Source organism: Brevibacillus sp. AF8 (assembly GCF_021270385.1).
Taxonomy (GTDB): domain Bacteria; phylum Bacillota; class Bacilli; order Brevibacillales; family Brevibacillaceae; genus Brevibacillus.
Genome location: NZ_JAGQDN010000002.1, coordinates 172,360 through 230,030 on the forward strand (window position 1 = coordinate 172,360; position 57,671 = coordinate 230,030).

The 57,671-nt window shown below is 46.4% G+C and carries 58 protein-coding genes and 2 riboswitches (1 of these 60 running past the window's edge); of the genes, 40 read left to right on the forward strand and 18 right to left on the reverse strand.

The features are described from left to right. Positions 1-1,007: the 3' portion of a sodium-dependent transporter gene (locus KB186_RS03900; protein WP_173609668.1), read on the forward strand. Its footprint begins 328 nt before the window's first position; 1,007 of the gene's 1,335 nt are visible here — the last part of the coding sequence; its start codon lies beyond the left edge, outside the window; its stop codon occupies positions 1,005-1,007. 55 nt (positions 1,008-1,062) lie between these two features. Here KB186_RS03900 and cax read toward each other — a convergent pair whose 3' ends face one another. Further along, a complete protein-coding gene (cax, locus tag KB186_RS03905; RefSeq protein WP_173609667.1) occupies positions 1,063-2,106 on the reverse strand; it encodes a calcium/proton exchanger in 1,044 nt (347 codons plus the stop codon). Positions 2,107-2,207: 101 nt separating this feature from the next. Here cax and KB186_RS03910 point away from each other — a divergent pair, with 101 nt between their 5' ends. After that, positions 2,208-2,468, forward strand: coding sequence for a hypothetical protein (locus tag KB186_RS03910; RefSeq protein WP_173609666.1), 261 nt, complete (start codon positions 2,208-2,210; stop codon positions 2,466-2,468). 59 nt (positions 2,469-2,527) lie between these two features. Here the strand turns inward: KB186_RS03910 and sleB are convergent, their stop codons facing one another. Beyond that, positions 2,528-3,295: a spore cortex-lytic enzyme gene (sleB, locus tag KB186_RS03915; protein WP_173609665.1), complete on the reverse strand. Its 768-nt coding sequence runs from the start codon at positions 3,293-3,295 to the stop codon at positions 2,528-2,530. Between the two features lie 150 nt (positions 3,296-3,445). On the opposite strand from sleB, the gene KB186_RS03920 reads away from it, so the two are divergent. Continuing rightward, positions 3,446-5,074 (forward strand): thiamine pyrophosphate-binding protein, encoded by a 1,629-nt coding sequence (locus KB186_RS03920; RefSeq protein WP_232773139.1) that lies wholly within the window; start codon positions 3,446-3,448, stop codon positions 5,072-5,074. 75 nt (positions 5,075-5,149) lie between these two features. Further along, the gene (locus KB186_RS03925; RefSeq protein WP_232773140.1) at positions 5,150-5,491 is read left to right on the forward strand and encodes an Asp23/Gls24 family envelope stress response protein; all 342 of its coding nucleotides are present in this window, start codon (positions 5,150-5,152) and stop codon (positions 5,489-5,491) included. A gap of 46 nt (positions 5,492-5,537) precedes the next feature. Here the strand turns inward: KB186_RS03925 and ftsW are convergent, their stop codons facing one another. Both ftsW and KB186_RS03935 read right to left on the reverse strand, forming a co-directional pair. After that, complete coding sequence (gene ftsW / locus KB186_RS03930) at positions 5,538-6,707, reverse strand: putative lipid II flippase FtsW (protein ID WP_232773141.1); 1,170 nt, start codon at positions 6,705-6,707, stop codon at positions 5,538-5,540. 66 nt (positions 6,708-6,773) lie between these two features. Further along, entirely contained in the window at positions 6,774-7,118 is a 345-nt protein-coding gene (locus tag KB186_RS03935) for a YugN family protein (RefSeq protein WP_047068784.1), read from the reverse strand. Positions 7,119-7,269: 151 nt separating this feature from the next. Between KB186_RS03935 and KB186_RS03940 the strand changes: the two genes are divergently transcribed. From KB186_RS03940 to KB186_RS04000, 13 genes are all read left to right on the forward strand, one after another. Continuing rightward, on the forward strand, positions 7,270-7,710 hold the full coding sequence (locus tag KB186_RS03940; RefSeq protein ID WP_173609661.1) for a CBS domain-containing protein: 441 nt from the start codon (positions 7,270-7,272) through the stop codon (positions 7,708-7,710). Between the two features lie 115 nt (positions 7,711-7,825). Next, positions 7,826-8,863, forward strand: coding sequence for a MerR family transcriptional regulator (locus KB186_RS03945; protein ID WP_232773142.1), 1,038 nt, complete (start codon positions 7,826-7,828; stop codon positions 8,861-8,863). 528 nt (positions 8,864-9,391) lie between these two features. Beyond that, positions 9,392-10,102 (forward strand): thermonuclease family protein, encoded by a 711-nt coding sequence (locus KB186_RS03950; protein ID WP_221867171.1) that lies wholly within the window; start codon positions 9,392-9,394, stop codon positions 10,100-10,102. Between the two features lie 210 nt (positions 10,103-10,312). Next, on the forward strand, positions 10,313-10,633 hold the full coding sequence (locus KB186_RS03955) for a hypothetical protein (RefSeq protein ID WP_229088035.1): 321 nt from the start codon (positions 10,313-10,315) through the stop codon (positions 10,631-10,633). Positions 10,634-10,828: 195 nt separating this feature from the next. Beyond that, a complete protein-coding gene (locus KB186_RS03960) occupies positions 10,829-13,279 on the forward strand; it encodes a bifunctional diguanylate cyclase/phosphodiesterase (protein ID WP_173609657.1) in 2,451 nt (816 codons plus the stop codon). Between the two features lie 38 nt (positions 13,280-13,317). After that, on the forward strand, positions 13,318-15,768 hold the full coding sequence (locus KB186_RS03965; RefSeq protein WP_232773143.1) for a bifunctional diguanylate cyclase/phosphodiesterase: 2,451 nt from the start codon (positions 13,318-13,320) through the stop codon (positions 15,766-15,768). A gap of 143 nt (positions 15,769-15,911) precedes the next feature. Beyond that, on the forward strand, positions 15,912-16,115 hold the full coding sequence (gene copZ, locus KB186_RS03970; RefSeq protein WP_173609655.1) for a copper chaperone CopZ: 204 nt from the start codon (positions 15,912-15,914) through the stop codon (positions 16,113-16,115). A 102-nt stretch (positions 16,116-16,217) separates the two neighbouring features. Then, on the forward strand, positions 16,218-16,844 hold the full coding sequence (locus KB186_RS03975) for an NAD(P)/FAD-dependent oxidoreductase (RefSeq protein WP_173609654.1): 627 nt from the start codon (positions 16,218-16,220) through the stop codon (positions 16,842-16,844). Positions 16,845-16,886: 42 nt separating this feature from the next. Beyond that, a complete protein-coding gene (locus tag KB186_RS03980; protein ID WP_173609653.1) occupies positions 16,887-17,210 on the forward strand; it encodes a metal-sensitive transcriptional regulator in 324 nt (107 codons plus the stop codon). A gap of 231 nt (positions 17,211-17,441) precedes the next feature. Continuing rightward, positions 17,442-18,302, forward strand: coding sequence for a cupredoxin domain-containing protein (locus KB186_RS03985; RefSeq protein ID WP_232773253.1), 861 nt, complete (start codon positions 17,442-17,444; stop codon positions 18,300-18,302). Positions 18,303-18,417: 115 nt separating this feature from the next. Next, positions 18,418-18,645 carry a spore coat associated protein CotJA gene (locus KB186_RS03990; protein WP_173609652.1) on the forward strand — a complete coding sequence of 76 codons (228 nt, stop codon included), beginning with the start codon at positions 18,418-18,420 and terminating at the stop codon, positions 18,643-18,645. Further along, positions 18,642-18,914 carry a spore coat protein CotJB gene (locus tag KB186_RS03995; protein WP_173609651.1) on the forward strand — a complete coding sequence of 91 codons (273 nt, stop codon included), beginning with the start codon at positions 18,642-18,644 and terminating at the stop codon, positions 18,912-18,914. The genes KB186_RS03990 and KB186_RS03995 overlap by 4 nt, the downstream gene beginning before the upstream one ends. Before the next feature lie 21 nt (positions 18,915-18,935). Next, entirely contained in the window at positions 18,936-19,505 is a 570-nt protein-coding gene (locus KB186_RS04000; protein WP_007725798.1) for a manganese catalase family protein, read from the forward strand. A 77-nt stretch (positions 19,506-19,582) separates the two neighbouring features. Here KB186_RS04000 and KB186_RS04005 read toward each other — a convergent pair whose 3' ends face one another. From KB186_RS04005 to KB186_RS04020, 4 genes are all read right to left on the reverse strand, one after another. After that, positions 19,583-19,954: a copper amine oxidase N-terminal domain-containing protein gene (locus KB186_RS04005; RefSeq protein WP_232773144.1), complete on the reverse strand. Its 372-nt coding sequence runs from the start codon at positions 19,952-19,954 to the stop codon at positions 19,583-19,585. Between the two features lie 85 nt (positions 19,955-20,039). Then, entirely contained in the window at positions 20,040-20,609 is a 570-nt protein-coding gene (locus tag KB186_RS04010) for a hypothetical protein (protein ID WP_232773145.1), read from the reverse strand. Between the two features lie 70 nt (positions 20,610-20,679). Continuing rightward, positions 20,680-21,495, reverse strand: coding sequence for a copper amine oxidase N-terminal domain-containing protein (locus tag KB186_RS04015; RefSeq protein ID WP_232773146.1), 816 nt, complete (start codon positions 21,493-21,495; stop codon positions 20,680-20,682). A 64-nt stretch (positions 21,496-21,559) separates the two neighbouring features. Then, entirely contained in the window at positions 21,560-23,227 is a 1,668-nt protein-coding gene (locus KB186_RS04020) for a ribonuclease J (protein WP_221867168.1), read from the reverse strand. Between the two features lie 164 nt (positions 23,228-23,391). Between KB186_RS04020 and KB186_RS04025 the strand changes: the two genes are divergently transcribed. After that, a complete protein-coding gene (locus KB186_RS04025) occupies positions 23,392-23,811 on the forward strand; it encodes a thioredoxin domain-containing protein (protein WP_173609647.1) in 420 nt (139 codons plus the stop codon). A gap of 88 nt (positions 23,812-23,899) precedes the next feature. On the opposite strand, the gene KB186_RS04030 is transcribed toward KB186_RS04025, so the two are convergent. Beyond that, on the reverse strand, positions 23,900-24,340 hold the full coding sequence (locus KB186_RS04030; RefSeq protein WP_173609646.1) for a protease complex subunit PrcB family protein: 441 nt from the start codon (positions 24,338-24,340) through the stop codon (positions 23,900-23,902). 61 nt (positions 24,341-24,401) lie between these two features. On the opposite strand from KB186_RS04030, the gene KB186_RS04035 reads away from it, so the two are divergent. Next, complete coding sequence (locus KB186_RS04035; protein WP_232773147.1) at positions 24,402-26,297, forward strand: hypothetical protein; 1,896 nt, start codon at positions 24,402-24,404, stop codon at positions 26,295-26,297. A 73-nt stretch (positions 26,298-26,370) separates the two neighbouring features. Continuing rightward, a complete protein-coding gene (locus tag KB186_RS04040; RefSeq protein ID WP_173609644.1) occupies positions 26,371-26,826 on the forward strand; it encodes a YlbF/YmcA family competence regulator in 456 nt (151 codons plus the stop codon). A gap of 1 nt (position 26,827) precedes the next feature. Here KB186_RS04040 and KB186_RS04045 read toward each other — a convergent pair whose 3' ends face one another. After that, a complete protein-coding gene (locus tag KB186_RS04045) occupies positions 26,828-27,157 on the reverse strand; it encodes a hypothetical protein (RefSeq protein ID WP_173609643.1) in 330 nt (109 codons plus the stop codon). A gap of 75 nt (positions 27,158-27,232) precedes the next feature. On the opposite strand from KB186_RS04045, the gene KB186_RS04050 reads away from it, so the two are divergent. Both KB186_RS04050 and KB186_RS04055 read left to right on the forward strand, forming a co-directional pair. After that, the gene (locus tag KB186_RS04050; RefSeq protein ID WP_007725782.1) at positions 27,233-27,577 is read left to right on the forward strand and encodes a YlbG family protein; all 345 of its coding nucleotides are present in this window, start codon (positions 27,233-27,235) and stop codon (positions 27,575-27,577) included. A gap of 144 nt (positions 27,578-27,721) precedes the next feature. After that, positions 27,722-28,486, forward strand: a complete 765-nt coding sequence (locus tag KB186_RS04055) for a LamB/YcsF family protein (RefSeq protein ID WP_173609642.1) — start codon at positions 27,722-27,724, stop codon at positions 28,484-28,486. 29 nt (positions 28,487-28,515) lie between these two features. Here KB186_RS04055 and KB186_RS04060 read toward each other — a convergent pair whose 3' ends face one another. From KB186_RS04060 to modA, 3 genes are read right to left on the reverse strand one after another with little or no spacing between them, the layout of a single operon-like run. Then, positions 28,516-29,181 carry an ABC transporter ATP-binding protein gene (locus KB186_RS04060; protein ID WP_232773254.1) on the reverse strand — a complete coding sequence of 222 codons (666 nt, stop codon included), beginning with the start codon at positions 29,179-29,181 and terminating at the stop codon, positions 28,516-28,518. Between the two features lie 16 nt (positions 29,182-29,197). Continuing rightward, complete coding sequence (modB, locus tag KB186_RS04065) at positions 29,198-29,884, reverse strand: molybdate ABC transporter permease subunit (protein ID WP_106785708.1); 687 nt, start codon at positions 29,882-29,884, stop codon at positions 29,198-29,200. A gap of 30 nt (positions 29,885-29,914) precedes the next feature. Beyond that, the gene (modA, locus tag KB186_RS04070; protein ID WP_173609641.1) at positions 29,915-30,712 is read right to left on the reverse strand and encodes a molybdate ABC transporter substrate-binding protein; all 798 of its coding nucleotides are present in this window, start codon (positions 30,710-30,712) and stop codon (positions 29,915-29,917) included. 143 nt (positions 30,713-30,855) lie between these two features. On the opposite strand from modA, the gene KB186_RS04075 reads away from it, so the two are divergent. From KB186_RS04075 to KB186_RS04095, 5 genes are all read left to right on the forward strand, one after another. Continuing rightward, entirely contained in the window at positions 30,856-31,815 is a 960-nt protein-coding gene (locus KB186_RS04075) for a helix-turn-helix transcriptional regulator (protein ID WP_173609640.1), read from the forward strand. A gap of 193 nt (positions 31,816-32,008) precedes the next feature. Beyond that, on the forward strand, positions 32,009-33,877 hold the full coding sequence (locus KB186_RS04080) for a stalk domain-containing protein (RefSeq protein ID WP_173609639.1): 1,869 nt from the start codon (positions 32,009-32,011) through the stop codon (positions 33,875-33,877). Further along, positions 33,874-34,395 carry a shikimate kinase gene (locus KB186_RS04085; protein WP_173609638.1) on the forward strand — a complete coding sequence of 174 codons (522 nt, stop codon included), beginning with the start codon at positions 33,874-33,876 and terminating at the stop codon, positions 34,393-34,395. Before KB186_RS04080 ends, KB186_RS04085 begins: the two co-directional genes overlap by 4 nt. 56 nt (positions 34,396-34,451) lie before the next feature. Continuing rightward, on the forward strand, positions 34,452-34,613 hold the full coding sequence (locus tag KB186_RS04090; protein WP_007725773.1) for a YqzE family protein: 162 nt from the start codon (positions 34,452-34,454) through the stop codon (positions 34,611-34,613). A gap of 38 nt (positions 34,614-34,651) precedes the next feature. Then, entirely contained in the window at positions 34,652-34,906 is a 255-nt protein-coding gene (locus KB186_RS04095) for a YkuS family protein (RefSeq protein ID WP_106785704.1), read from the forward strand. 33 nt (positions 34,907-34,939) lie between these two features. Here the strand turns inward: KB186_RS04095 and KB186_RS04100 are convergent, their stop codons facing one another. The 3 genes from KB186_RS04100 to KB186_RS04110 form a co-directional block, all read right to left on the reverse strand. Next, positions 34,940-35,797, reverse strand: coding sequence for a hypothetical protein (locus tag KB186_RS04100; protein ID WP_173609637.1), 858 nt, complete (start codon positions 35,795-35,797; stop codon positions 34,940-34,942). 110 nt (positions 35,798-35,907) lie between these two features. Continuing rightward, complete coding sequence (locus tag KB186_RS04105) at positions 35,908-37,035, reverse strand: YqhG family protein (RefSeq protein WP_173609636.1); 1,128 nt, start codon at positions 37,033-37,035, stop codon at positions 35,908-35,910. 36 nt (positions 37,036-37,071) lie between these two features. Then, complete coding sequence (locus tag KB186_RS04110) at positions 37,072-38,778, reverse strand: DEAD/DEAH box helicase (protein WP_173609635.1); 1,707 nt, start codon at positions 38,776-38,778, stop codon at positions 37,072-37,074. A gap of 220 nt (positions 38,779-38,998) precedes the next feature. After that, positions 38,999-39,097: riboswitch (glycine riboswitch) on the forward strand. Beyond that, positions 39,098-39,214: riboswitch (glycine riboswitch) on the forward strand. 151 nt (positions 39,215-39,365) lie between these two features. On the opposite strand from KB186_RS04110, the gene gcvT reads away from it, so the two are divergent. From gcvT to KB186_RS04155, 9 genes are all read left to right on the forward strand, one after another. Further along, complete coding sequence (gene gcvT / locus KB186_RS04115; RefSeq protein ID WP_173609634.1) at positions 39,366-40,469, forward strand: glycine cleavage system aminomethyltransferase GcvT; 1,104 nt, start codon at positions 39,366-39,368, stop codon at positions 40,467-40,469. Positions 40,470-40,510: 41 nt separating this feature from the next. Further along, positions 40,511-41,863 (forward strand): aminomethyl-transferring glycine dehydrogenase subunit GcvPA, encoded by a 1,353-nt coding sequence (gcvPA, locus tag KB186_RS04120; RefSeq protein ID WP_173609633.1) that lies wholly within the window; start codon positions 40,511-40,513, stop codon positions 41,861-41,863. After that, positions 41,856-43,325, forward strand: a complete 1,470-nt coding sequence (gcvPB, locus tag KB186_RS04125; RefSeq protein ID WP_173609632.1) for an aminomethyl-transferring glycine dehydrogenase subunit GcvPB — start codon at positions 41,856-41,858, stop codon at positions 43,323-43,325. The genes gcvPA and gcvPB overlap by 8 nt, the downstream gene beginning before the upstream one ends. Before the next feature lie 99 nt (positions 43,326-43,424). Continuing rightward, positions 43,425-44,504, forward strand: coding sequence for an undecaprenyldiphospho-muramoylpentapeptide beta-N-acetylglucosaminyltransferase (locus KB186_RS04130; RefSeq protein ID WP_232773148.1), 1,080 nt, complete (start codon positions 43,425-43,427; stop codon positions 44,502-44,504). Between the two features lie 71 nt (positions 44,505-44,575). Then, a complete protein-coding gene (locus tag KB186_RS04135; RefSeq protein ID WP_173609631.1) occupies positions 44,576-45,406 on the forward strand; it encodes a lipoate--protein ligase family protein in 831 nt (276 codons plus the stop codon). A gap of 610 nt (positions 45,407-46,016) precedes the next feature. Continuing rightward, a complete protein-coding gene (locus tag KB186_RS04140; protein WP_232773149.1) occupies positions 46,017-47,714 on the forward strand; it encodes a molecular chaperone HscC in 1,698 nt (565 codons plus the stop codon). After that, complete coding sequence (locus tag KB186_RS04145) at positions 47,714-49,570, forward strand: J domain-containing protein (protein WP_173609629.1); 1,857 nt, start codon at positions 47,714-47,716, stop codon at positions 49,568-49,570. Before KB186_RS04140 ends, KB186_RS04145 begins: the two co-directional genes overlap by 1 nt. Positions 49,571-49,583: 13 nt before the next feature. After that, entirely contained in the window at positions 49,584-50,249 is a 666-nt protein-coding gene (locus tag KB186_RS04150) for a DUF1266 domain-containing protein (protein WP_173609628.1), read from the forward strand. Between the two features lie 557 nt (positions 50,250-50,806). Next, positions 50,807-51,358: a glutathione peroxidase gene (locus tag KB186_RS04155; protein WP_221867161.1), complete on the forward strand. Its 552-nt coding sequence runs from the start codon at positions 50,807-50,809 to the stop codon at positions 51,356-51,358. A gap of 260 nt (positions 51,359-51,618) precedes the next feature. Here KB186_RS04155 and dat read toward each other — a convergent pair whose 3' ends face one another. Beyond that, positions 51,619-52,470 carry a D-amino-acid transaminase gene (gene dat / locus KB186_RS04160; protein ID WP_232773150.1) on the reverse strand — a complete coding sequence of 284 codons (852 nt, stop codon included), beginning with the start codon at positions 52,468-52,470 and terminating at the stop codon, positions 51,619-51,621. Between the two features lie 318 nt (positions 52,471-52,788). Between dat and KB186_RS04165 the strand changes: the two genes are divergently transcribed. Continuing rightward, on the forward strand, positions 52,789-54,126 hold the full coding sequence (locus KB186_RS04165; protein ID WP_173609625.1) for a M28 family peptidase: 1,338 nt from the start codon (positions 52,789-52,791) through the stop codon (positions 54,124-54,126). A gap of 222 nt (positions 54,127-54,348) precedes the next feature. Here KB186_RS04165 and KB186_RS04170 read toward each other — a convergent pair whose 3' ends face one another. Then, entirely contained in the window at positions 54,349-55,356 is a 1,008-nt protein-coding gene (locus KB186_RS04170; protein WP_232773151.1) for a hypothetical protein, read from the reverse strand. A 156-nt stretch (positions 55,357-55,512) separates the two neighbouring features. On the opposite strand from KB186_RS04170, the gene KB186_RS04175 reads away from it, so the two are divergent. The 3 genes from KB186_RS04175 (at position 55,513) to KB186_RS04185 (ending at position 57,655) form a co-directional block, all read left to right on the forward strand. Then, the gene (locus KB186_RS04175; RefSeq protein ID WP_017247978.1) at positions 55,513-56,076 is read left to right on the forward strand and encodes an NADPH-dependent FMN reductase; all 564 of its coding nucleotides are present in this window, start codon (positions 55,513-55,515) and stop codon (positions 56,074-56,076) included. Positions 56,077-56,175: 99 nt separating this feature from the next. Further along, positions 56,176-56,607: a transcriptional regulator MntR gene (mntR, locus tag KB186_RS04180; protein ID WP_173609623.1), complete on the forward strand. Its 432-nt coding sequence runs from the start codon at positions 56,176-56,178 to the stop codon at positions 56,605-56,607. Between the two features lie 118 nt (positions 56,608-56,725). Then, positions 56,726-57,655, forward strand: coding sequence for a patatin-like phospholipase family protein (locus KB186_RS04185; protein WP_232773152.1), 930 nt, complete (start codon positions 56,726-56,728; stop codon positions 57,653-57,655). Positions 57,656-57,671 lie beyond the last annotated feature (16 nt).

Here is a 57,671-nt window from a genome sequence, read left to right on the forward strand (position 1 = left end):
TTCTTAGTTATCTTCTTCGCGGGTTTACTGGTCAATTGCAAGGGCCAGCTTATGACAAAGTGTTTGGTGACGTTATCGGTGATCCTGTTAGTGCAGTCGTTGCGCAGTTGGTTTTCATGCTCATCACTGCATGGGTAGTCGCGAGAGGCGTACAGAGTGGAATTGAGTCCGCTAACAAGTACATGATGCCTGGTTTGTTCCTTTTATTCATGGTATTGATGGTTCGTTCCTTGACGTTGGATGGAGCGATGGAGGGCGTTTCCTTCTTTCTGAGTCCTGATTTTTCCAAGCTGAGTGCACAATCGATCCTGTACGCATTGGGCCAATCCTTTTTCGCGCTGAGCGTCGGGGTGTCTGTCATGGTCACGTACAGCTCGTACCTTGCCAAAAACGAAAGTCTGGTTCGTTCTGCTGGATCGATTGTCAGTTTGAATCTGCTCGTATCGCTGTTTGCCGGTTTGGCGATTTTCCCTGCTGTCTTCTCCCTTGGAGTAGAGCCAACAGCAGGGCCGGGATTACTGTTTATCGTACTGCCTTCTGTGTTTGAACAAATTGCCTTCGGTAGTATTTTTCTGTTAATCTTTTTGGCTCTTTTCCTTTTCGCTACGTTGACTTCGGCTTTTTCGATGTTGGAAATTATCGTCGCATCTCTTGCAAAAGGGGACGAAGCAAAGCGCAAGCGCCTTGCTTGGGTGGTTGGTCTGTTGATCTTTATCGTCGGTGTACCGTCGGCGTTGTCATTCGGCGTATGGAGCGAGGTTACGCTGTTCGGTAAATCTATCTTTGATGCGATGGACTTTTTGGTCAGCAATATCTTGATGCCGCTGGGAGCGCTGCTTATTGCGATCTTCGTTCCTTTGAAAATGAAGCGGGAGACCTTGATCAACGAGCTGGGGGCGCATACTTCTCTGGGCAAACGCCTGTTTATTGTTTGGCTTCTCCTGATTAAATATGTAGCACCTATCGCGATTCTCGCCGTTTTCCTGCAAATGCTGGGAATCTGGTAAAACAACGAAAGGCTTCGCCACTTTAGGATGGCGGAGCCTTTTTTGTTCCTGCGCCCTACGCGAAGAAAAAAACCGTACCCAAAATAATATACACCGTCAAAAGGAGTACGCCTTCAAACCAGTTCGTAGCGCCATCCCGTGTGATGGAAATCGTAATAAAGGTAGCAACTCCGATCGCAGCTAATTCAAAGCTAGTGAACACGATGTCCATCGGATTGCCTAGCAAGAGACTGAGAATGACGAGAGTAGGGGCCACAAACAAGGCAATCTGCAAGCTGGAGCCGATCGCGATTTCGACTGCTGCACCGATGCGTCCTTTTAGTGCCAAAAGCATGGCAGCGCTGTGCTCTGCCGCATTCCCGATGATCGCAATGACAAAAGCACCGACGAATAACTCTGACCACCCTAACGATTCGGAGACATGCTGAACTCCCTCTACCAGCCATTCCGAGACAACGGCCACGAAAAAGGTGGAGACAGCAAGCATCAAGAGAGAGACGCCTTTTGACCATACCGCATCACTTTCTTGCGGCTCGATATCCGATAAAAAATCACTGTGGGTAATCATTGAAAAGATGAGCCATAAAATGTAGGCAATGATGAGCAGGCTGGCGATGACGATGCTGATGATCTCTACCTTGATCATAGGCAGATCAAACATGAAGACTGCCGGTATGAACAAAGCGACGATTGCGAGTGTCATCAGGGAAGCATTGTGACTGGCCAGCCTGCTATTGAAGGTTTGTTCCTTGTACTTAAGACCGCCCAGTAGCGTGCTCAAGCCGAGAACCAACAGCATATTTCCGATGATCGCACCGGTAATAGAGGCTTTGACCATATCGAACAAGCCTTCTTTCACCAGAAAAAAAGCAATAATAAGTTCAGCGGCATTTCCGAAGGTAGCGTTAAGAAAGCCCCCGATTCGGTCCCCAGCATAATGGGCGACGCTCTCTGTCGATTTTCCGAGCCAAGCCGCCAAAAAAATGATGGCAAGGGAAGACGTGGCGAATTGGAGCATTTCATTTCCAGAAAAATAGTGGGCGTAAAGGGCTAATAGCATGCTCCCGCCTACTAATGAGAAAAAGAGTTTCAAGTTCATTTCATCACCTCAGCAGTTTTTACGCATCTCTAAACCTTATAGGTATAGAGTTCCTGTTCTGGACAAAACTAACCATGAACTAGAAAAGGGAGGTGTTTTTTATGACCCAGCCTTTATTGTGCCCGACATGTAAATCGAATCGGATGAGATTCACTGTCATTGAGCAGACCCCTCGCTATATAAGACTGGATCCACAGTCAGGCGAAGTCGTAGCAGAACTCCATCAAGACCAGCTCGATATGTTTCACCAGCCGTACAAAGGTGAGAACTACATGATACAATGTGGTGTTTGCGGGACCACTGAACCGGAAGAACGATTCATCAAAATGGCCCAGCATTTCCAATCACAGCGTTCCAAATGAAACGCGAAAAGGAAAACAGGCACGCAGTTACGACTGTCGTGCCTGTTTTTAATAGAATGCTAACGACAAAAAATGTGTCTGCCGATCTTTTTGATTTGAGGGCGGCTCCAAATCCAACCGGATGTAGCAGTATCCGGGTTGAAATAATAAATGGCCCCATCAGTTGGGTCCCAACCTTTGAGTGCGTCATTCACTGCTTTTTTTGCCTGCTCGTTCGGTGTTAGCCAAATCTGACCATCCGCCACGGCCGTAAAGGCCCGAGGTTCGAAAATAACGCCCGCTGGTGTATTGGGAAAGGACGCGTTTTTCGTCCGGTTTAGAATAACAGCCGCCACTGCCACTTGGCCAATGTAGGGCTCTCCACGCGATTCTCCGTAAACGGCATTCGCCATCAGACGCAGGTCGTTCTCCGATATTCCAGCTGCGTGATACGTAGGTTTAGAAGGCGTAGAAGGCTTCGTTGGTGCAGGGGTTGCGGTTTGTGGCACCCCGAGATCAGAAGCAGTAGGCTTATAATTTTTCGTTGCATTGTACAGCTTTACTTTCGTCTGCGCCCCAAGGACACCGTCTACGGTTAAGCCAAACTCATACTGAAAGTTACGCAGCGCCCAATAAGAACGCCATCCGAATACCCCGTCTACTTTTCCGGTATAGAAGCCAAGGTGCTTCAAGCGATACTGCATTTCGCGCACGTCTGAGCCTTCTGCCCCTACTTTGACGATCTGCTTACTGAATGCATCCGAGCGCAAGGGAGATACCATAACCGCAGACGTAATCAGAAGTGCGAATACTACTACAGCTAGCAGCCATTTGACAGGCTGTTTCATTTCTTACCCTCCTTCGGGTATGGATTTGTATATCAGTTGATTATTGTTAGGTTCTCCAACTTCCGTCATTTTGGTCTTAGTAAAATATTGGAGAATGCGTAGACTACGAGTACATGTATTTGCACTTTGTCCTGAAAGGGGAAGATTTTGATGCAGGTCGCGCAATATTTGACGGAGCAATTGATTAGATGGGGAGTAAAACGAATCTACGGGGTGGCAGGTGACGGAATCTTTGCCTGGCTGGATCAGATCGCGAAGCAATCCGACATTCAATACATTGCTTGCAAGCATGAATCTGCTGCGGCCATGATGGCAAGTGCGGAAGCAAAACTGACGGGGTTTCCGGCTGTTTGTACCGCGACGATGGGGCCGGGTTTCGTCAATCTGCTGAATGGACTTGCAGATGCCCATACGGATCGTGTACCTGTCATTGCAATTACAGGTCAAGTGGAGACATACAAGCTGGGTGGTGCGTACAAGCAGTTTATCTCACAAGAAGATATGATACGCCCCATCAGTTTTTATTCGACAACGATTACGCATCCAGACGCAATCCAAAGTGTTCTGCACAAAGCATTTGTCACGGCTATGCAACAAAAAGGAGTGACACATCTCGCCATTTGCAAGGATGTCTTCACCCAAACGACTTCAGAAGCTGTCCTTGCAGCACTTCCACGTATTCCACATGCCATTTATCCTGATCGGATGGAGATTGAGCTTGCTTCCGAGCAGGTTGCGAAGGCGAAAAAGCCTCTCGTTCTCCTTGGAATCGGTGCCCGCAAGTCGGCCGATTCGTGTGTGAGGCTAGCGGAACAGCTAGGGGCAGGGGTGTTGCTGTCGCTCGGAGCAAAAGGGACGGTTGATGAATCTCATCCACTTGTGATTGGCGGTTGGGGAGAGGGGGGCAGCGAAACCGCTTTACATGCGTTAGCGGAAGCAGATTTGTTGCTGATTCTGGGAGCGAGCTGGTTCCCTCGTACTTTTTTGCCAAAGAAACTGTCCGTCATTCAAGTAGATCATCAGCCTGGATCCATACATGCTCATCCCTACCTCCAGTCTGTCACAGCTGAATTGGATGATGTCCTGCCGATCTGGATGAGGCGTTTGCAATCGCACAGAAAAGACGATGCGTGGCAGGAACAGATCAAGCGTTGGCATGGAGAGTTTGGCGAGGAGACAGAGCAAGCAGTCATTCAACAAGTGAGTGAACGAGTAAAGCCACAAACCTTGATGCATACACTTGGGGGCATGGTCAATGAAGATGCGATTATCGTTCTGGATACGGGGGAGCACACAATCTGGTTTAACCGTGCGTTCCGTGGGAAAAAACAGACCCCACTCTTTTCGGGAAAGTGGCGAACAATGGGATTCGGGTTGCCTGCGGCTGTGGCTGCAAAGCTCACCTATCCTGAGAAGCAGGTCGTCTGCGTCGCTGGGGATGGGGGATTACAAATGAATCTGGCGGAACTTATGACAGCGGCCCAGCTCCAACTTCCGATTGTAATTCTTGTGGTGAACAATGGGACATTAGGATTGGAAGAGGTGAAAATGAGTCAGGCGGGCTTGATCCCTTTTGGAGTGAAATTGCGTAATCCAGATTTTCAGCAATTGGCGAGTGCTTGCGGAATCAGCGGCAAGGTTGTCAAAGAGGTACAAGCTCTGGAGCCAGTATTGCGGGAGGCTTTTGCTACAGATCAGTTGACACTCGTTGACATACATTGCACGTCTCCGACACTAACGGAGAGAAAAAAACAAATTTCCTTCCAAGCCCAAGCATGATTTGTTTATAATGAAAGAAAAGGCAAATGAAACCAGTGGGGGAAGAACGAAACGGGCGAAGAGGAGGGCGTCCTGATGGCTGACAGGCTTGGCGAAATCAGAGTAGCAGATCAGGTGATCGCAATCATTGCTGGCGTTGCTGTAGAAGAAGTGTTGGAAGTCACAGTCCGTTCAGGCGGAATCTATCAAGATTTGGCGAAAAAGCTGAATGGCGGCGCGAAAGGCATTACTGTAGCCGTAATCGACGACAGAGTCACCATTGACATGCGTGTATCCGTCCGTTATGGGGCGCAGATCCATCACGTCTGTCACGTCCTACAGGAAAAAGTAAAAGAAGCGGTGGAAACACTAACAGGTCTTTATGTGGAAGCTGTGAATGTACGGGTGGAAACAATCGAACTTCTTCGAAATGACTAAGAAAAAAGGGATACTGGACGCATCCGGTATCCCTTTTGTTTGTTTTTTACATGGCATATGGCTGTTTTTGTAATTGCTCTTCTACCTTCTGGCGACTGACTTCCCGAGAAATACTGAGTAAAAAGCCAGTGGCGAGCAGACATACGAGTAAGGAGGAACCACCATAACTGATAAACGGCAATGGTACACCTGTCAAAGGAATCAAACCCGTCACTCCGCCGATGTTTAAGATCGCCTGAATGGCAAACATGCTAACAACACCGATACCTGCCAGACTGGCAAAGGTGTCTTTTACGCGCAGACAAATATGGATGCCTCGCAGCAGGAAAAGCAAGAAAATCAAGAGGAACACCGAGGCACCGATAAAACCAAGCTCTTCTGTCATGATCGAGAAAATAAAATCGGTATGTCTCTCGGGCAAATACAAATACTTTTGAATGCTTTTCCCAAAGCCTGTCCCAGTCAGACCGCCATGTGCAATCGCAATCCAGGATTGAATAATGTTGTAGCCGGTTCCATCCATATCACTCCACGGATTGAGGTACGAGTAAATCCGATTCAAAGCATGGGGCTTTGCTGTGATGTATACCAATAGAGCAACAGTCACAGCTGGTGCACCGAGACCAACCAGTTGACGGATTTTGGCGCCACCGCAGATCATGACAATCAAAGCGCACCCGAGCAGGATGGCAGCAGAACCGAGGTCAGGCTGGACGACAATCATCATAAAAAACATCCCCGTTACCATCAGTGGGGGCATCAATCCAGATTTCAGCTTTTGAATCCCGTTCCCTTTTTTGGAGATGATCGCTGCCAAGTACAGAATAAGACCAAGCTTGGCAAACTCCGCAGGCTGAATAGTTGCAGAACCGATTTCAAACCATGATCGAGCTCCGTTCACTTCCTTACCAATACCCGGAACAAGAACCAGGAGCAAAGAAAAGAAACTGACGAGCGCAATCAATAAGAAGTTTCTCTTATAAAAGGAGAAGGGAATGTTCATGGCCACCAGCATCCCAACGACACCGAGCAGCAAGAAAACGGATTGACGCTTCACGAAATAAAGCTCATCTCCGCCACAGTAATCACAGCCGCCGCTTGTAAAGCTCGTCAATGCGAAAATGGAGCTGGAGCTGAGCACCATGGTTATCCCAAACCCAACAAGTAGGGCGGTCAAAAACAGGAGCAAGAAGTCAGGTACGCCCCTCGTCTTCATAAAAATAACCCCCTCTACGTGAAACAGAGAGGGGATTCCTCTCTGTACACCGTGCCATTTCATTTTTTAGTGTGAGGACAGCTTTTCACCCAGCATTTGCAGCTTCAACTTCGCTGTTTTTACAACGGAGTCTGGCATTGGGTAATCGTAATCCAGACCGTGTGGGAAAAGATGTTTGCCCATGTAAGGATCTTCGAGCTTCAGGACTGCGTGCGTATCCTCAAGTTTGCCTTCTGTCACGTTCGCTTCGATGCGCAGGTAGAAGACGTTGCCTTTATCTTGGATTTTATAATCGTATGTAGCATGCTTGTAATCCCAAGCGCCGCGATCAAAGCCGAGTTCGCTCATATAGTGCTCCAGATCGGCGAAAAAGACTTCTTTCGTGCCAATACCCGTGTCCTTAATGACCATTCTTTTTCCTCCTAAAAATGGGTGAGATATTCACTTATTAATCATAGTCTGTTTTTGGAAGAAGCGCAATATATCATACTCTTTCTTGCGAATGAAACGATAGATGAGCGGACAAACTACAATCGTTGATTAGCAAAAGGAGGAGAATGAAATGGCAAAGCTGGAAAATCGCACTCTGCGCGAAATTATGACAAAAGATGTCGCTACTGTGACGCTTAAGGATAATGTGTATGAAGTGGCTTGCAAAATGCGCGATTGGAATGTAGGGGTCATTCCGGTTGTAGATGAAAAAAATGATGTGATCGGCGTGATTACGGATCGTGATATTGTGATTCGCGGTTTGGCTGAAAAGCATGAAGGATCGACTGCAACCGAGGTTGTCATGACCCGAGACATTATTCTCGGTCAGCCAGGAATGACGGTTGATGAAGCGGCAAAGGTGATGGCTCAGCATCAAATTCGTCGCCTGCCCGTTGTCGAGCATGGCAAGCTGGTCGGAATTGTGGCGTTGGCAGATATGGCTGTTCGTCAAGTCCACCACGATGAGGCGAGTGACGCTCTCCAACAAATTTCTGAGCCGGCGCCACATTAATAAGTATAGAAATGAGCTGTCGGGAGGAATCCGGCAGCTTTTTTTCTTTCTATCTGTACATTCACGCTGCGTCAAGGTTTATGATAAGAAAAGAATGATACAGGGAGAGAGTTCCATGCAAATCAAAGACATGGCCCATCGCTTGCAAATAACCCCGCGTGCGATTCGATATTATGAAGAAAAAGGGCTAATCAAGCCATCGAAAGCAGATGCATCCGGTTATCGCCAGTTCACAGAGGAAGATGTCTGGAGACTGCAAACCATCATTACACTGCGCGAGGTCGGGATGGCGGTAGAAGACATTCGGGAGCTTCTGATTCAAATGAAAGATCAGGAAGGCACTCTTCTCCATTATTTAGAGCTGCAGCGTTCGTTTATGTATACAAGATGGGTAGAAATGAGCAAGGTCATCCAAACGACAGAAGCGATGATTGAGCGGATAAAGGGTAGAGAGTCGATTGATCCAGCAGAGCTGTTTACATTGGCAGAGGCGAACAAGCGATTAAAGCAGACTCGGGATAACTGGGTGGATCGATGGAATTTTAATGAATGGGCGGACCGATACGACGAATGGGTACATGGCGGGAATGGTCACGAATCTTACGAAAACGTGCTGGATGAAGTCGTTGCGACAGTTGCAGTCAAACCGGGAGAATGTGGCCTAGATGCCGGAACGGGAACTGGAAACCTCGCAGGGCGTCTTGTGAAAAAAGGAGCCAGGATGAGCGGGTTCGACCAATCACCGCAAATGCTGAAGCAATGCAGAGCGAAACACCCAGAGGTCGAGACGAAGCTGGGAACCTTTTTCGCCTTTCCGTTTTTAGAAAATCGGTTTGACTTTGTGGCTACGAGTTACGCCTTGCACCATTTGACGGATGATCAAAAGCAGCTTGCCTTGGCGGAATGTCGTCGTGTATTAAAACCAGGGGGACGCTTGGTCATTGCCGATTTGATGTTTGTGGATCAGGCACATAGACAAGCGCATCTTGTTGCACTAGAGGAGGCTGGCCATACGAGCGTGATAGCAGATATTCAGGACCGCTGCTATGCTGATCGCTCTCGGTTGCTACAGGAGCTTGTTCATCTTGGTTTTACGAATGAAGTCAGACAGCTAGGTACCTATACGCATTTGATCCTGTCTACTAGTAAGTAGTACATTCTTGTTGAGGTTTTTTAAAAGTCGTCTGTCGAACACGCATTTCACTTTTGGGCTCTTCCACCTACTGGCACGCGTCTAGCCTTTTGCATAGGCTGTAGCGAGAAGGAAAGGAGGACTCCACCATGGGTCTGTTCGACGGTTTTTTTGATCGCGAGAACGAGGAATTTATATGGATTATTATTGTCGTGGTCGTCCTGTTGTTCTTGTTTAGTGCCGATCGTGACTAAAATCTGGACGTATAAACAAAACGACCTTGCGCGAAGGTCGTTTTTTTCGTTACCCAAAATGGACTTCTTTATCCAACACATACTCGAGCGGTGGCAGTTCTCGTGGCGCTGCGTAGGGGGGCAAGGAGAAGCCAACACTATCGAGTTGATCGGGAAGGGGAGAATCGCTCCCTTTTCATTTTCATTATTTTACCAAAAGTCTTGAGTGTTTGTACTTTTTTCTCTCCTATTGACCTGCGCGGGCAAATCCACTACGCTGGAAAACAATGCAACATAGAAGAGGAGAAGGAAGTCTATGAAACGATTTGCAATGTATCTGCTCGCACTGGCTCTTTTGCTATCGGCCTGTGGAGCGTCCGGCAAACCAGAAGCTAACGGAGAGATGGATGCTGTGATCAAACGAGTGGTTGATGGCGATACATTCGAACTGGACAGCGGGGAAAAAGTCCGTATGATTGGCGTAGATACCCCGGAGACAGTGAAACCCAACCATCCAGTCGAACCGTATGGGAAAGAAGCGAGCAATTACTCCAAGGAGCTTCTAACGGGTAAAAAGGTTAAGCTGAAGTTCGATGTCGAGCCCTATGACAAATACAAGCGTTTGCTTGCTTACGTATATTTGGAAGATGGAACCTTTGTCAATGAAAAGCTCGTTCGTGACGGCTACGCCCGGATCATGACGATCCCACCGAATGTAGCCCAAGCAGAGCTGTTCCTGGCAGCCGAGCGTGAGGCGCGGGAGCAGAATCGAGGGCTTTGGGCTTTAGAAGGGCAAAAGGCAGGGGCTTCTAAGGAAAAAGCCAAGCCCCAAAAACAATCCAATAACAATACCGCCGCAGACGCTGCACCACCAGAAGGCAAGACCATCAAGGGCAATGTCAACAGCAAGGGCGAGAAAATCTATCACGTTCCTGGCTCCGCTAGCTATGAGCAAACAAAAGCGGAAATGTGGTTTGCGACGGAGGAAGAAGCCCAGCAAGCAGGTTTTCGGGCGCCAAAACGATAAGACATGCAGGAAACATGAGCCGCATAAATGAAAATGTAAGCCTCGTCTGCCTTGGCAGTCGGGGCTTTTTCCTTGTCGAAAAGAATTTCAGAAATGTTACAGAACGATGTTAATTGATGAAAAAAGGTCAAAAGACCTATGGTAAATGCCGTTACATAAGATAAAGGGATTAGTGAACTTGCCCGCCATTTTTCCCGAATGAAGCACAATTTGCAAGATTTATTAGAACGAGTCTCCTTCCATTCACAACAAGTAGCCGCTTCCTCCGAGGAATTGACAGCAACGAGCATGGAGCATGCGATCAGCTCATCCATTGAAGCGAACAAAACAGCAACAGAAGGGAATGAAGTGGTTGCCAAATCTATCGAGCAAATGAATGAGATGAATCAAAGAGTGAGCTCTTCAACTGAAGTGGTCAATATGCTCGGCGAAAAATCAAAAGAAGTCGGTTCAATCGTTTCGATTATTACGAAAATCGCGAGTCAAACGAATCTCGAAAAGAACACAAGAAATGTCAGGACAAATCAATAAAGCCAATTACGGAACGGTTTCCGTCGTGGAATTTTCAGAGGGAATTGCTCATGTTTCAAGAATGGTGGCGGAGAACAAACAGCTTCTATGGAACAGATTACAACCTCTTCTAGTACACTCGCCGAAATGGCAGAAGAGCTGCAGCATTCCATTCGTAAGTTTCAATTGTAATGCGAGAACAGGCGGGGGTGCCATGTGTTTAATCAAATCAGAGATGTAAAGTATGCATTATCTGCATTGGAAGAGTCATCTGTTATTTCGATAACAGATGAAAAAGGAATCATCACCTACGTCAATCACAACTTCTGTCAAATATCCAAGTTTAGTAGAGAGGAATTAATCGGAAAAAACCATAACATCGTCGATTCCGGTTTCCATCCGAGAAACTATTTTAAATCGCTATGGGATACCATCAGCCTAGGAAAAGTGTGGAAAGGCGAGATGAAAAATCGGGCAAAGGACGGTACGGAATACTGGCTTAGCATGACGTTAGTGCCGTTCATGAACGACAGTGGTTTCCTTTATCAGTACGTGGCAATTGGGACGGACATCACGAAACGAAAGCAGATGGAAGAGTCTCTTTCAAAGACGATGAAGGACTTGCACGATATCAAAAATGCACTTGATGAATCTTCGATTGTAGCGATTACAGACGATAAAGGCGTCATTACTTATGTAAATGACAAGTTTTGTGAAATCTCCAGATACGAAGTGGATGAATTGGTTGGAAATACACATCGGGTCATTAACTCATGCTATCATTCCAAGTCGTTTTTTAAATTGATGTGGGAAACGATCAAGCAAGGACGAGTCTGGAAGGGCGAAGTGAAGAACCGCGCCAAAAACGGCAGTGAATACTGGATGAATACGACCATCGTGCCATTTTTAGACGACCGGGGAGTTCCGTATCAATATGTTTCGATCCGTACGGATATTACCGACCGGATTGAAGCAGAGGCAGCATTGGCAGAAGCATTGCAGAACGATTTTCGCAGGACGGTCCAAAACTTGCAAAACTGCGTGTTCAAGATCGTAACAGATCCAAAAGGAAACATCACCTATACCTTGTGTGAAGGGAAAATTGCCGAAGAGCTCGGGCTAACGTCTGAGAGGATGTTGAGAAAAACATCGTATGAAATCTTTCCATATGAGGTAGCGGAGCAAATGGAAAGCTATTTTCGCAGAGCATTTGCTGGTGAGTCTGTTACCTTCGAACTGAAACTATCCGGAAATGATTATTACATTACATTGTCGCCTATTGAGGAAAACGGAGAGATCGTGGAAATGGTAGGCTCCATGATTGACATCACCGAGAGAAAAAAGGCAGAAGAAACGATCCGCTACATGGCCCATTACGATTCCTTAACCAACCTGCCTAATCGAACGCTTTTTCATGAAAAACTGGCTGAGGCCATGCTCAAGGCAAAACAAAAAAATGAGAAAATCGGCGTCATGTTCATCGATTTGGATCGTTTCAAAAACATCAATGACACGCTTGGCCACTCCATTGGGGATGTCCTTTTACAAGCAGTAGCAAATCGTCTCATCGGTTGTTTGCGAAAAGAAGATTCTGTTTCTCGACTAGGTGGAGATGAGTTCGCCATCTTTCTCACAGGTGTCTCACACAAGGAGGCTGGTGAAATTGCGCAGCGAATCATCACGAGCATGTCAGAATCGATTACGTTAGACCATATCGAAATCTTTATTACACCAAGTATCGGCATCAGCATGTATCCGGATGATGGAGACGATATCGAAGCGCTACTGAAGCATGCAGACGCAGCCATGTATTTGGCAAAAGAGCAAGGAAAAAATAATTATCAATTTTTCTCGGAGGAGCTGCATCAGGTTTTAGCTAAAAAGCTACAGCTTGAAAGAGAATTGCGAAAAGCTCTGGATGAGAAACAATTTACACTGCACTACCAACCGAAGATTCATTTGCACACCGGCAAGATTATCGGCATGGAGGCGCTGATTCGTTGGGAACATCCAGACCTTGGTCTCATCCCACCAATTCAATTTATCCCGATCGCAGAAGAAACAGGCTTAATCGTTCCACTTGGGGAATGGGTAATGCGAACGGCATGCCAGCAAACAAAAGTGTGGCAAGAAGCAGGCTATACAGAACTGGCTGTTGCAGTGAATATATCCTTACGCCAATTTATGCAAAACAACCTCATTGAGATGATTACCTCAATCCTTGAAGAAACAGGCTTATCACCGCAATACTTAGAGCTGGAAATCACGGAAAGCATGGCGCTAAATGTAGACTATACGATACGGATTTTGAATCGGTTGAAAGGTCTTGGGATTAGCATCAGTATCGATGATTTCGGGACGGGCTACAGTTCTTTGAGCTATCTAAGTCAATTTCCGATCGACCGGCTCAAAATCGATCAATCCTTTGTCCGGAATTTGAATCCACGGAATCAAGCGATTATAAAAACGATCATCGACATGGCACACAACATGAAAATTGCCGTTATTGCAGAGGGCGTAGAAACACACGAACATGTTGAATTTCTAAAGGAACAAATGTGTAATGAAGTCCAAGGGTACTTTTACAGTAAGCCGCTGCCCACGAAAGAAATCGATTCCTTTTTGCAGGTAAATCGTTATGGGAAATCAGGCAGCATGGTTAAGTGAGACCATCGAGATTAACAAAAGGAAAGCGGTGAACGAGCTTGGATCACCAGATACATGGAACGTACGACAGTTTCCTTGTGATACTATCTTATTTAATCGCGGTTGCAGCTTCTTTTTCTGCTCTCAACCTGGCAGCCAGAGTGAGTAAAAGTAAGGGGAAGCATCAGCTACTCTGGTTGATTTTTGGTGCCACAACGATGGGGCTTGGAATCTGGTCCATGCATTTTGTCGGAATGCTGGCACTTACCCTCCCCATTAAGGTTTTGTATGACATGGAGTATGTCGTCCTATCCGTCATCCTTGCTATTTTTGTCTCAAGCATAGCCTTGTTTACCGTCACGAAAAGCAACTTACATGCGAGACAGCTAGGTATCGCGGGAATTCTTATGGCTGCTGGAATATCTGGGATGCATTACATTGGAATGGCCGCGATGATTATTGAAATTACATACGATATGTGGATCGTCATTTTATCCATTATCATCGCAGCGACTGCTTCGGCAGCGGCACTTTGGCTCTTGTTTTACTTTCGCCGTGATCAGGCAAAATACGCGTATTTATACAAATTGGGCAGCTCACTCATAATGGGAGCAGCAATCGCGGGCATGCATTACACCGGGATGGTTGCAGCGCATTTCTACGTTACAGAACTGCCGACAACAGAAGTGGAAACGCAGATTGAGCCGGAGACCTTGGCCTATATCATTGTCTTGGCCACCTTTTTACTGATCGGCATTACATTGTTCGGCTTGTTTATTAACAAACGACTCTCGCAAAAAGATACGGTCATTCAGGAAAGTGAAAGCTGGTATCGTTCCCTTTATAAAAATAATGAGTACGGGATTATTTCCTTAGATACAGGCGGATGTATTATCAAAATGAACCCAGCTGTTACGAAGATTGGTGGATTGCGGGAGGAAGAATTCATTAATCAACACGTATCGAAAATTGGCATGCATATTGTAGAGGAGAAAAGGGACATCACCAAAGATTCTTTTGCCCAGTCTTTTCAGCCCAATCGGAATAATTTTGAGACGACCATTTTTCATCCGAACGGAAATCGCGTAGAGTTGAGTGTACTCAATGTCCCGGTTGAGATTGAAGGAGAAGTGGTGGGGAATCACATCATTGTGAAGGATATTACCGAAGAGAATCGCGTGAAAGAAAAAATCAGATATTTAGCTTATCACGATGAGCTGACCGACTTGCCGAACCGAAGAAAGTTTAATCAAGTTCTTCATCAATCCATTGAAAAAAGCAGCCAAGATTTATCGAGCTTTGCCATCATGGTTATCGACATCGATCGTTTCAAAATGATCAATGATTCCTTGGGTCACTCCTACGGCGATATCTTTTTGCAGGGGGTCAGCGACAGAATTGCAAAGAGTGCGGAAGGGTACCACGCCACAATTGCCCGGATGGGTGGAGATGAATTTACCATCCTTTGCGAAACAGGAGCGGACCGCAGGGAAGCGGCGAGTTTAGCGGATAAGATCATTGAAGCGTTGAAACAGCCATTCTCGCTAAAAGACAGTGAGTTTTACATATCAGCGAGTATCGGAACGGCAATCTTCCCAGACCATGGAACGGATGCTGTCGCGCTACTCAAAAAAGCGGATACGGCCATGTACGAGGTGAAAAAACAGGGGAAAAATGGTCATCTGTTCTACACGCCCGAATTTGACGTCCAATTGCTGGAAAATATTGAAATAGAACGTGATCTAAGAAAAGCAATTGAACGAAAAGAGCTGGTGGTGTACTACCAACCTCAATTTCATTCGGAAAGTAATCGCATGATCGGAGTGGAGGCTCTCGTCAGGTGGAATCATCCTACCAAAGGGATGCTTTCACCAGGAGTGTTTATCCCTATTGCTGAAGAGACAGGGTTGATCTATGAGATTGGTACATGGGTGCTTCGCGAAGCGTGCAGGCAAATGAAGCAGTGGCATGATGGAGGGGGACCGTTGATACCCGTTTCCGTCAACTTGTCCTCCCATCAATTTCACCAACGGAACCTCGTCCAGTACATCAAAAATATCCTCGAGGAAACCAAGCTTGCCCCGCACTTTTTGGAGCTGGAAATCACGGAGAGCATGATGATGGATCCGGCAGTATCGATCAGTATCCTGCAAGAGTTAAACAAAATCGGAACGAGAATTAGCTTGGATGATTTTGGAACCGGTTACAGCTCATTGAGCTATTTGAAAAAGTTTCCGATTCACAAGCTAAAGATTGACCGCTCCTTCATAACAGACCTGTCTCGAAATGAAAACGATAAAGCCATTGTGGCCACCATCATTTCGATGGCAAAGCATCTGAAATTGGATGTGATTGCAGAAGGCATTGAAACGAAGGATCAGCTGGATATTTTAACAGAAAATCATTGCAAGGAAATTCAAGGGTACTATTACAGTCGCCCATTATCAGCGAATGAGGTGGAGCAAGTGTTTTTTGTTCCCATAAGAACGCATCTCAGCCAAGAAGCGTAAGCAAATAACTCCCTGTCTTAAATAGATGGGGAGCTCTTTTAAATGTACACAGCAGGAAATGTAAATTTGGGTATTGTATACCCTACAGGGGTATTGTAAAATGTAATCGAGATAAGTTTCCCAAAAACAAAGGAGGATGTAAAATGAATGTCACTTTGAACGTACAAGGAATGTCCTGCAATCACTGCGTTATCTCTATAGAAGGTGCTCTACAAAAACTGGAAGGGGTTAGCAAAGCAACGGTAAGCCTTGCTGACAATCAGGTAAGCGTGACTTTTGATGAATCTGTTGTTTCGCTGGAAAATGTGAAAGAGACGATTGAAGATCAAGGATACGATGTCGTATAAGCAAAAGTTGCGGGAAAGGCTGTGATTGTAGAATTGCAGCCTTTCGTATATCGATCAGTTGACCGAATATTACAAATCCAGATAGTGTAGGAGGAATGCTTTTTGAAGCGTGTACAGTTTGCCGTAAGTCCAGAAATTCGTGTCGGGGGTTCTGTGTTTACTCCTGCAGATATGATGGCAATCGGTCAAATCGTTGGCGAGGATGCCCAACTCGAACTTTCGATCTTTCAGCAGCTTATAGTCGAGATGAATGAAGAGAAGGCGGAGGCTGCCAAAAATGCGCTGCGTGACAAAGGCTTATGCGTGTACGAAACGGGCTCTGTTGTAAAGAATTTGTCAGTCTGTTCTTTTTGCAAAGGAGCGGAGATTGAAGGGCTTATGGCAGCGAGAAATTTAAATGACACGATTGCAGGGATGACCGTTCCTTTTACGATGAGAGTCGGTTATACAGGCTGCCCAAATGCCTGTGGAGAGCCGTTGGTAAAAGATATCGGGATCGTCAAGCGAAAAGAAACCTTTGAAATCTACGTCGGAGGCCAATCGAAAACAATGGAGGCCAGAACAGCCCAGCTCCTGATCGAGCAGGTGAAGGAAGAACAATTATCCACCATCGTCCAAAGCATCATTGCGTTGTATCAGACGCAAGGGAAAAAGAGAGAGAAGTTTTTCAAGTTTGTCGAGCGATTTGGATTGGAGAATGTCCGAAAAGAATTGGGGCTGTCTTCCTGACAGAGATGTGAATATTGTAGGATGATTAGAGGGGGAATCTTATTGTCAAATGCGGAATTGAACATTGTGCAGTCTTGTCATACATCTGATCGAAACAGTCATCATTCAGAAAAAACCAAGCAAAACTTGCAGGCGCGTCTCAATCGGATTGAGGGGCAGATTCGCGGGATTAAGGGCATGGTGGAGAAGGATGCTTATTGTGATGATGTCTTGAATCAAATTGCTGCAGTACAATCTGCCTTAAATTCAGTGGGACGTATCCTTTTGGAAGGACATATGAAATCGTGTGTGATTGAGCGCATCCAAGAAGGGGACAGTGCAGTCATTGACGAGCTGTTAACCACGATGAATAAGCTGATGAAATAAAAAGCTTCAGAAATGAAGCTTTTTATAATGGAGAAAGCGTGTGACGGTGCAAAATCTGGACAAGTTTTGAAATGAAGCAGGGGATGTTTTTCGCAGTAAAAAGACGAAGACGACGGTCTATGCATGAATTCAACGAGGGTGTCCTTTTCTAGTTCGTTTTGTCCTATTTAGTTGGCGTAGGACATACTTTACAATGAGGGGAATATACTCGGGGGTGGTATCTTGAGCGCGGTGTATCAGGTCCTGATCTACGTCAGTCTCGCTTATGCTTGCTTCACATGGTTTATTTGGCGACGAAAGCAAGGGATCGATCATATGCAAGGCATGATGAGCACGATGTCTGTCAGTATGATGATTGGCCTGATCGGAGGGTTGATCTTCGGCGATGTTTACAAGGGAGACCTTTATGTATCCACTATGTGGGGAATGCTGGCAGGTGGATTGTCTGGTTTTTTGCTAGGCGTTCCATTGTCGATCCTGAGTATTGTAGAAGGAATCTTATCTGGCGTCATGGGCGGGATGATGGGCGCGATGCTGGGAGAAATGGTTCCCGGTGAAAAAGTAGAGCCTCTCCTGTTTGTTTTCGTCATGCTCTATACCGTATGTATGCTACTCGTATCCAAGCTGATTGATTTCAATAAAAAAGAAACGAAGTGGTCTTCCTTTTTTCATCATCCAGCTACCCCAGCTGTGTTGCTGCTTGCCGTCTTCTTCTGGTTTCAATCGTTACCGTTTCCATCTCCGGCGCTTTATGCGACAGAAATCACCCTCACAGCCGTCGACTTTTCCTATAAACCGAACCAATTTACTGTTAAAAAAGATACGGAGATCAAAGTCGTCTTTCAAAATGATGGCAATGTAGAGCACGATATTAAGGTTGCCTCTCATGGAAAAATCGTTACGATTTCAGAATCAAGCAGTGAACATCAGCATGGAGGAATGGCTGAGGGTGTGGTTCACTTGCACGCCAAACCGGGAGAGTCTGTTGAAACAGTGTGGAAGGCATTGGAGGAAGGAAACTATGAATTTTATTGTACGATCCCGGGACACAAAGAAAGCGGCATGATTGGTAGCTTGCAAGTGACGGGATGAAGCAACGGGGGAGGAGAATGCCTTTCTTTTTAGGGTAGCAATCACGCCTACTGGGTGGGCTGCATAGTGTAGTCATGAAAGAAGTGACATTGCAAGTTGGAGGAGGATATTGGCATTGCATTCGCAAACACGCGACTACTTTCCGTACGTTGGTCCCTTCGATCCTTGTCCGCCGATTCGGGTAAAGACATACCAGGTGCCCCCTCAGCTTTTTATGCAGTTTCAGCCAGAGAACTTGCCGCAATACAGCCCGATGGAAGCGTTGAAATTAGGTACGCTATGGCCGGCGCTTTTTAGCCCATATGACCCCAGACTGAGTCATTTAGGGAGGGGAGGCACATGACAGCTGAAAATAGATTTGGCGATGAACAATATTACGCATTGCTTGAACAGTTGCAAGCGATCGACTTCGTGCTGGTAGAGCTAAATCTTTACTTAGATACCCATCCAACCGATCAGAATGCGCTCCAGCAGTTTAACGATTTAACGGAACAACGCTGGGTTTTGGCAAACGAGTATGAGAGGCTGTATGGACCTTTGCAAAATCTTGGCCGCAGCTATTCAGGCTATCCGTGGCAGTGGAATGATGATCCATGGCCTTGGCAAGTTTAGAAGAGAGGGATAACGAAACCGATGTGGATCTATGAAAAAAAACTACAGTATCCGGTTCGTGTCAGTAAGTGCGATGTGAGAATGGCGAAGTATTTGATTGAGCAATACGGAGGAGCAGATGGAGAGCTTGCAGCCGCTTTGCGCTATATGAATCAGCGGTATACAATCCCAAATAAAGTGGTCGGATTATTAACGGATATCGCTACCGAGGAGTTTGCGCATCTCGAGATGATTGCCACGATGGTGTATAAGCTGACCAAAGACGCGACAGTAGAAGAATTGAAGGAAGCCGGTCTGGGTGACCATTACGCCAATCATGATCGGGCGCTCTTCTACAACAATGCCAGTGGTGTACCGTGGACGGCTGCCTACATCGCTGCCAAGGGCGATCCAATCGCTGATTTGTATGAGGATATCGCAGCAGAAGAAAAAGCCCGCGCGACGTATCAATGGCTGATCGACATGACCGACGATGTTGATTTGCAGGACAGCTTGAAGTTTTTACGGGAGCGGGAAGTGGTTCACTCTATGCGTTTCCGCGAGGCTGTAGAGATTTTGAAGGAAGAACGGGATGCGAAGAAGATATTTTGAATGTTAAAAAAGAGAGCTGGTGGGCTCTCTTTTTCTAATTTATTCTATCCCATAGCTGGCGAAGGTGATTGAAGTTGTTAATCTTCGCTAAAATCGTATGGGATCACTATAATGGATTTCTGCCCCCATTTATGAACAAAAATAACCTCGCACTCTAACATTTCTGCAACTTCTCGTAACGGGACCACAAGAATGGTATTATTGTGCAGCTTTGCCTTTGCCGATGCAGTAACTGGGTAATTATTGATGATGAATCGATTACTCCCTGCTGGAATGGTAATCCAAATTGCGCTTCCCGGGTAGGTCTCTTTTGTGATTGTTGCGGACTGAGTTGAATCGTCCCATTGAAGAGTAGCACCAAAAGCATCCGCTAAGTCGCGAAGTGGCACATATGTGACATCATTTTCAACCAAGATTAAATCATTAAGCTTTTTATTATTAACTGTCACACTCAGGGCTGTATCTTTATAAGGTGCTGAGTTCTCATGCGTAAAAGAAAACTTTATCGTGAATATATCTTGAAAGCTATTAAACTTAGAATTGATAAAATTCTGTTAATGATATTCCCGAGTATTTAAAATTTGAGGCTGTTGCCTCTCCGTGATTAATTAAAATGGTCTTGATGGAGAGAGTGTCCCCGGACGGCCCAAATGTTATTCCTCCTGGTACGATGTCAGGTCTGAGTTCAGCTTTTTTTCCTAATGTAAATGTATACGTTGGTTTTAGATAAGCACCCTCGATTTGTTTGGGATTTGTAACGGAAGGAACAAGATCAAAGTCTACCAATTCAAAAAAGTCATAACCACTAGTACCCGAATCGAGATGATAACTTTCAATGGATTTAGGTTTCGTACTGATTTTTTGTCCCTGCTTATTGAGCAAATCAATGCTTCCCTTAAGTTCAATAATTTCATAAGGACTGAGATTTCCCCAGTTCAAGTATCCTTGTGCATAGTGACTTCCATCTGGTTTGGTTACAAATTTTACTTCCGTAAATTCGAACAGTAAAGGATTCTTCTCCAATGATGCCAAGGAAACTGGAACCGAAGCAAAGAAAATAAAAAAGCTCGAAAGAAGGCACATAAACAGTTTTGCCATTTTCACCAACTCAAATCACCCCAAGATTGAAAATATCATGTTAGAAAAGCCTTCAGTAAAGAAGGCTTTTCCCTTCTCATCTATAAAGAAGATCATTCGGAATGACGACGATGGTTTTCTGACCCCCTTTATGTTCAAAAACAACATAGTAATCCAGCATTTCTACAATATCTCGTAAAGGTACAACCAGGGTGGTGTTATTGTACAGCTTCGCTTTTCCCGACACAGTAGTTTCGCGACCATGATCAATAAAGCGATCACTGCCAACCGGTATGACTATTTGTCTATCGTATTCCATGAAGTTGTCTCTCAGGATGAGCGTTGCCGTTTGGGTAGGATCATTCCACTGGATCGTAGCACCAAGAACGTCGGCTAACTCGCGAAGGGAAACATAAGTGACATCATTTTCAACAAAGATTTGTTGCACAAGCTTTTTATTATTTACGGTCACAGTCACTGGTGAGTCGTCTTTATAAGGAGCAGAGTTATCGCGGATAATCAAAATACTAATTTTTTTGATGTCATTTATGTTTTTAAACCTAGAATCAATAAAATCTAAGGGCAGTTCAAATTTTGCTTCTACAAAATGTCCCGGCTCTAGCTTCAACGATGAATTGATAACAGTGTGGCTAGTTTCGGGGTAGAAGTGGTCCATTCCGTTTTTGCCCTCAAATGAGAGACCTGCGTAGCTAAAATTTGTAGCGGTTGCTTCACCTAGATTAAGTAATAGGGCATAAATAAAAAACGTGTTGTTGTCCTCTGATCTTCCATAAATCATTGAATCTACAATGACATTTGCCTTGAGTTCTGCCCCTTCAGACTCTGGAACTGAAGCAAAGAAAATAAAAAAGATTGCAAGAAAGCACGCTAAAAGTCTAACCATTTTCACCATTTCAAATCACCCCAAGATTGAAAATAACATGCTGGAAAAGCCCTCCTAAAAGAAGGCTTTTCCCTCACACATCCATAATAATCGGCAGGATCATGGGTCTGCGCTTTGTTTTGGCATACACGAATTTCCCAATCGATTCCCGCATTCCTTGTTTCAAGCGGTTCCACTGGCTCACATTTGCTTCCTGCAAATTGGTGATCACCTCGGATGCAATGCGAGTCGCTTCTTCCAACAGGCCCTCCGATTCCGGGGCATGGATAAATCCGCGAGAAATAAGGTCAGGACCCGACAAAATCTTGCCGTCGGTTTTGCTGCGCGTCACAACGATCACGAGAATGCCATCTTCCGAAAGATGTTTGCGATCCCGTAATATTCCATTCCCTACATCACCGATTCCTAAACCATCCACCAACGTATTTCCAGCAGGGATTTTTCTTTCCTGCAAAGCCACACCGTCCTGAATATCCACGACATCTCCGTTATTCACAATGAAAATGGACTCGAAATCAACGCCGACAGATTCAGCCAACAGACGATGTTGATGGAGCATCCGATACTCGCCGTGAATGGGGATAAAGTATTTTGGCTTCATGAGAGTGAGCATGAGCTTCAATTCTTCCTGGAAGCCATGACCAGATACATGCATGCCCGTCCCGGAGCCATAAATAACGTTGGCACCCATGATAAACAAGTTGTCGACGATGCGCGCTACATTTCGTTCATTCCCTGGAATAGGGGATGAAGAGAGGATGACGGTATCGCCGCGTTCTACTTTCACGTGCCGATAGCCGGAGGTCGACAACCGGGATAGAGCAGCCATCGGTTCGCCTTGGCTTCCCGTGCACAGAACAGCAACACGGGCTGGATCGAGCTCGTTTACTTCTTCTACTTCCACCAGCATGTCTTCTGGAATATGCAAATAGCCTTGTTCCGATGCGATTTTGACCACATTGACCATACTTCGGCCCAGCAAAGCTAGCTTTCGATTCGTTGCTTCTACGGCATCAATGACTTGTTGGAGACGGTATACATTGGAAGCGAACGTCGAGACAAAGATTTTCTGCTGTGCCTTACTAAATGCCTCTAACAGACGATCGCCTACGTGTTTTTCTGACGGGGTAAAGCCTGGACGCTCCGCATTGGTGCTCTCCGACAACAAAGCCAATACGCCTTTCTGACCGATTTCAGCCATTCTGTGCAAATCGGGGGATTGCTTATGCACCGGCGTTAAATCAAATTTAAAATCGCCCGTATGCACAATGGAGCCTGCTTTTGTCTCAAATACAACGCCCAAGCAATCTGGGATGCTATGGTTCGTCTGAAAAAAGCTGATCGAGAGCGAGCCCAATGAAATAGTAGAGTCACGATCGATGGAGATGAGGGTGGACTGATGAAGCAAATTATGCTCCTTGAGCTTTAATTCGATAAGACCTAACGTTAAGCGGGTACCATACACAGGGACGTTTAGTTGTCGCAAAAAATAAGGAATGCCCCCGATGTGATCCTCATGCCCATGCGTGACAATCAAGGCTCGGACTTTTTCTTGATTTTCCAGCAGATAACTAATGTCCGGTATGATCAGATCAATTCCTAAATAACTCTCATCCGGGAACTTCGAGCCACAATCGATGAGGACAATTTCATCCCCATATTGAATCCCGTACATGTTTTTGCCGATTTCATATACTCCTCCTAAAGCAAAAATAGAAAGAGTTTCATTCGATGTATTCATAAGCAGTCAATGACCTCCCCAAAGCATCTTGTGGTTACTTTTGCCTATTGGAAAGCTGAGTATGTATGGATAGCAGGGGAGATCATGCAGTAAAAATGGATGAATGAACCAAACAGGAGTCGGGCACACTGGGGTAAGACTCATTTTGGAAGGGAGCAGCTCCGGTGAAAACCAAACGATTTCTTTTCCGCTTGTTTCTATTGATTGCCATTGCGGCTGGTGTGGAATGGTTTGTGTATGCGAACCAACAAGCGCAAACCGAAGTGGTAGCAGACGAGTCGCACGCTCATCATGCAGCGCCGACACTCGCTGTGACGCATACCCTTGAGAAAGATGATTTGCAGCTCAAATTGGCTGTTACGAACTTCTCTTTTTCCCTCGAAAACATGGGAAAAGAAAACAAGCACGGGGAAGGTCATGTACATCTGTACCTCGACGGCAAAAAGATCGCCAAAGTATTTGAGCCTAGCTATGTCTTGAAGGATATCCCTGCTGGGAAGCATGAGGTCAAGGTAGAATTGGCCCATAATAACCACGAGTCGTATGGTGTTGCAGAGAGCTTTTCCATTGAGGTAAAGCCCTGATAAGCAAAGGGTACTGTAGGGAAAAGGAAAAAAGCCGACTTCGATACGCCTTGTGGCTTTCGAACTGTCGGCTTTTTTCATGGATAGACTAACGCATATGCACACTGACTTTTGCTTGCTGGTCTGGCAGGGCAATCACCAAAGTCGGATAGCTGATGACTTGGGTTTTCATCGAACCTGGAGCGGGTGCTTGTACCCGAACGTGTACGGCAAAGGCATGTGGGCCAGTCCGCTTGACTTGATCCGCCACTAAACGATATCCTCCTGTAGGGCGCTGTCCTGCACCCACGACAACATAGGATTTTCCATTGGCACGAACAATGGTGTGTCCGCCAGTTTTTCGAACTTTTTTCAAAGCTTCCTGCACGGCAGGAGGATAGGGAGCAGCAACGGCTTCGTAAACAGCATCTGCTTGTACAGCCTCTTTCCCCACAGGCTCAGATACGGTAGGATGTTGAGGTGACAAGACTTGTGTACCCGTTACTGCCAAGGTTGCCGTTAAGAGTAAACTAGGAAATACATGCAACATCAAGATCCCTCCAATTGGTAAAAGTAATGAATCGAACATCATATAGACCGAGGTGACAGGCGTGCGTGTGAAGGATTCGCTGGAATACCTGTCCGAATCAACGCGACAAGCGATTCTACATGAACAAACCAAACGATATCAGATTGCCGAAGAGCAAGATTTAACAGCGAGATTATTGGACCCGGTTTTTATTGGGCAAGTATGGAGACAGGCAGATGAGTTGGAACGAACCGTTATCCGGCTTTTCGTAACCAAAGCGACGAGAGGTTTTTTTAGCAAACGAACTTGGGAACGCGAAACGGCAAAAGAGCACAGACATCTGTCAGTCGGCTTGACGAAATTGCGACGGCTTGGACTGATCTTGACTGTACGGAAAATGTGGAGTGAGATTGGCTATTTGATGCCACAGGAGGTTCGCGAGCAGTTGACGAATCTAATGCTGCCGGAAGCCTCTCAGGCTTTTGTTTCTCTTTCAAAAACGCTCCCTTATTATATATCAGCAGGCAGAGGGATACAGCTGGATCTTTTTGGGCTTTTGTTGTTTGTTTGGGACAACCAAATTCCCATTACGCAAAAAGGAAGTATTCATCGCAGGATGTCGCAAAAAATGCTGCCGCTGCTCTCGTTAACAGATGAGCATGTAAAAGGAATCATCATTCCGCCGATCGATCAGGAACAGAGAGAGGGCTTATCCTTGACCGTTGTCCTCGATATTGCGCTCAGACTGGGCTTGGTGCATAGGGAAGAGCGGGAACTTGTCCTCGATCTCAATCGAACGAAGCAATGGCTGCAGCAACCTCCTCTCGTACGTTGGGAAGAGATGTACCAACTCGTCATGGAACAATTTTTGCCGCATGGAGACTGGTGGGAATTTTTCATTCAATTGATGAGACAGGTTCCAGTCGAACAGTGGTGCTCCATCCATGAGCAATTGCGCATGTTAAAAGACGCCGGATTCCCATTGCCCGACAATGCAGGGGAGCTGATTGTGGAGCAATGGCTGCATTTGCTGTTAGGCTTGGGATGGATTCAGCTCGGAATGGACGAGAATCGAATGATTTTTTGGCGTTGGAGCAGCTTGCCGCGATTGTCGGCGGAGGAAGGCTGGTTTGTGGACCCCACAGGTGCCATTACAATCCCTCCGCTTGTCCCGTTGCTGGAAGTATGGGAGATCAGCCGATTTTGCCAGCTCCAATTTGATGGGCAATTGATTCGGGGTGAATTGCAAGCAAGGCTGTTGCAATCGTATTTGGCCCAAGGAGGGACGGAGGAGCAAGTCATCGAAAAGCTCCGTGCCTCCTGTGTTCATCCGTTGCCTGAAAGCTTGATTGAGGTTGTGAGCCAATGGGCGAGAACAGCGAGGCAGATTCAAATGGAGCCGTACTTCCTCGTGCGGACAGCACATGCTGGATTTCTGGAGGAATGGCGCGAAATTCCTGATTTTCGGCCATTTCTTACCCAAGTGATCTCGCCGACTTCGTTTTTGATTCCGTTCACGCAGGAAAAAGAATTGATTCGTTTACTACGGCACTTCGGTTATGAACCACAAGTACTGGCACATGTTGCTAGTGCAGGCAAGGAGCTCCAGCCACTTCAAAACAGTCAAGCGGGAAATAAGGGCCTGCTTCTCATTGAAAGGCCCTGGGACGGTTATGCTATAGAAAACACGTTCCCCGAGCAAAATGAGCAAATCGCAGCACTTCCCAAAATGTGGACGAAGCATTTCCAATCGTATCATCCACAATCGATGCGAGATTTGTTTAAGCGCGCAATAGAACTGAAGCTGGAAGTCGAGATCCAGCAAAGTGGAAAAGAAAAGCTGCGCGGGCTACCAACAGAGGTACGCCTGGAAATGGGGTACTGGATGGTTACGATTGCAGGACAGGGCGGCAAACAGTCTTACCGTCTCGAGAACATCGAGCGAGTGCGCATTGTAGTGCCCGAATATCTGTACTAAGGGTGTGCATCGTGATACAATCAGGAATGACGTAAAGTTTTTCAAGCTTTACGGCGAAAGGAGGTCTCGCTTTATGGAAACATTGGAAGCTGTGGATATGTCACAGTTGATCATGGAGTCTCATGAGCTGTCCACGATGATTAACCAATCGCGCGAGGTCTCAGAGTATCTGGAGGCCAAACGCCAAATGGAAGCAGATGAGGAAGTGCAACGTCTGCTCGTCGTGTTCGAGGCTAAGAAGGAACAGTACGAAGATGTGCAACGGTTCGGGAAGTATCACCCGGATTACAATCATATATCCAAAGAAGTACGGGAATTGAAACGCAGCATTGAACTGAGGGATTCCGTACAGGCATTCAAGCGAGCAGAAGATGCTCTGGATGAACTCTTGTATCAGGTGAGTAGAACCATTGCTCATTCCGTCTCGGAAACGATCAAGGTACCGAGCAACAATCCGTTTTTAGAGGCGCAGGGCAGCGGTTGCGGGACAGGCGGAAGCTGTGGCTGCAGCGTGAAAAAGCCATCGTAATTTACGCTGTTCCAGATTCATTTTGACGCAGCAGAAAACAGTTTTCACAAAGATTGCCACAGCAAAATTGCTTTTCGTCAGGTACACGAAAGCGGAAGCGATACACGTGTTGCACGTCATCTGAACGCACGTAAATGCATTCTGGCTGTAATTTGGTATCAGTGGTCAGGCGCTCTCCTGTTTCCATGAGTTGCTTCGTTAAGAGAGGAGCAGGGAGCGTACTGCATACATAGAAAAAGAGCTGGCCTGCATATGTTTGCCAACTGCTATGGGTCACGATTTTTTCGCGGTGAAGCGCTTCCTCAAATTGATGATAAAACGTAGCCAGCATAGACCACGATTCCTTTCTGTAATAAGCTTTCACCAGTAAGTATACCACGATTGGGAAGGAGACCGACGGCCAAACATGAGAGAGCGACGTCTGGGGGTCGCCGTGTGGGTGAAAAACACGCGTGCCGCCAAAAATTTACGCAAATTTGGCACCATTCATTACATCTCCAAGCGCTTAAATTACGTTTCGATGTATGTGGATGCCAATTTGTTGGACGAAACGATTCGCATTATGGAAAAGCTGCACTTTGTAACGAAAATTGAACGTTCCCATCGCCACGAGATCCCGGTAGAGTACAACAATGCCAGACCGGATAAGGCAAAGGAATACGATTATAAACAAGAAAAGAACCAGGTAATGGCACTAGCAGAGACCTTACAGACAGAAGAAAGCAGTCAAGCAACCGTTGGTTCGACATAAGTTGTTCATAAGCTGCCATTTTTCGGCAGCTTTTTTGCTTTTGTTAAACTGGCGTACATGGTATGCTAAAGTGGAAGAAAACGAGAAGTCACGCGCATGAATGCGTTTTCAAGAGATAGATTAGTGAAAGAAAGGTGAGCATACATGATTCATCTGGATATTAACTGCGATATGGCAGAGGGCTTCAGTAGAGGTCGACAATCAGAGGATTTGGGGATTATGAAATGGATCACCTCCGTTAATATTGCTTGCGGATTGCATGCAGGGGATCCCCATATTATTTGCAGAACAATCGAAGCTGCACTCAAGCATGATGTGAAAATCGGGGCACATCCCGGCTATGCAGATATTCAAGGCTTCGGACGTCGTTCGATGAACTTGTCTGTCAATGAAGTGTATGAGCTGGTGCTGTATCAAATTGCAGCCTTGGCTGGAACTACAAAAGCACTCGGCGGGGAGCTTCACCATGTAAAGTTGCATGGCGCGCTGTATAACGAAGCGGCTGAACGCCCAGAGCTCGCCGAAGCGGTAGTTCAAGCCATTGCGGATATTGATGAAGAGCTGATCCTCTATGCACTGTCCGGCAGCAAACTTGTAGAGGCAGGCTTGGAATACGGGCTACAGGTGGCAGAGGAAGTATTTGCAGAGCGGGCTTATTTGCCGAATGGTCGATTGGCCCCGCGTGAGTTGGAAGGAAGCGTGCTGATCAGCAAGGAAGAACGCATGGAGCAGACACGTCAGCTCGTTTTAAAACAAAGAGTAATGACGGTTAATGGCGAGCACATTGACTTGGCAGCCGATACCCTTTGTGTCCATCACGAGAGCCATGACGTACTGCAATTCCTTGGCGAAGTACATAAGTGGGCAAAGCAAAACGATGTAAAAATTGAACCAATCACAGCTCGATAGGTAAAAAGCCATCCAGCAATGCCATCCCATTATCGGGAGAGGGACGTTGCTGAATGGCTTTTTTCATTTTTCCGTTCTTTGATTGTGCCGTTGTCAATCAGGAAAATGACATTGGCGAGCTTCTCGGCTTCCTCACGATCATGGGTGACCAGCAGAAACGGGATGTTCCACATGGCGTGAAGGCGAAGCAACTCATCCTGGCATTGTTTACGGGTATCCGCATCCAGCGCGGATAAAGGCTCATCAAGGAGCAGGATGTCTGGTTCAGTCGCCAGCGCTCGTACAAGTGCCACCCGTTGTTTTTGTCCCCCGGATAACTGGTGAGGATATTTTTGCAACAGATGATCGATTCCTACCGTGGACAACAATGGTTCTACATTCAGCTCATGCCCCTTTTTCAAGCCGTAGCGAACATTTTGCTCGACGGTCATGTGAGGGAACAGCGCATAATCTTGAAATAAATACCCGATGTTGCGTTTTTGTACAGGTAGCGGCTTCTGTCCTTCTCGATAAAAGATGTTCTCGTTTAATTCGATCACACCCGTATCAGGATGAACCAGACCTGCAATACTGTTCAATATCGTTGTTTTGCCAGAGCCGGATGGTCCGAACAGCACGACAATTTCCTTTTGCACCGAAAAGGACACATCCAGAGTAAAATCAGGCAAACGCTTCTGTATGTGGACAAAGAGCAATGACCATTCACCTGCCTTACTTTTGATTGGCGTACCTGCGCACATTGCGACGACTCCACCAATTCAGCCAGAGAGTCGTACCCATCCCCAAGGAAACAATAATGACGACCCAAAACAATGCCTTATCCATTTGACCAGCCTCAACAGCAAAATAAATGGCGACGGGAATCGTATCGGTTTTCCCAGGGATATAGCCTGCGAGCATCAGCGTAGCGCCAAACTCCCCTAAACCACGTGCAAAAGAAAGAACAAACCCTGCCAACAGGCCAGGCCAAGCCAACGGAAAGGTAACGGTCCAGAATAATCGCCATTCGGAAGCACCCATCGTGCGTGCCGCATTCTCCAAACGACGATCCACTCCCGTGAAGGCAGCGACTGCACTCTGATACATCAACGGAAAGGAAACGACAATCGAGGCAATAACGGCTCCTGTCAGCGTAAAGACGACGGTAATATTGAACCATTCATGCAGAAGCTGACCGAGAAAACCATTTTTTCCGAAAAGCAGCAACAAGCCGAAGCCAACAACAGTAGGAGGAAGAACAAGCGGAAGCAAAAAGAAGGACTCCAGCACATTCTTCCCCCAAAAATCTTTTTGTGTCATCCACCTTGCAAAAACCATCCCCAGGACAAAAACAAAGGAGGTGGAGAGCGCAGCAACTTTAAGGGAGAGCATCAAAGGAGTAAGATTGGTTTCGATCACGCTTGCCACCTCCAATTCGATTCGTTTGGTTTATTGAAACCCGTACTTCTGTAAGATCGCTTTTCCTTTATCGCTTGTCAAGTAGGCTAGAAAAGCTTTTGCTGCATCTGGGTTCTTCGATGCGCTGACGACTGCACCTGGATAAACGATCGGCTTGTGCCATTCAGGCTTTGCTGTCGCCAATACCTTAACATTTTTCGAAGCTGCGGCATCACTGGAGTAGACAATGCCGACTTCGGCGTTACCGGATTCTACGAAGGTCAAGACTTGGCGAACATCGCTGCCAAATACCATTTGTGCCGAAAGAGAATCCCACATTTTCAACGTATCCAATGTTTCTTTTGCATATCGTCCTGCCGGGACCGTCTCAGGCTCACCAACGGCAATATGCTTGATTGCTGAGTTGTTCAGCTCTTCAAAAGAAGAGATAGCGACAGCACTTGTGCTACCAGCAATGAGAACAAGCGAGTTTTGCGTGAAGTCTTGGCGTGTGTCTTTGGCAATCAGTTGCTGTTCCGCTAGACCGTCCATGTCTTTTTTACTAGCAGACAAAAATACGTCAGACGGAGCGCCTTGTGTAATCTGTGTGGCGAGTTTGCCAGAGCCTCCGAAGTTAAAGGTGAGGGTCGTTCCCGGGTGTTCCGTTTCGTATTGGGTTTTCAACTCATTCAAGGCATCTGTCAAGCTGGCAGCAGCAGAAATCATCAGTTCTACCTTTGCTGCATCGGTTTTGGCTGGCTCACTTGTTTGTGGCGCTGTTTGCGTTGTTGAGCAAGCAGTCAGCATCAAGCAAAATGCTGTCAATAAGGCTAACCAGTGCTTCTTCATAAAAAAGGACCTCCATAACTATATTTAGTTATAATTAATTATAACTGGACATAACTAGATTATATGGATTCGTAATGAATAATCAATTGCGATTTTACGACACTTGTTTGAAAATAGAGCAAAGGAGATAACGGAGGCGGGACATGAGTCAACAAAATTCTTACACCACCGAAGAAATAGCAAAAATTCTACGTATTTCTAAGCTGACGGTCTACGACTTGATTAAAAAAGGCGAGCTGCCTGCATATCGGGTCGGTCGGCAAATGCGCGTAGACGAAAGCGATCTGGAAGCGTACAAGGCGAAGGCAAAGGGGGAATACAGACAAGCCTCAGCCGTCAGCATCCCGCAGGCAGGACAAGCTCAGCAGACGTCACGACATGAGCAGGCTGGCACAGGTCGGAATATCATTATCAGCGGGCAGGATGTGAGCTTGGACCTACTGGCTGGGCATTTGGAGAAAAAGGATGAGGCATACCGACCGCTTCGCTCGTACGTGGGCTCTCTGAACAGCCTTGTGGCGATGTATACGGGTAAGGCTGATATCGTCAGCACTCACTTGTACGATGGGGATACCAATGAATACAATGTCCCGTATATTCGTCGCATTTTGTGTGGGCATCGTTATGTTGTCATCAATATGTTGTCACGTTGGGCCGGATTTTACGTTCAGGCAGGCAATCCGAAACAGATGAAAGCATGGAGCGATTTCACGAAGCCGGGCATTCGCATGGTCAATCGGGAAAAAGGGTCAGGTGCACGCACGTTGATTGAAGAGCAGTTTCGATTGGCAAAAATAGCGGGGAGTGACGTGATTGGCTATGAACGGGAAGAGTCCAATCACCTGGCAGTCGCAGGGGTAGTAGCACGGCGCGAGGCAGACGTAGGGGTGGGCATTGAAAAGGCAGCTTCACTCGTCGGAGTGGAGTTTGTCCCAACTATTCGTGAGCGATATGACCTCGTCTTGTTGAAAAACAAGGACAACGAGCAGCTCATTCAGGCAGTGCTTGATGTTCTCGGGTCGCGTCCATTTCAAAAGGAACTGGAAGCAGTTGGGGGATATGATCTGAGCCAGACCGGAAAAATTATGTACGAAACCTGGTAAATACTAAAGTAAGCTGCCAATCATTACGATACAATGAGTGGCGGCTTTTTATTTTCGCAGAAAGATCATCGCCAAATAAGGCGTTTTCTCTACAGAATCTCCTGAATTTCTACTCAGTTTGACATATATTTGCTACAATGAAACAAAAACATATAGCGCCTGCCGCCGGGCGATTTATTATATGGGGGCTGTCATGAAATCACTACATAAAACCAGCTTGCTCGTATGCGTGACGATCCTCGTTTTTTTCGGCTCAGTTGGGGTCGTCGCGTATTGGCCAGCCATTTCTCAAATCATTGCCATGAATCAATCACCTGAGGGGGAGCAAACGTTCGTCGATCCATTTTCATATGATCCGCCTCTGCCGTCTTATGTAAAGGATTTAAACCCGGTATATAAGATTCAAGCTGAATTACATACGTCTGAAGCAAAAATAACCGGAAACATGACATTGGAGTTCGATAATCCGAAAACGCCAGATGTACGATTGTATATTTACGATTACCTTTGGAACAAAATGACGGTGAAGTCGATTCGCTACAAGGACAAGCCGCTTTCTTTTGAACGTGGTCAATCGCTGGTGAAGCTGGCAAATCCTCTTGGTAAGGAGCTTCGTGGCGCCTTAACCATTGAATTCGAGAACCCGGTTCCACGCAGAGGCACACGTTTTGGGGTCAAAGACGATATATGGACGTTGACGACTTGGTACCCGATGCTTGGGGCCCAAAATCAAAAAGGCGTTTGGTATGACCCGCCGCAACGCGTTGATTTTGGTGATCCATTCGTCTACCACTATGGAGATTACGATGTGTCATTTACCTCTCCACAAGGCTACAAATGGGTCAGTTCGTGGGGCAGAGGGCAAACGAAGTCAATCGGTGGAAATAAGCAGCAAGTCCATTATCAAGCAAAAAATCTGTTGAACTTTGGATTGGTGGGAAGTCCGCTTTATCACATTGAAACGATTCAATTTGCTCCGAATTTAACGGTGGACATTGCTTCCGTGGATAAAGGTAACATTGAACGAATCAAGACCATTGCCCAATCGGTCTTTCCTACTTTCATCGACATGTATGGACCGTTGCCGTATCCGCATGTGGCGATTGCGGAAACAAGTTCAGGAACGACGTACGCCATGGAATACGCAAACCTCGCTGTGTTCAAAAGAGACATGCATCACAATAATTTGATCGATCATTGGCTGCCGCATGAGGTAGGACATCTTTGGTGGTACAACAGTGTAGCTACCTTGGAGTCCTCGCATGGGTGGCTTGATGAGGGGCTGGTAGAGCTCGGTGTTTCCCATTACTTGCAGAAGCGTTATGGTGCTCAATCAGCTACGACTCTGCTGGATACGTACAACCGGGATGTTAAACGTTTGCAAGAGCGTTATCCAAATGGAAAGCTCGACAAGCCATTGCAGAGGTTTGCCACCGAAGAAGAGTTTAAGCTGACCTGGTATTCCCGGGGAGCACTCCTGTTCGACAACCTGCGCCGCAAAATTGGTGACGATGCCTATAAGCGATTCTTGCAGCGCGTCCAGCAAAATTATCATGGCAGTGTCATTGGTGCAGAGCATCTCGATCAGGCGCTTGGACAAACCTTGCAAGGGGAAGCGAAATATTTCACCCTGTATACCAACAGTGCAAATAAGAATGGCTTTGGTGCTGTTCAATTGGAACCCTATATCACCACAATCATTAATAACATGAGTTTTTATCCATCGATTCCAGCTCGGGTCACCCAAAATACGGTGTATATCCCGTTGCGAGAGCTCGGTGAGAAAATGGGATTAGCGATTAGCTGGGACGACAAGAAACAAATGATCCGCGTAAAAGGAAATGGACGCGAGGTATTTATAAAGGAACGGGAGCGCTTTGCTGACGTAGATGGGAAGCGAATCGATCTAGGCAGCCCGTTAATTGAGATCAAAGAACGTACGATGGTTCCACTGTCCTTTTTTGAAAAAGCATTGGGATATGAGACAGCGTACAATCAACAACAAAAAACGGTGAAGATCAATACATACCAAACGATTGGAAGGGCGGCAGAAACAAAATGAAAAACCTGGTGTTGGTCGGATTTATGGGAACGGGAAAAACCACGGTTGGCGCCGCACTCGCTGCCTCTTTGGGAATGAAGCATACGGACTTGGATGATGCGATTGTGGAAAGTGAAGGTCGGAGTATTCCAGAAATCTTCACGGATCAAGGAGAAGCGTATTTCCGAGACGTTGAGACGAAACGTCTGGCGCAATTACTGGCAGTAGGATCTCAGGTAGTAACAACTGGGGGAGGAGCTGTATTGCGGAAGCAAAATGTAGAGATGATGATGGAGTATGGCATCGTCATCGCGCTGCATGCCACGGAAGAGGAGCTCATCAAGCGTTTGGAAAATGATACAGGCCGGCCGTTGTTGGCAGGAGGAGTCGCAACCAGGGTAAAAACCTTAATGACGGAGCGCGCAGGTGTATACGATTTCGCTCCGATTCAGGTGGATACGACAGGAAAGAGCCTTTCCGATATCGTGATGGAAATTACGAGCCAAGTGGTTGAAAGAACACAGGACGGGGAACAATAGAGGGGACAGCGCTTGCGCCGTGGTGGAATCCACGAGTAAGAAGGAGGTCAAGTGCGATGTCCTTTCAGGAATATTTAAAGTACCTGACGAAACTGTTTGTCCAGTACATGGACACCCCAAAAGATGAACGCCGTTTGCGTAAGACTCCACGGGAGTCCTGGTCGTCACGCTGGTTTGGTGCCATTCCCATGTCCATTCGATTGTTGTGGCGCAAATAAAATTCGTAAACCTATCATGAACGAGACGGAGGGTGCATATGGCGAGAGTAGCGGTAGAAAATTCCCTGTCTGAAGTGTGCAAGATGCTGCGTCAAAATGGTTACGAAGTTGTTGATCTGGGCAACTGGCAGCAGGTGGTAGATGCGATTGTCATTACAGGACAGGATATCAACGTACTGGGTGATCAAAACAAAACGATTACTGGAGCTCCCGTCATTAATGCAGAGGGTATGACGGTCAATGAAATTTTTCATGCCGTTCATGAACGTCTCTCTCCTACAGAACATCGGTGAATAGAAAACGTAAAAAACAAGCTCTCCAACCGGTTATTCGGCAGGAGAGCTTGTTTCGTTTACGAAAAATCGTCCGACGCGATGGGCATACGAATACGGAACAAAGCGCAGGCCCTCATCCCATACACCGACATAAGCATTTTGATCATTCCATAAATGCAGGGACCCCACGACAAAGGGTGCCAAAACCTGTGACTGATGAATCGGGACGGCTAATGTTACCGGTGAGGTATAATCTTGCTGCCATAATTGGTTCCAGGACACGTCCGTATCCGTTGTACTCATTTGGCTGACCCACCCGATATGATCAAAAGGATCAGACTCGGCTGCGCTTAAAATTCTCATTTGAGTCAGGCGTTGGCCATTTTGTATGAGCTGCTCGTCTGCAAAAGCATCGACAGCGGGTTCACTAATTTGAAAAGAAGTGGGATACATTTCTCCCGTTTTTGCATTGACCATTTGTGTATCTGACTTCTGGGTGATCAGCCAGTAGGAAGCGAACCCGTCATAAACTGGCTCTGCCGCGATTTCCTTCGGAGCAAAAGCGTCATCGAACAAGATGTACTCCCCGACACCGTATTCCAGCAGAACAAATTTTTGATGGGTAGTGGAATCAGGTGCTTCTCCTACCACCAAATATCCTACTTGCTTGTCCGCTTTTTTTATACTTACCAGCCATTGATGCTGTCCTGCACCAAGTGTTTGCACGTCCGTCTTTGCGCCTTGCCATTGCTTGAATTGAGGGTCTCGGCTTGCGATTGCATCCATCCATTCTCGAATTTGTGCTTGGAATTGCTTGTCCCAGCTTGCTTCGTCTTGTGCAAAAGCTGGTGAGGAAAGCAGCATTAGAGCCAAAAGAGCAGCGATAAAAGGAAAAAATCGTCTGGTCACAACTATGCACCACCTTTTGTAAAGGCTTAACCTATTCCTATTGTAACCAGCTATGACAAAAAGATTTGTTGCAACGTGTCTTTTCTGTTTCACATTTTCTCGTTGATCTTTTACATGATTCGCCCTGATGCGGGGAGATGTCGCATGCTTTTTGCTTTCGATGACCGCATGAGCGGAGGAACGGAAGATAAATAGAACAAGCCACCATTAATGAACGAAACCTCGATCCGCGGCTCGTATTGCCATGCCAGCTCGTCTTTTCTGCGTTGTCGCTCCTCATCTGGTGTGCTCTTTTTCCACTCTGCTTGATTAACCTCTTCGCGTGGAGTGATTGGGATTCCGTTTGTACGTAAAAAGTCGAGGATTCGTCCGCCAGACGCCCGGTATTCGTCAAAAGATACGGGCTGTTCGACAGAAGTTGGTCCAGCTGGATCAGGCTCGGGGTGCAGAGCTTCTTGCTCGAGTGACGGCTGAGCTTCCGGCTGCTCTGCTTCTTCTTCTTCGGCTTCGTCTGTGTTTGTCTGCTGATTTTCCGGTTCGCGTCGTGCCAATTCTTCATAGTACGCTTCCAAGATGGCCAACTCTTCACGCAAACGTGTGCGCGCTTCCTCTGCCCATTGCTGATCTTCTTGTTCCAGTGTATGTTCGACTTCCTGCTGTGCCATTTGGAGGGCTTCCTGTATGGTAACCTTCCGATCCAATGTGTAGTAGTAGTCAGGGATCGCAGGGGTCAGGGAAAGTGAAAATAAAAACGATGTGAAATCCGTCACCAGCCGTGGCTGATGCAAATTAATCCCCAGGTACAATAAAATGTCCCGTCGCTTGTCACAGAGCAGAGAAATCTTTAAATTCATCCCGAGCCAAGGCACGAGAGGGGTTGACCTACGCTTGCCTGCATTACCTAAAAGGCCCCCTTGTTGCTCGTACATACAGACAAAGCTGCCGTGCTTTTTGGCTGAAGCGAAAATTTGTTGCATGCGGGTAGCGCCTATATGCAGATGCTCAGATCGCAAACCTTCAGGCGTGCAATCCGGATGAAAAGTAAAGGTGAGCACCAATGGCTGATAAGCCAAATTCATCTTATCCACCCAGCTCCAGTAAAAAGGGCGATTGCCGATATCTTTGTCCACCTCGACAGGGAGCTTGACTGTGAAATAATCCGGGTGAGACTCGACGATATGGGCAGAAAAAGTCGCCAAATAGCGCTCGACAAATTGTCTGACCTGTTGTTGCTGCATCAGGAGACCTCATTTCTTTTTCGTTTCCAACAAAAATTATTGGTCAGCCGCCTCAGAAAGCGGGACGGCTTCTTTTGTTATTTTGCTTGCCCGAATGGCGTGTCCAATGTTATCGAGCTTCAGCGCCATTTCTTTGGACGAACGGGAATCCATAATGATTTGAATCAGATTATCTTCCAAGGAGTGATTTAGATTCAGGCGTTCCACAATATCATCGAGTTCACCGATGACCATTTCAAACAGATCGATTTTTTCATACAGCAGCTTGAGAATATGCTCCTCGATCGTTCCTGTTGTCGATAAATTGTAAATGTGCACATCCCTTTTTTGACCCAGTCGATGGACGCGGCCGATTCGTTGCTCCACTCGCATGGGATTCCAAGGCATGTCGTAATTAATCACCTGATTGCAGAACTGCAAATTGATACCTTCGCCGCCTGCTTCCGTCGCGATCAGGACTTGTGCTCGGTTTTGGAAAAGATCAGTCATCCAGTCCTTTTTGCTGCGTTTAAAGCCGCCGCGAAAGGGGACAGAAGTAATGCCGTGGTCATGCAAATATTTTTGCAGGTAGTTTTGTGTTGCCCGGTACTCTGTAAAAATGATCACTTTGTCGTTGATTTGTTGAATGAGCTCAACCGTTTTGGCAGCTTTGGAATGCGTCTCAATTTGTTTGATCATCTCGACTAGCTCAAGAATTTGCGTACGCAGGGGAGAGTCCTCGCCAGTGCGCTGGTGCATATTATACAGCGTCATAAACGCAGCTTCCTTACTTGAACAGACCTCACGCTGCAAGGTAATCAAAGCAAGGGAGTTGAAGCCCCCAACCCCCAATCCAGTTTGGTACTGCTCGCGGACAAAGCGGGTCACGCCTTCGTACAACGTCATTTCCTCAGGCGAAAGGTCAATCGGAATGGACTGAACGCGGCGGCTGGTAAATTGGATACCGCCATCACTTCGCTTGTTGCGAATCATGACCTTTTCAATTTCTTCCCGCAATTTCTCGCTGTTTTTGGATTGACGTTTGCCCTCTACGTAATTGGTAGAGAAGGTGGAAGTATGGCCGAGGTGACCTGGCTTTAACAAATTGATGAGGTTGTACAGCTCGTCCATCTCATTTTGAATGGGGGTGGCTGTAAGGAGCAGGCAATATTTTTTGCGGATCTCTTTGACGAACTGATAGTTGCGTGTCCGTTTATTTTTGAGTTTATGGGCCTCGTCGATGATCAGCATATCGTAATCGATGTCGAGTACGTGTCGCCTGTGCGGATCTCGTTTTGCTGTATCTATCGATGCGACCACGACTTCGTGCTGGCGCCACATATATTCTTTTTTTTGTGCGACGGCTGCAATGCCGAATTTTTGATGAAGCTCTTTTGTCCATTGAATCACGAGAGAGGCTGGAACCAGGACGAGAATTTTTTTAGCCAAGCCGCGAACCATATACTCTTTCATGATCAATCCTGCTTCGATCGTCTTTCCCAGACCGACCTCATCTGCGAGAATGGCACGACCGCGCATTTCTAGCAGGACCCGTTTTGCTGTGTCCAACTGGTGAGGAAATGGCGATAAGAGTGGGAGGTATTTCAGACACTGTAGCTGGTCAAATTCGTGAACAGCCATCGCTTCCTCCGCTTCCAATGAGAGCTTGAACAGCTCCCACTTATCCCAGGGGCCATCTTCTTGCATGCGTTCTGTAAGCGGATTGATCCAACTCGTATCAAATGAAATAGGAACATTCGGCATATAAGATACTCCTTTTCATAGCTCTGCCATAACTTTCAAGGTTATCGTCAAAAAACTGAACATTTATCTATTGTCAATGTGTTTTGTTAAGTTTTTCTGAATCTGACTGTTAATTTGTATATTTTCAACTTTGGACTCTCATGGTAGGATAAAGAGGTAGTACATCCCTTAGTATGGAAATGACAGCAGAAACTTATGTATGACCATGAAACAACCGCGAATGATGGTAGTAGGGAGAGACTGCTTGAACGTTTGGCAGCGCCGAAGGAGCAAGCCGGTAAACGGTGAATCTCTCAGGCAAAAGTACCTCTACCGGACGCAACTCTGGAGAGAGCTCACATGAGCCACCAAAGGGGAAACTTGCAAGTGGGGAACGATGTAACCCCCCATCTGATTCGCAAGGTAACTCTCAGGTACCAAGGACAGAGGAGGAGAAATGGGCACCATTCATTTTGGTGTACCCGTTTTTCCCCCTCTGTTTTGTTTTGGTCGATAAGACTCCTATCGACATAAGTGCAACGAAGGCCTCGCCAAAGGCTCAGTGAAGCCAAGTTTTCTAAGATCTTATTGTTCACAGGAGGTGCCACATGTCCAATTTGAAACGTACGCCACTATTTGATTCTTATGCAAAGTATGGCGCGAAAACCATCGACTTCGGTGGTTGGGATCTGCCAGTGCAGTTTACAAGCATTGGTCAAGAGCATGAAGCCGTTCGGACTAAAGCTGGTCTATTTGATGTTTCCCATATGGGAGAAGTGGACGTAAAAGGGGAAAACGCTCTTTCTTATCTCCAGCGTGTGACTACGAATGACGTGTCCAAGCTGCAAGTCGGGCAGGCGCAGTACAGTGTGCTTTGCTACCCGGATGGGGGGACGGTAGACGATCTGCTTGTTTACAAGTATGCAGATGATCATTACCTGCTCGTCATCAACGCGGGGAACATCGACAAAGACTATGCGTGGCTAGAAGAACATCTGATTCCAGGCGTAACGATTGAGAATATTTCGCCACAAACAGCACAAATCGCGATTCAAGGTCCTTTGGCAGAGTCCATTCTGCAAAAGCTGACGACTACAGACTTGTCACAAATCGGTTTTTTCCGTTTTGAGCGTGATGTGCAAGTGAGCGGCATTCCGGCATTGGTCTCTCGCACTGGCTATACTGGCGAAGATGGCTTCGAGATTTATTTGGATGCCGATCGTGCAGCAGAGCTGTGGGACATTTTGCTCGATGCCGGAAAAGATGAAGGTCTGTTGCCGTGCGGTCTCGGTGCGCGCGATACGCTTCGCTTTGAAGCCAAGCTGCCACTGTACGGTCAAGAGCTCAGCAAAGACATTACGCCGATCGAAGCGGGCATTGGCTTTGCTGTCAAGGTAGACAAAGAAGTGCCGTTCATCGGTCAAGAAGTACTGAAGGCACAAAAAGAAAACGGAGCTCCACGCAAGCTGGTAGGGATCGAAATGATCGATCGTGGGATTCCGCGCACGCATTATCCTGTCTATGTGGGAGAAGAGCTCATTGGCGAAGTGACGACGGGAACACAATCCCCAACCTTGAAGAAAAACGTCGGTCTCGCTCTCGTAAAAACCGAGCATGCTGCGCTAGGTACACAAGTAGAAGTAGAAATCCGCGGAAAACGTCTGAAAGCAGAAGTCGTTGCCGCTCCATTTTATAAACGCCCAAAAAACTAAACGATCCACCACATACATCCTTTTAGAGGAGGACAACGTCCGTGAAATACCGCTACCTGCCCCAAACTGATCAGGACAAGCGCGAAATGCTGGAAACCCTCGGCATTTCGAGTGTAGAAGAACTGTTTGCTGATATTCCGGAAGAAGTGCGCTTCAAAGGTGCTTTGAATATTCCAGAAGCACTTTCCGAGCCAGATTTGGTGAAGTATTTTACACACCTCGCAAATAAAAACGTAAACTTCAGCACGCATGTTAACTTTCTAGGTGCGGGTGTTTATCAACATTACACGCCGAGCACAGTCAATCACATGCTGCTCCGCGGTGAATTCTTTACCGCTTATACACCTTACCAGCCAGAAATCAGCCAAGGTGAGCTGCAAGCTATTTTTGAGTTCCAAACGATGGTATGTGAGCTGACTGGCATGGAGGTAGCCAACTCCTCGATGTATGACGGCGCGACTTCTTTGGCAGAGGCAGCAATGATGGCTGCTGGCCATACTGGCAAAAAGCGCGTAATCGTTTCCCGTGCTGTACATCCAGAAGCGCGTGGCGTTTTGAAAACATATGCGTATGGTCAAAACGTTGAGCTGGTTGAAGTAGGTATCAACAGCAATGGCGTTACGGATACAGCGGCTCTGGAAGCGCTTGTCGATGAAAACACAGCAGCGGTCATCGTGCAGTATCCGAACTTCTTCGGAAACGTAGAGGACTTGGGAGCGATTGAACCAATCGCGCACGGAAAAGGTGCACTGTTGATTACATCCTCCAATCCGCTTGCTCTGGGTGTACTGGAGGCGCCGGGCAAACTGGGCGCAGATATCGTAGTGGGCGACATGCAGCCATTTGGTATCCCAGCATCCTTTGGTGGACCACATTGCGGATACTTTGCTACCACATCCAAACTGATGCGCAAAATGCCAGGTCGTATCGTCGGTCAAACGAAGGACGAAAATGGCAAACGCGGCTTCGTTTTGACACTGCAAGCGCGTGAACAACATATTCGTCGTGAAAAAGCGACTTCCAACATCTGCTCGAACCAAGCGCTGCTCGCATTGGCTGCTTCTATTGCCATGACAGCACTCGGCAAACAGGGTGTACAAGAAATGGCGATGATGAACCTGCAAAAAGCTCATTACGCCAAGAATGCTCTGCAAGCAAAAGGCTTGGAGATCGTATTCACTTCTCCATTCTTCAACGAGTTTGTGGTGAAGCTGAACAAACCAGTTGCAGAAGTAAACAAAGGCCTGTTGGCTGCAGGAATCATCGGGGGCTATGATCTCGGTCTCGACTATCCAGAGTTTGCAAATCATACCTTGCTTGCAGTAACTGAGCTGCGAACCAAAGAAGAAATCGACACATTGGCGGCTGAATTGGAGGCGATCACACGTGCGTAACGACCAAGAGAAAGCACTGATTTTTGAAATGAGCAAGCCAGGCCGTGTGGGCTACAATTTGCCGGCATTGGATGTTCCAGAAGTAGAAGTAGCAAGCCTTTTGCCAAAGCACCTCATTCGCGAAACGCCGGCTGAGCTGCCTGAGGTATCTGAGCTGCAATTGGTTCGTCACTATACAGAATTGTCTCGTCGCAACCACGGGGTAGACAATGGCTTCTACCCGCTTGGTTCTTGCACGATGAAATACAACCCGAAAATTAACGAAGACGTTGCCCGTTACGCAGGCTTTGCGCAGACACATCCGTACCAACCGGAAGAAACCGTACAGGGTGCTTTGGAGCTGTTGTACAACCTGCAAGAAGAGCTGGGTGAAATTACAGGCATGGACGCAGTTACTCTGCAACCAGCCGCTGGTGCTGCGGGTGAGTGGACAGGTTTGATGATGATCCGCGCCTACCACGAGAGCCGTGGGGAAGGCCATCGTACCAAAGTAATCGTGCCGAACTCCGCACACGGTACGAACCCGGCATCTGCTGCTGTAGCTGGTTTGGATACCGTAACCATTGCATCTGACGAGCGTGGATTGGTTGACATTCAAGCGCTGCGTGATGCAGTAGGACCTGACACGGCTGCTTTGATGCTGACGAACCCGAACACACTCGGATTGTTTGAAGAAGATATCGTGGAAATGGCGAAAATCGTCCATGAAGCTGGCGGCCTCTTGTACTATGATGGTGCGAATGCGAACGCGATTTTGGGAATTGCCCGTCCGGGGGACATGGGCTTCGACGTGGTGCATCTGAACTTGCACAAAACGTTTACAGGACCTCACGGCGGTGGCGGTCCAGGTGCAGGTCCGGTCGGCGTGAAAAAAATTCTCGAGCCATTCCTGCCTACCCCAATCGTAGCGAAAAAGGAAGACGGTAGCTTCTACTGGGACAGCAATCGTCCGGCTTCCATCGGCCGCGTAAAAGGCTACAACGGAAACTTCGGTATTCTTGTTCGTGCGTACAGCTATATCCGTACGATGGGGCCAGAAGGCTTGCTGCAAGTTTCCCAAAACGCGGTTCTCTCCGCCAACTACATGATGCGTCGTCTGGCAACGGCTTATCATCTGCCATTTGATCGCGTCTGCAAGCATGAGTTCGTCCTGTCTGGAGTGAACCAGAAGAAGCTGGGCGTACGCACGCTCGATATCGCAAAACGCTTGCTCGACTTCGGTTATCACCCGCCAACGATCTACTTCCCATTGATCGTGGACGAGTGCCTCATGATCGAACCGACCGAAACCGAGACAAAAGAAACGCTCGATGAGTTCATCGACGTCATGCTGCAAATTGCCCGCGAGTGCGAGGAAACGCCAGAAATCGTTCAGGAAGCTCCTCATACGACTGTGGTCAAACGTTTGGATGAAGCGACAGCGGCAAGAAAGCCAATCTTGCGTTATCAGCCGCAAGCATAATCCTAGATTCCAGGAAAAGTCGCCTGTTGTTATGGGCGGCTTTTCTTTCTGATTGGTGCTATCATGATGGGAGAAGAGGCAGGGGAGGGTTCGAACCGAATGAAGAGAAGGATTGTGTTTACCGGTGGTGGTTCGGCAGGCCATGTTACTGTGAATCTTGCGCTCATTCCCCACTTTATCAAGCTGGGCTGGGAAGTCGCCTACATTGGTTCTGCGACAGGAATCGAACGTGAGCTGGTCGCCAATCATCCAAAAGTCTGCTATTTTGGCATTTCTTCAGGAAAACTGCGACGTTACTTTGATTGGAAAAACGTAAGTGACCCGCTGCGAGTCCTCAAAGGCATTTGGCAAGCTTCTCGCTTTCTCGGCAAGTGGAAACCGGATGTGATTTTTTCCAAAGGGGGCTTCGTTTCTGTACCGGTCGTATTCGGAGGGTGGCTAAACCGTCTTCCCGTTGTCATCCATGAATCTGATCTGACACCTGGTCTCGCAAACAAGCTGGCTGTCCCTTTTTCCAACAAGGTGTGCGTAACATTTCCAGATTCCCTTTCGAAAATACCGGGAAACAAAGGTATTCACGTAGGTGCAGTCGTGAGAGAAGAGTTGAAGCAGGGGCGAAAAGAAGCGGGCTTGGCGTACTGCTCCTTTACCGAAAAAAAGCCTGTCTTGCTTGTCATGGGGGGAAGCTTGGGAGCACGACGAATCAACGAGGCGGTACGGCGCACATTGGCTAACTTGCTGGAGCATTTCTCCATTGTACATATTTGTGGCAAAAATCAAGTGGATGAAACGATTCAGGTAACAGGCTACAAGCAATTCGAGTATGTTCAGGAGGAGTTGCCTGATTTGCTAGCGATGGCAGATCTTGTTGTGTCTCGTGCTGGCTCCAATGCAATTTATGAGTTTTTAGCCCTGCAAAAGCCGATGCTCTTGATACCGTTGTCCCGTGAAGCAAGTCGGGGTGATCAGATTTTAAATGCTCAGTCCTTTGAAAGGCAGGGCTTGTGTCATGTTTTGCTGGAAGAAGAGCTAACGGATGATCGCTTTTATCAAGCAGTGAATGACTTGCAAACGAACAAGCAGTCCATCTTGCAGCGAATGCGCGAAGAAAATGAGAAGAAAACAGATGCACTGGCGAAGGTCATGGCAATTTTACAGGAGGCAGCTCGTGCAAATTAGCCCATCAAAGGCTTGCCGTCCCTCGTGCCAGAAGCGTACAATGAAGGCGTTGTGAATGAGGAGGTACATAGATGGAACAGTGGCGCTATATCGTGACCGAAGCCATGTCACCCGCGATGAATATGGCAGTAGATGAAGCAATTTTGCAGTTGCACAGTGAGGGCAAGGTTCTCCCGACCGTTCGTTTTTACACGTGGGACCCGGCGACACTGTCTATTGGTTATTTCCAGAAGGCCATCAAGGAAATCAATCTGGAGGAAGTTCAAAATAGAGGACTGGGCTTTGTTCGCAGAGCGACAGGAGGGCGTGCTGTTCTCCACGATCAGGAGCTGACATACAGTGTCATCGTGTCCGAAGAGCATCCGAAAATGCCTTCGAGCGTTACGGAAGCCTACAAAATCATCAGCTTGGGTCTTCTCCACGGATTCCAAAACCTCGGACTCTCGGCGGAAATGGTTTCCTTGGCAAGTGAAGAGGAGAAGGAAAAGTACAATTCTCCAGGGTCATCCGCTTGCTTCGATTCTCCCTCTTGGTATGAACTCGTGGTAGAGGGGAAAAAAGTAGCGGGAAGCGCGCAGACCCGACAAAAGGGTGTTATTCTTCAGCATGGCTCTATCCTGCTTGATATGGACGTAGATTTGCTATTCTCACTCTTGCATTTCCCATCCGAACGGGTAAAACAACGGATGATCGATAGCTTCCGACAAAAAGCCGTGACGATCAACGAAGTAAGCCCTCGGCCAATCAGTCTGCAAGAATCTATCGAGGCGTTCTCAAAAGGCTTTGCATCCGGACTGGAAGTGGAGCTGATCCCTTCAACGCTTACGGACGAAGAACTCGCTTTGGCAGAAGAACTTGTGCGTACGCGCTATGCCACAGACGAATGGAATTTGCGGCGTTAAAAAAGAGTAGCTCTCTCGGATTTATGTGCATACCGGGAGAGCTTTTTTTCATTACACGAGTATGTCCAGTGAAAATAATGTACTAGAATCCCATTTACGGGCAGGATGATCAAATACAGTAGATGGAAGAAAATACACTATTTTTGATTTAGTCCCCACCTTTTTTTGTAACGTGTCGTTACTCTATTTGTACTTGGAGTTCGGTTATATAGTCTTTATGGTTTGAAGAAGCATAATTATTCGAAAGCGAAACTTCGTATACATTATTCTCTTTTGAAAAGCCTAATGACTTCATTCATGGATTGACGAATAACAAAATGCGGAAATGTAACTTTCAATGTATCGGGTTCTTCGTCCTTATAGTCCTTCAATGTATAACGGAGGTTGTCAACATACGAGGATAGGTTGTAAGCCATTGTTTATAGACTTGTGCGAGAATGATGAAATTGGAGAAAGTGGGACATTAAACTAATTCTAAGAGTGACAGGAACCATATTATAAACCTTTTGTTTTTGATCGATTTTTAATACTATAAATACTATTGAATATAATTACTAAATAACGGTTGAGCTGTTATACATTACATGAGAAATGAGGGTATTCATATTCTATGACAACGATAGGTATTGATTTGGGAACTTCGAATAGTCTGGTAGCTTTTTGGTGTGATAACGGTCCCGAGCTAATACCGAATGCGTTGGGAGAACACCTTACTTCATCTGTTGTAAGCATCGATGACAATGGTGAAATTCTGGTTGGCCAAATTGCAAAAGAGCGTCTCATTACCCATCCCCATGTAACTGCAGCAGCCTTCAAACGGTATATGGGTACAGAAAAGCTGTTTAAGTTGGGGCAGTATTCATTTTCTCCTGAAGAGCTTTCCTCTTTTGTCCTAAAAGCATTGAAGGCAGATGCTGAAGCATTTTTTGGATATGAGGTTACGGAAGCGGTGATTAGCGTTCCGGCTTATTTTAATGACTCTCAGCGAAAGGCAACCAAGCGTGCTGCCGAATTAGCCGGGTTAAAAGTAGAGAGGCTCATCAGTGAACCTACTGCCGCTGCGATCGCGTATGGACTTCATCAGGAAAAGTCCGATACCAAATTCCTGGTCTTTGATTTGGGGGGAGGAACCTTTGACGTTTCTATACTCGAGTTTTTTGAAGGAGTCATGGAGGTCAAATCGATAGCAGGCGATAACTATCTTGGTGGCGAGGACTTCACCAAGCTACTTGCTGCCTATTTTGTTGAAAAAACAGGGATGGATTCTGAGGCGCTAGATGCCAAGGCACACTCTGCCATTGTCAAACAGGCGGAACTTTGTAAACGGATGATTGGCCGAGATCTGATTGGAAAAATGAACTTTACCTTAAACGGCAAAACACATGAAATCAGCTTGGATCGAAATGAATTTGAGAAGCTTGCAAGTCAGCTCTTGCTTCGTTTGCGCCACCCGATCGAGCGAGCATTGAGAGACGCATCTCTTACTCCTGAGGAGCTGGATGCTATCATTCTCATCGGTGGTGCCACCAGAATGCCGATAATCAAGTCGACTGTTAGCAAAATGTTTGGACGCTTGCCCTACTCGCAAATCAACCCAGATGAATCGGTAGCGATTGGAGCTGCGATTCAAGTTGCTCTCAAGGAGAGAAACGAAGCCTTAAAAGAGATTATTCTGACGGATGTATGCCCTTATACGCTTGGAACCGATATTGTGAAAAGAACAGCAAGTGGCTTTGAGGATGGACATTATCTGCCGATCATTGAACGTAACACGCCCATACCGGTGAGCAAAGTAAAGCGTCTGTATACAGTCAATGATGATCAGACTGCGATTCTCACCGAAATATACCAGGGGGAGAGCCGCCGTGTCGAGAACAACATCAAACTGGGGGAACTCAAAGTAGAGGTGCCAAAAGGTCCCGCAGGCCAGCAGTCTATAGATATACGCTATACCTATGATATTAATGGGATTTTGGAGGTTGAAGTTACTATAGTCAGTACTGGCTTGAAAAAGAACATGATTATTGAGAAAAACCCAGGAAGCCTGTCACCTGAGGAGATCGAAGCTCGTCTTAACGAATTGAGAGATATCAAAATCCATCCGCGTGACAGGGCCGAAAATAGACTGTTGCTTGCTCGGGGTGAACGGATGTATGAAGAATCCCTTGGGGACAAACGGACAGAAATTGCATATTTACTGGAAAAGTTCGAAGCTGTGTTAGCCACACAAGATCAGCAACTGATAAAAAAGGCAACTTTAGCGTTTAAAAAACAACTGGATCATTTAGAAGGGTGGTTCGACTACTAATGGGTGTGTGGGAGGTACTTGGGATTGAACCCACAGAAGATATTCAATCGATTAAAAAAGCCTACTCCCAAAAACTGAAGGTTCACCACCCCGAGGATGATCCGGAAGGCTATCAAAGGCTAAGAGAAGCATATGACTATGCAGTGAAGGCTGCGAAAAAGGGTGCCATCAAAGAAACTGGCCCGTCGTTCAGCGATGAAAGCAACATCCATATCTGGCCCAATCCTCCCAACACGGTCGAGCTAACAGTTGAAACGATAGACCGACCAGAAGAGATTGACCCAGTAGATGAATTCATGGAACAAGTTGAAGAGGTGTATTCTGATTTCTCTTCCCGTATCAGCCATGAACAATGGTCAAAGCTTTTAAATAACGATATTGTCTGGAATGTAAGGCTCAATGAAATAGTAGAAGTAACCTTATTGGATTTCTTGCATGAACATCGGTTTCTTCCTAAAAGAGTTTGGGAATCCATCGAATACTGTTTTCGATGGCGTGAACTAGCAACAGAAGATCCGGATGATCGAATGGAGCTTTTCACCGAAGAGTTTTACCATTTTTATTGTAGACAATTGGATGAACCTGCTCTTCGTTATACCTTTATACAGCATGCAGCCGATTTAGACTACGATGTGTTTCTGAACAAGCGGGAGACGGCATATCAGGCACTTAAGGAAAACAATCTGGAACTGGCAGGTCAATCGCTTGATGAAGCCTATGCGATGTATAAAGATGATCCTGACTTGCTTCGGCTACAGGGTGAATACTTCCTTCGAATGGGTGAAAAGGAGTCTGCTCTTGCTGCAATGGAACACGGAATCCGTATTTATCCAGATGACATCGATTGGTATCTGATTCGATCTCGGATATGGTATGAAACCCATCAATTCGTAGAAGCAAAAGACGAGTGTCTGTACATCCTCTCACGTATGCCTGCCAATATGGGTGCCCTGCGTCTGTTGGGGAAATGCTTCATTCAGCTTGGTGAGTTAGAGAAGGCAGAGGAGAACTACTTGAAGATATTGGAGAGTTTTCCGAATGATATCGATGCCATAACCAGCCTTGCACAAATCCGTTCTGAGATGGTGGAGCGGGCCAAGCGGATGCCCATTTTCACCAGAAGATCAGTCATAAAGAGATTGTATAAAAAGCTTGGGAAGCCAAATTTTTTTGGCAGTGTGAAACTGTTTTGGATGCAGTTGCCCAAAGCAGGTGTCGCATTCATTCTATCCTTCATTCTTTTTCTACATGTTTTGTTATCTGATTCTTTCATCAATGATACCGGATTAACACCTATCTCCTATCTGAAAAATAGGATTCATCCTGTAGAACTATCTTCCACTGAGGTGCTGAATCAACTGGATTATTCTGATGTCGCCCAAATAAAGCTTCCCAGTGTTCAGTTTCTAGGAATAACAGAGTATCAATTAAAAGCCCAAACGGGTGCTATCAGTACTCGATATAATTCTTCCTACAGTAAGAAACGTAATTGGGCTCGAAGCATTCTCCCCACAGGATGGTTTTATGTTGCTAAGCTTGATAACTCATCAATCGTTTTATTGGTCTCAGATGCTAATCAAGCCGTGCAGATACAAAAAAGTAATTTCATTGATTCGCCAGGAACAATCGTGAAAATGCCGGAAGAGTTACCTGACTATGTATGGGAAGTTTTGCAGATTACAGACTTTGGATCCAAATACAAAGATTCCAAATTTGTTGTCGATAAACTAATTGTTGTACATAATGTCACGAATGAAGTCCCTGTTAAAGCAGTGATTTATTCCGTATTGTTACTAGTTCTCTATGCATTTTTGCTTCGACTGTTTGTCAGAACCTACAAAACGGTCCGATTCTAATAAGGAGGAACCGATGGCACCCACCGTTCTTACCTATAATCAGAAGGGTCACAGATTATTTCTGCGAGCTCTTTCGTCTGTTTGCTTTAGCAAAAGTGGAGCCTACTATTATGCGTTATATCATGAAAATTTAAGTAGACGAACGTGCCTATTTCTTCTTAAGGAAAAACAGATTACAGATAAGACCGCACTCATTGATACAATAAAATGGCTCATATCGGAAGGGAAGAGGGAAGAATTCAATCGTCTCCGTCATTTCTTATTTACTTTTTCCGAATCAGAACGAACGGCATACATTCAAGCGTTACCCGAGGACCATCAATCGAAATCTCAGTTGATTCTTGTCGATTACTATTCGAGAGGTCTGCCTTCAGCGGGGATTGCTGCTCATGACTATGCTTGGTGCGTCCTTTTATCCAGAGCTGGCTTGAAACTCGGTTACTTGCAAAAGGATCAGGCAATGGAATATATGTTAAGTGCTGCAAGACTGGCACAACAAGCGTATTCCGGATGGAGTGAATATATTGCCGGTTTTGTGGCAGGAATTGATTTTCTAATTCCGGATACGTCTTTCCAAACTGCTAAAGAAAATCGAGGTTTCTACACCAAGCTGCTCGCCTCTAGGCACAGTCCCATGCGTCAAGTTGATTGGAATGTAGCTCTCAACAGTAATAAATGATCTGACCTTCGTAAAATATCAGTCCTCATTCGTACCAAGAAAATGTAGGGCTGGCTTGATTTTGAGTAAACCAAACAAATGTTCAAAACATAGAGTGGTTACCAACACGTCCTCGTCGATTAACACGAGGGCGTGTTTTTAAATAGAAATATGGGATTATATAGGGATATTGGAATGATATGTGACACAAATAATTGCCCATCCGTCTTACCATTGGTTGGATCGATGCTCTAACCGGCAAAGTCATCGGGGAAGAAGCTGAACTGGCAGGGGAGCTCGTCAAGGTGTCCCGCCAATAAATGACGTAACAGCGGATTTGCTCTCGCAGCAATATCGGCTGTTTTTTTGTGCGCCTAGCATGGGCGTCGTTGTTCACTGAAAAGTCCAGTCCTAGTATTTCAAGGCACCGAATGATTTGGATGATATAGTTTATTCCTATTAACATTATTAATACTATATATTAGTCCAATAGAGGAAGTGGCCTTATTATGTAATTAAACTGCGGACGTCTAAATTTCGGTTTTGCAGAGGCAACATAATAGGGGAGGAACGATATCATGTCGATTTATGATTTTCAAGTCACCTCAATTAATGGAAAGCTGGTTGAATTGTCAGCTTACCGAGGGAAAGTTCTCCTCATAGTCAACACTGCCAGTAGGTGCAGCTATTCTCGTCAATTCGCTGGTCTTCAAAAGCTTTATGAAAGTTACCATGAGCAGGGGTTTGAAATACTTGGGTTTCCTTGTAACCAATTCAACGAGAAAGAGCCAGGGAACAACTCGGAAGTGCGGGAATATTGTGAGAGCAACTTTGGAGTGACCTTTCCGTTATTTGAGAAAATGGAGGTTAGAGGTCAGACTGCTCATCCATTATTTCAATTTTTAACAGAGCAAGCGCCATTTCAAGGTTTCGATACTCAGACCTCGGACGGTCAATGGATGCAGAGCTTTCTGCAAGAAAAGTATCCTGACATATACGCTGGTGTTGAGATCAAGTGGAATTTCACAAAGTTTTTGATCGAACGGAACGGTCATGTATACGGAAGATACGAAACAACGACGGAACCATTGGAAATAGTGCCAGTAATTAAATCACTGCTTTTAAAGTAAATGAATATTTTCGGCCATTCAATTAAACATCCCTGTAAAGGCTAAGAAATGGCCTTTGCCAAAAAAAGAAGAACTAACGAAGACGTTAGTTCATTCATAGGCCGAAACAGCAGCGGTAGTCTAAGACTTTATTTTTCACATCTTAGTCCGCCGCTGTTTCTTTTATTGAACCGGTCTTAAACTTATTTTGCGAAGGCTGCCGAATATATATTTGAAAAACCGCGTTAGATCAATAACTCCAGACTAAAACGTTATTTTCATTACACGAGTACACTTGTGTTGATATGCTGTTCAAACAAGTCTTGTAGCGTAAGTGCGACGGGTCCTGGCTGTCCGTTTCCGACAGCGACGCCATCTACCGAGATGAGCGGCATGATTTCCGCGGTCGTGCTGGTGAGGAATACTTCATCGGCTTGCTTCAAGAAAGCAATGTCGAATGCTTCTTCATGGACAGTGATGCCATTGTCTCGAGCCAAATCAATGACCACTTGCCGAGTAATTCCGTGCAGGATCAGATTGTCAGCCGGATGCGTATACAGCTCGCCATTTTTCACGACGAACAAATTGGAAGAGCTGCACTCTGTGATGATGCCGTTGCGGTGCAAAATCGATTCTTGGGCACCTGCATCCTTTGCGTATTGTTTGACCAGAACAGCTCCCAGCAAATTGAGCGTTTTGATATCGCAACGCAGCCAGCGAATATCTTCGACGAGCTGAGCTGTCCAGCCTTTCTTCATATCAGCAACAGGGCGGTCCTTGCGACGGACAAAGCCCATAATCACAGGCTGGATTCCAGACGGAATATCGTGTACACGCGGAGCGGTGCCACGAGATACTTGCAAGTAAAGACTGGCGTCGTCATTCTCCGTGATGTTGTTCTTGGCGATTAGCTGATTTGCTAAGTCTGTCAGCTCTTCTGCGTTCCATGGGAGCTCCATTTTTATTTCTTTGGCACTCCGAAATAATCGGGTAAGATGACCATCCCATTGGTACATGCGCCCCTTATAAATGCGTACTACTTCATAGATGCCATCCCCAAAGTTATAACCGCGGTCTTCTGGATGAACTGCGACTTGGCCTTCTTCTACCCATTTTCCATCTACATATAGCATGGTGCTTCCCCCTCAATGGATTCCAATCCGTTTCTTTCAAACGGTTTTTTGTTGATTCCACCTTAGCAAAAGGCAAGGACATCGGTCAATTTGAAAGTCGCCTTTTCTTTATCAATAATTTTACGGAGTAAAGCCTCTTTCTATTAAGAATTCATATGGAAGGAAGTCATGCGAAAAATTGACGTTTTGGGCAGAAGAAAGCGAAAGCTGTCCAGGGATGGCGCAGGATGAAGTTATTTGACTAACTATTCTGACTAGACTCGGTTTGTCGTAAACACCCATAATAAATAGCAAAGAGCGAAGGAAAGGGAGAATGCCATGCGATCTGTCCGTCATTATGCGCTATGTGCCCTGCTTGTCTGTGGAACGATATTGCCGATACCTTTCCTTTCCCATCGTGTTCATGCAGAAGAAGCTCAAGATTGGATCGATCGTGAACGCTTGTACAGCCATGTCGAGCAATTGGCGAGAACAGCCCGTCCACCTGCTACTGAAACGGAATTTGCGGCAGCGGTCTATGTGGAAAATACACTTCAATCTTACGGCTATAAGACCAAGCTCGATCCATTTTCTTATTATACGTACCGAAATCCTACTACTCTATCACTGACAATGGAAGAATGGCCGGGTCAAAAATGGACAGTAAGTGGATTTACTTTTGGGATCAATGGAACCGCAACAGCACAAGTGGTGGATGCAGGATTGGGAAGGGCGGTTGATTTTGCGAATGATGCCTCCCGGGGAAAAATTGCCTTGGTCAAGCGGGGCGATATTTCGTTCGGAGAAAAAGTACGCCAAGCAGCGGCTGCAGGAGCCGTTGGTCTGATTATCTGGAATGATCGGGAGGAAGGTTGGAATGCTTCACTGGGCGAACCCTTGGATATCGCTGTTCCTGTAATCGCTTTGTCCAAAGCGGATGGTACGAAGCTCCAAAAACGCATCTTGGACAAGCAGCCCGTGAAGGGAACCGTCAAGGTAGAAGGAGCCGTAACGACCAAGCAAACCTCGTATAATATCGTGGCAAGCCGAAAGCCTAATCAAAATGACACCGGGCAGGTCGTTATGGTATCCGCTCACCATGATTCCGCCGGGTTATCAGCCGGGGCAAATCACAATGGCTCTGGTGTAGCTGCCTTACTTGAGATAGCGCGTAATATCGCTGACAAGCCGATTGATACGGAAGTGAGGTTCGTTAGCTTTGGCGCGGCTACTTCGGGAAGCAGAGGTCCGATTGCTTATGCAAATGCCTTATCAGCCAAAGACCGACAAGCTATGATTGCAGCCTTTTATATCGAAGGGGTGGGCAGTCAAAAGGCGGAACTCGTTGCAACCAATTCGCAGGGAAACGAAAATCTGCCAACCCAACTCCTGAGAGCAGCAGGGGTGTCTCCAACAGATAAGGATGGGAAACGTGAACGAAACGGTGCAGCGGACTCTTTAGCCGCCGCGGGTATTCCTACGGCACTTGTGACGAGTGCAGGGATGGGACAAACAACAGATGACTCCATCGCGCAGATTGATTGGGCACAAATCGCAACGGCGACAAAGGCGGTTCTTTCAGCGATTGACAAAATTACAGAGCAAACAACGCCAGCTTATCCGATCGGTTCTCCAAATGGGGGACAGCGGAGAGCGGAAAGTGAGTCTTTGCAGTAAACAGTAAACGTCTCCTTCGGGGGACGTTTTTCGTTTGTGGTAAAATGAGGGAGAGTAACCTTGTATAGAGGAGGCCTACATGACGATGAGTCCTTTAAATATTTTGGTGTTTATCCTTTTTTTCTTGGTAGTGGTCGGAATATTGAATTGGCTCCTATAATGGCGAAAAAAAGTGGCCAAGATTCTGTCTTGACCACAGGAGCTACGAGTAAACAATCCATGTCAATTCTGGTGCTTCCAAACGTACCAGCCCATTAAGAACATGCCGCAATAGGTCGCTGCACTGGCAATTGCAGACATACTCCACGGAACAACGAGTGTGAGGACAGAGAATACAAAGACCGTAAGCAGCATGACGACAATGAGTGGCAGCATTTGTAGATGTTGACGTGTCGCAATTGGATGTGTCAACGAATAGAGGAGGGCTGCGACAATGACTCCACCATGCACGAGTGAGAGGATAGCGAGAAGCCAATCGCCACCCGGTATCATTTGCACCAATATTTGTTTGATAGGCAATACAGAGGCGTGGGCATCATGCCAGTGGGCAAGAAGGATAGCTTGACCTGACATCGTGAACAAAAGAAAGATTCCAGCTCCGATCATTGCGCCCATCCGAACAGATTGCTCATGGGACGCATGTACTGCCAATGGTAGGGTCGTGGCCAAGCCGATGAGAAAATGCAAGGCAAGGAAAAATACGGCGTGAATCAGCCAGTTCACGTTCATTTGATAACCCAAGCTCGGTAGAGGCACATGGGATTGTGCACTGAAAATCAATCCGAATAATACTAAACCGATGGATAGAGATAGGGCTGTTGCAGTGACAATCCATCTCCGACGATTTATGATAAAGAAGATGGCTGCAATGGTCAGAAGGATGAACCAAAGAGGAGAGACCCCCTCCAAGAGGAAATCTGCCTGTTGGCCAAGCATGACTCCTGTATACCCCAATAGCAGAATGTGGGTGATGACAGATAGGCTAGAAGCGAACGCTTCGCCACACAATACGTAGTACAGCTCGTACAGGGAGCGAATTTGCTTGCGATGGCAAAAGGTCAACAGCTGGACGCCGAACCAGCCGAGGCCAAGAGCCGCAAGTGCAATGCCTATTGTCCCCCAGGAACCGAAATAAGTAAAAAAGCGTAACCATTCATATCCACCCAAGTAGAATCCGCCTAACGCAGACCCTCCAAAAAGCACGGCGATACGCCAAGCGACTTTGTCCATAGGCATCATCCTCACTTGCAACTTGGTACAAGTGTATGAGACAAACAGGTACGTTCAGAACAGATGATATTAAATAAACATAAATGTTTACAAATTATACTTAATGGAATATAATGAGGAACATACCAGTATTTAGATTATCGATGGGGTGAAACCATGAAAATTGTAGGAATAGCCGGAAGCATGAATGCCAATTCTACGACAAAACAAGCGATTCATATTGTACTTGAAGCCGCGAAGGCTGCAGGTGCCGATGTTGAAATGATTCATCTGGCGGACTGGAAGCTGCCACTGTATGATGACCGTGATGATACCAGTACGTACCCTGAAATTGTCCATCAATTTGTCAAAGCGGTTTCTGAAGCAGATGGATTGGTAATCGGTTCGCCTGAATACCATGGCACGATGACAGGTGCTTTGAAAAATGCCATTGACTTCCTGGAAGGGCGCATTTTGCGTGATAAGCAAGTTGCCATCATTGGTGTCGCTGGCGGAAGTATGGGTGCTACGAACACGGTCAACACCTTGCAATTAATCATGCGCAACCTCCATGCATGGCCGTTGCCATCTAGCCCTTCCATCCCAAGTGCTTACAATGCCTTTACACCAGAAGGCAAGCTGAAGGATGAGCGATTGCAGGCACGCATGGAGCAATTGGGTCAACAACTCGTACAATATGTCCAAATGATGAACCCAACACCAGAAAAACAGCTACGATAGGTACTTTTCTCTTGCAAATGCTTCTCATTACACGGTATCATATTTCTACGTGCCTTTTTTGGCTAGATGAAATAACGGTTTGGAAATGAGGGGTTCACAATGCCGCCGACGCCGAGTATGGAAGACTATTTGGAACGCATTTACAACTTAATTGAAGAAAAGGGCTATGCTCGTGTCTCCGATATTGCTGAAGCGTTGGAAGTACATCCCTCTTCGGTCACGAAAATGGTTCAGAAACTAGACAAAGACAAGTATCTCGTTTATGAAAAATACCGTGGGCTTGTCTTGACGGCAAAAGGGAAGAAAATCGGAAAACGCCTAGTAGACCGTCACAGTCTTCTGGAAGAATTTATGCGGATCATTGGCTTGGATGAAGAGCACATTTATCAGGATGTGGAAGGAATCGAGCACCACCTGAGCTGGGAATCGATTACATGTCTGGAGTATCTGGTTCAGTACTTCGAGGCAGATCCAAAGCGTATAGAAGAGCTTCGTAACATTCGTTTGTTAGATGAGCAAAAAGAGGAATAGTCCATATCGTTATCGTATTATAGCGCAAGCCGACCAGGCTTGCGTTTTTCTTTGTGGTAACGGAAAAGCTGTCGTCTTATACATGGAAAAGGGGAGGAATTTTAGGGAGGGGAACAACGTGAAAGCGGATGCAGTCTTTGAAGGTGGCGGTGTAAAAGGAATCGCTTTTATCGGTGCCTTGCGAGTCATGGAGGAGAATGGATACACATGGGAAAGGCTCGCTGGTACCTCGGCAGGGTCCATTGTTGCGGCTTTGCTCGCCGCAGGCTATTCCAGCCATGAGTTGAAACCGATCTTTGAAGAGCTGGATTACCTTCACTTTCTCAAACGCTCAGGGCTGGGCAAGCTCCCTCTCATCGGACCAATCTATGAACTCGTCGTGCGAGAAGGGATTTATCGAGCAGATCGAATTGAGTTGTTCATAGAGGAGTTGTTATTACGAAAAGGAGTACGAACATTCGGAGATCTTCCACCTGGTAAGCTGAAGATTGTCGCATCTGATGTCACTGACGGAAAAATGCTTATCTTTCCCGACGATTTGGTACGGTATGGTATAGAGCCCGATCAATTCCCTGTGGCACGAGCCGTTCGTATGTCTTCCTCCATTCCGTTTTTTTTTCAGCCAGCAAAGCTGACAAATGCTGGACATGTACATTACATCGTCGATGGCGCATTATTGAGCAACTACCCCGTTTGGTTGTTTGATGTACCGGGGACTCCGCGGTGGCCTACGATTGGTTTTCGTCTGAGTGATGATCAAGACAAGAGAGAAGCGACCAGCATCAAAGGTCTTTTTTCCTTCTCCCGGGGATTGCTGGCGACTATGCTCGATGCTCATGACCGTCTCTATGTGGAAAAGGCAAAAGCCGTCCGGACGATTTTTATCCATACATTAGGGGTGAGAACCACTCAATTTCAGCTGTCAAATGAAATCAGGCAACAATTGTTTGAATCAGGGGAGGGAGCGGCTCACAAATTTTTGGCACAATGGGATTTTGAAGATTACGTCAAAGTGTTTCGCAATCGTTCTCCGAAAATGCTGGTCTAATAAAAAACAGGTTGCC

Excerpts from the sequence above, each read along its gene's own strand:
- cax (WP_173609667.1), bottom strand. The coding sequence starts at position 2,106 with ATGAACTTGAAACTCTTTTTCTCATTAGTAGGCGGGAGCATGCTATTA.
- KB186_RS03910 (WP_173609666.1), top strand. The coding sequence starts at position 2,208 with ATGACCCAGCCTTTATTGTGCCCGACATGTAAATCGAATCGGATGAGA.
- sleB (WP_173609665.1), bottom strand. The coding sequence starts at position 3,295 with ATGAAACAGCCTGTCAAATGGCTGCTAGCTGTAGTAGTATTCGCACTT.
- KB186_RS03920 (WP_232773139.1), top strand. The coding sequence starts at position 3,446 with ATGCAGGTCGCGCAATATTTGACGGAGCAATTGATTAGATGGGGAGTA.
- KB186_RS03925 (WP_232773140.1), top strand. The coding sequence starts at position 5,150 with ATGGCTGACAGGCTTGGCGAAATCAGAGTAGCAGATCAGGTGATCGCA.
- ftsW (WP_232773141.1), bottom strand. The coding sequence starts at position 6,707 with ATGAAGACGAGGGGCGTACCTGACTTCTTGCTCCTGTTTTTGACCGCC.
- KB186_RS03935 (WP_047068784.1), bottom strand. The coding sequence starts at position 7,118 with ATGGTCATTAAGGACACGGGTATTGGCACGAAAGAAGTCTTTTTCGCC.
- KB186_RS03940 (WP_173609661.1), top strand. The coding sequence starts at position 7,270 with ATGGCAAAGCTGGAAAATCGCACTCTGCGCGAAATTATGACAAAAGAT.
- KB186_RS03945 (WP_232773142.1), top strand. The coding sequence starts at position 7,826 with ATGCAAATCAAAGACATGGCCCATCGCTTGCAAATAACCCCGCGTGCG.
- KB186_RS03950 (WP_221867171.1), top strand. The coding sequence starts at position 9,392 with ATGAAACGATTTGCAATGTATCTGCTCGCACTGGCTCTTTTGCTATCG.
- copZ (WP_173609655.1), top strand. The coding sequence starts at position 15,912 with ATGAATGTCACTTTGAACGTACAAGGAATGTCCTGCAATCACTGCGTT.
- KB186_RS03995 (WP_173609651.1), top strand. The coding sequence starts at position 18,642 with ATGACAGCTGAAAATAGATTTGGCGATGAACAATATTACGCATTGCTT.
- KB186_RS04000 (WP_007725798.1), top strand. The coding sequence starts at position 18,936 with ATGTGGATCTATGAAAAAAAACTACAGTATCCGGTTCGTGTCAGTAAG.
- KB186_RS04015 (WP_232773146.1), bottom strand. The coding sequence starts at position 21,495 with ATGGTGAAAATGGTTAGACTTTTAGCGTGCTTTCTTGCAATCTTTTTT.
- KB186_RS04020 (WP_221867168.1), bottom strand. The coding sequence starts at position 23,227 with ATGAATACATCGAATGAAACTCTTTCTATTTTTGCTTTAGGAGGAGTA.
- KB186_RS04030 (WP_173609646.1), bottom strand. The coding sequence starts at position 24,340 with ATGTTGCATGTATTTCCTAGTTTACTCTTAACGGCAACCTTGGCAGTA.
- KB186_RS04040 (WP_173609644.1), top strand. The coding sequence starts at position 26,371 with ATGGAAACATTGGAAGCTGTGGATATGTCACAGTTGATCATGGAGTCT.
- KB186_RS04045 (WP_173609643.1), bottom strand. The coding sequence starts at position 27,157 with ATGCTGGCTACGTTTTATCATCAATTTGAGGAAGCGCTTCACCGCGAA.
- KB186_RS04050 (WP_007725782.1), top strand. The coding sequence starts at position 27,233 with ATGAGAGAGCGACGTCTGGGGGTCGCCGTGTGGGTGAAAAACACGCGT.
- KB186_RS04055 (WP_173609642.1), top strand. The coding sequence starts at position 27,722 with ATGATTCATCTGGATATTAACTGCGATATGGCAGAGGGCTTCAGTAGA.
- modA (WP_173609641.1), bottom strand. The coding sequence starts at position 30,712 with ATGAAGAAGCACTGGTTAGCCTTATTGACAGCATTTTGCTTGATGCTG.
- KB186_RS04075 (WP_173609640.1), top strand. The coding sequence starts at position 30,856 with ATGAGTCAACAAAATTCTTACACCACCGAAGAAATAGCAAAAATTCTA.
- KB186_RS04080 (WP_173609639.1), top strand. The coding sequence starts at position 32,009 with ATGAAATCACTACATAAAACCAGCTTGCTCGTATGCGTGACGATCCTC.
- KB186_RS04085 (WP_173609638.1), top strand. The coding sequence starts at position 33,874 with ATGAAAAACCTGGTGTTGGTCGGATTTATGGGAACGGGAAAAACCACG.
- KB186_RS04090 (WP_007725773.1), top strand. The coding sequence starts at position 34,452 with ATGTCCTTTCAGGAATATTTAAAGTACCTGACGAAACTGTTTGTCCAG.
- KB186_RS04095 (WP_106785704.1), top strand. The coding sequence starts at position 34,652 with ATGGCGAGAGTAGCGGTAGAAAATTCCCTGTCTGAAGTGTGCAAGATG.
- KB186_RS04105 (WP_173609636.1), bottom strand. The coding sequence starts at position 37,035 with ATGCAGCAACAACAGGTCAGACAATTTGTCGAGCGCTATTTGGCGACT.
- KB186_RS04110 (WP_173609635.1), bottom strand. The coding sequence starts at position 38,778 with ATGCCGAATGTTCCTATTTCATTTGATACGAGTTGGATCAATCCGCTT.
- gcvT (WP_173609634.1), top strand. The coding sequence starts at position 39,366 with ATGTCCAATTTGAAACGTACGCCACTATTTGATTCTTATGCAAAGTAT.
- KB186_RS04130 (WP_232773148.1), top strand. The coding sequence starts at position 43,425 with ATGAAGAGAAGGATTGTGTTTACCGGTGGTGGTTCGGCAGGCCATGTT.
- KB186_RS04135 (WP_173609631.1), top strand. The coding sequence starts at position 44,576 with ATGGAACAGTGGCGCTATATCGTGACCGAAGCCATGTCACCCGCGATG.
- KB186_RS04140 (WP_232773149.1), top strand. The coding sequence starts at position 46,017 with ATGACAACGATAGGTATTGATTTGGGAACTTCGAATAGTCTGGTAGCT.
- KB186_RS04145 (WP_173609629.1), top strand. The coding sequence starts at position 47,714 with ATGGGTGTGTGGGAGGTACTTGGGATTGAACCCACAGAAGATATTCAA.
- KB186_RS04150 (WP_173609628.1), top strand. The coding sequence starts at position 49,584 with ATGGCACCCACCGTTCTTACCTATAATCAGAAGGGTCACAGATTATTT.
- KB186_RS04155 (WP_221867161.1), top strand. The coding sequence starts at position 50,807 with ATGTCGATTTATGATTTTCAAGTCACCTCAATTAATGGAAAGCTGGTT.
- dat (WP_232773150.1), bottom strand. The coding sequence starts at position 52,470 with ATGCTATATGTAGATGGAAAATGGGTAGAAGAAGGCCAAGTCGCAGTT.
- KB186_RS04165 (WP_173609625.1), top strand. The coding sequence starts at position 52,789 with ATGCGATCTGTCCGTCATTATGCGCTATGTGCCCTGCTTGTCTGTGGA.
- KB186_RS04170 (WP_232773151.1), bottom strand. The coding sequence starts at position 55,356 with ATGGACAAAGTCGCTTGGCGTATCGCCGTGCTTTTTGGAGGGTCTGCG.
- KB186_RS04175 (WP_017247978.1), top strand. The coding sequence starts at position 55,513 with ATGAAAATTGTAGGAATAGCCGGAAGCATGAATGCCAATTCTACGACA.
- mntR (WP_173609623.1), top strand. The coding sequence starts at position 56,176 with ATGCCGCCGACGCCGAGTATGGAAGACTATTTGGAACGCATTTACAAC.